56 protein-coding genes (1 of these 56 cut by a window edge) are annotated in these 56515 nt (G+C 58.3%); 31 read left to right on the top strand and 25 right to left on the bottom strand.

Annotated elements, in window-relative coordinates; all coding sequences use genetic code 11:
* A protein-coding gene (locus ACR0CE_RS12500) for a hypothetical protein (RefSeq protein WP_480832697.1) crosses the window boundary here: on the top strand, positions 1–721 show its 3' portion. 143 nt of this gene lie to the left of the window's left edge; 721 of the gene's 864 nt are visible here — the last part of the coding sequence; its start codon lies off the left edge, out of view; the stop codon is at positions 719–721.
* A gap of 6 nt (positions 722–727) precedes the next feature.
* Here the strand turns inward: ACR0CE_RS12500 and ACR0CE_RS12495 are convergent, their stop codons facing one another.
* The gene (locus ACR0CE_RS12495) at positions 728–1525 is read right to left on the bottom strand and encodes a phytanoyl-CoA dioxygenase family protein (RefSeq protein ID WP_480832695.1); all 798 of its coding nucleotides are present in this window, start codon (positions 1523–1525) and stop codon (positions 728–730) included.
* An 83-nt stretch (positions 1526–1608) separates the two neighbouring features.
* Here ACR0CE_RS12495 and ACR0CE_RS12490 point away from each other — a divergent pair, with 83 nt between their 5' ends.
* Positions 1609–2532, top strand: coding sequence for a LysR family transcriptional regulator (locus ACR0CE_RS12490; protein WP_480488272.1), 924 nt, complete (start codon positions 1609–1611; stop codon positions 2530–2532).
* Here ACR0CE_RS12490 and irrA read toward each other — a convergent pair.
* Entirely contained in the window at positions 2510–2926 is a 417-nt protein-coding gene (gene irrA, locus ACR0CE_RS12485; RefSeq protein WP_267366106.1) for an iron response transcriptional regulator IrrA, read from the bottom strand. The genes ACR0CE_RS12490 and irrA overlap by 23 nt on opposite strands.
* Before the next feature lie 188 nt (positions 2927–3114).
* Between irrA and fabA the strand changes: the two genes are divergently transcribed.
* Genes fabA through ACR0CE_RS12465 form a run of 4 tightly spaced genes read left to right on the top strand, consistent with a single transcriptional unit; the run spans position 3115 to position 5920 of the window.
* A complete protein-coding gene (fabA, locus tag ACR0CE_RS12480) occupies positions 3115–3624 on the top strand; it encodes a bifunctional 3-hydroxydecanoyl-ACP dehydratase/trans-2-decenoyl-ACP isomerase (RefSeq protein WP_267366099.1) in 510 nt (169 codons plus the stop codon).
* A gap of 31 nt (positions 3625–3655) precedes the next feature.
* Positions 3656–4885: a beta-ketoacyl-ACP synthase I gene (gene fabB / locus ACR0CE_RS12475; protein ID WP_267366100.1), complete on the top strand. Its 1230-nt coding sequence runs from the start codon at positions 3656–3658 to the stop codon at positions 4883–4885.
* Between the two features lie 5 nt (positions 4886–4890).
* Positions 4891–5682, top strand: a complete 792-nt coding sequence (locus tag ACR0CE_RS12470) for an enoyl-ACP reductase FabI (RefSeq protein ID WP_480488276.1) — start codon at positions 4891–4893, stop codon at positions 5680–5682.
* A 58-nt stretch (positions 5683–5740) separates the two neighbouring features.
* A complete protein-coding gene (locus tag ACR0CE_RS12465) occupies positions 5741–5920 on the top strand; it encodes a hypothetical protein (protein WP_267366102.1) in 180 nt (59 codons plus the stop codon).
* Positions 5921–5953: 33 nt separating this feature from the next.
* On the opposite strand, the gene ACR0CE_RS12460 is transcribed toward ACR0CE_RS12465, so the two are convergent.
* Positions 5954–6382, bottom strand: coding sequence for an FKBP-type peptidyl-prolyl cis-trans isomerase (locus ACR0CE_RS12460; protein ID WP_480507095.1), 429 nt, complete (start codon positions 6380–6382; stop codon positions 5954–5956).
* A 126-nt stretch (positions 6383–6508) separates the two neighbouring features.
* Here ACR0CE_RS12460 and ACR0CE_RS12455 point away from each other — a divergent pair, with 126 nt between their 5' ends.
* The 9 genes from ACR0CE_RS12455 to ACR0CE_RS12415 all read left to right on the top strand — a co-directional run bounded on the left by ACR0CE_RS12455 (position 6509) and on the right by ACR0CE_RS12415 (position 14692).
* The gene (locus ACR0CE_RS12455; protein ID WP_480832692.1) at positions 6509–7195 is read left to right on the top strand and encodes a haloacid dehalogenase type II; all 687 of its coding nucleotides are present in this window, start codon (positions 6509–6511) and stop codon (positions 7193–7195) included.
* Positions 7195–8025, top strand: a complete 831-nt coding sequence (locus ACR0CE_RS12450; protein WP_480559781.1) for an alpha/beta fold hydrolase — start codon at positions 7195–7197, stop codon at positions 8023–8025. Before ACR0CE_RS12455 ends, ACR0CE_RS12450 begins: the two co-directional genes overlap by 1 nt.
* Positions 8022–8996 carry a threonine ammonia-lyase gene (locus tag ACR0CE_RS12445; RefSeq protein ID WP_480832688.1) on the top strand — a complete coding sequence of 325 codons (975 nt, stop codon included), beginning with the start codon at positions 8022–8024 and terminating at the stop codon, positions 8994–8996. Before ACR0CE_RS12450 ends, ACR0CE_RS12445 begins: the two co-directional genes overlap by 4 nt.
* Before the next feature lie 60 nt (positions 8997–9056).
* A complete protein-coding gene (pcaD, locus tag ACR0CE_RS12440; RefSeq protein WP_480832687.1) occupies positions 9057–9845 on the top strand; it encodes a 3-oxoadipate enol-lactonase in 789 nt (262 codons plus the stop codon).
* 12 nt (positions 9846–9857) lie between these two features.
* Positions 9858–10574 carry an alpha/beta fold hydrolase gene (locus ACR0CE_RS12435; RefSeq protein ID WP_480484035.1) on the top strand — a complete coding sequence of 239 codons (717 nt, stop codon included), beginning with the start codon at positions 9858–9860 and terminating at the stop codon, positions 10572–10574.
* Between the two features lie 86 nt (positions 10575–10660).
* Positions 10661–11860 carry a TCR/Tet family MFS transporter gene (locus tag ACR0CE_RS12430; RefSeq protein ID WP_480484036.1) on the top strand — a complete coding sequence of 400 codons (1200 nt, stop codon included), beginning with the start codon at positions 10661–10663 and terminating at the stop codon, positions 11858–11860.
* A gap of 82 nt (positions 11861–11942) precedes the next feature.
* Positions 11943–13037: a Zn-dependent alcohol dehydrogenase gene (locus ACR0CE_RS12425; protein WP_480488288.1), complete on the top strand. Its 1095-nt coding sequence runs from the start codon at positions 11943–11945 to the stop codon at positions 13035–13037.
* Between the two features lie 23 nt (positions 13038–13060).
* Positions 13061–14293 carry a mandelate racemase/muconate lactonizing enzyme family protein gene (locus ACR0CE_RS12420; RefSeq protein ID WP_480832685.1) on the top strand — a complete coding sequence of 411 codons (1233 nt, stop codon included), beginning with the start codon at positions 13061–13063 and terminating at the stop codon, positions 14291–14293.
* Between the two features lie 111 nt (positions 14294–14404).
* Positions 14405–14692, top strand: a complete 288-nt coding sequence (locus tag ACR0CE_RS12415; RefSeq protein WP_480484075.1) for an ArsR/SmtB family transcription factor — start codon at positions 14405–14407, stop codon at positions 14690–14692.
* Positions 14693–14698: 6 nt separating this feature from the next.
* On the opposite strand, the gene ACR0CE_RS12410 is transcribed toward ACR0CE_RS12415, so the two are convergent.
* Positions 14699–17695 carry a cyclic nucleotide-binding domain-containing protein gene (locus ACR0CE_RS12410; RefSeq protein ID WP_480832783.1) on the bottom strand — a complete coding sequence of 999 codons (2997 nt, stop codon included), beginning with the start codon at positions 17693–17695 and terminating at the stop codon, positions 14699–14701.
* A gap of 244 nt (positions 17696–17939) precedes the next feature.
* Here ACR0CE_RS12410 and ACR0CE_RS12405 point away from each other — a divergent pair, with 244 nt between their 5' ends.
* On the top strand, positions 17940–18302 hold the full coding sequence (locus ACR0CE_RS12405; protein ID WP_480488349.1) for a DUF3307 domain-containing protein: 363 nt from the start codon (positions 17940–17942) through the stop codon (positions 18300–18302).
* A 121-nt stretch (positions 18303–18423) separates the two neighbouring features.
* Here the strand turns inward: ACR0CE_RS12405 and ACR0CE_RS12400 are convergent, their stop codons facing one another.
* The 6 genes from ACR0CE_RS12400 to ACR0CE_RS12375 all read right to left on the bottom strand — a co-directional run bounded on the left by ACR0CE_RS12400 (position 18424) and on the right by ACR0CE_RS12375 (position 25600).
* Positions 18424–19728: an NAD(P)/FAD-dependent oxidoreductase gene (locus tag ACR0CE_RS12400; RefSeq protein ID WP_480484040.1), complete on the bottom strand. Its 1305-nt coding sequence runs from the start codon at positions 19726–19728 to the stop codon at positions 18424–18426.
* On the bottom strand, positions 19725–20399 hold the full coding sequence (locus tag ACR0CE_RS12395) for a TetR/AcrR family transcriptional regulator (protein WP_480484041.1): 675 nt from the start codon (positions 20397–20399) through the stop codon (positions 19725–19727). The genes ACR0CE_RS12400 and ACR0CE_RS12395 overlap by 4 nt, the downstream gene beginning before the upstream one ends.
* Positions 20400–21938 carry a trimethylamine methyltransferase family protein gene (locus ACR0CE_RS12390; protein ID WP_480832683.1) on the bottom strand — a complete coding sequence of 513 codons (1539 nt, stop codon included), beginning with the start codon at positions 21936–21938 and terminating at the stop codon, positions 20400–20402.
* 2 nt (positions 21939–21940) lie between these two features.
* Positions 21941–24343 carry a GcvT family protein gene (locus ACR0CE_RS12385; protein ID WP_480832681.1) on the bottom strand — a complete coding sequence of 801 codons (2403 nt, stop codon included), beginning with the start codon at positions 24341–24343 and terminating at the stop codon, positions 21941–21943.
* 110 nt (positions 24344–24453) lie between these two features.
* Positions 24454–25083: a glutathione S-transferase family protein gene (locus ACR0CE_RS12380; protein ID WP_480774024.1), complete on the bottom strand. Its 630-nt coding sequence runs from the start codon at positions 25081–25083 to the stop codon at positions 24454–24456.
* A gap of 19 nt (positions 25084–25102) precedes the next feature.
* Positions 25103–25600: a class I SAM-dependent methyltransferase gene (locus tag ACR0CE_RS12375; protein WP_480585924.1), complete on the bottom strand. Its 498-nt coding sequence runs from the start codon at positions 25598–25600 to the stop codon at positions 25103–25105.
* 233 nt (positions 25601–25833) lie between these two features.
* Between ACR0CE_RS12375 and ACR0CE_RS12370 the strand changes: the two genes are divergently transcribed.
* Genes ACR0CE_RS12370 through ACR0CE_RS12350 form a run of 5 tightly spaced genes read left to right on the top strand, consistent with a single transcriptional unit; the run spans position 25834 to position 33058 of the window.
* A complete protein-coding gene (locus tag ACR0CE_RS12370; RefSeq protein WP_267363795.1) occupies positions 25834–27606 on the top strand; it encodes an ABC transporter ATP-binding protein in 1773 nt (590 codons plus the stop codon).
* A complete protein-coding gene (locus tag ACR0CE_RS12365; protein WP_480832679.1) occupies positions 27599–29512 on the top strand; it encodes an ABC transporter substrate-binding protein in 1914 nt (637 codons plus the stop codon). The genes ACR0CE_RS12370 and ACR0CE_RS12365 overlap by 8 nt, the downstream gene beginning before the upstream one ends.
* 14 nt (positions 29513–29526) lie before the next feature.
* Entirely contained in the window at positions 29527–30555 is a 1029-nt protein-coding gene (locus ACR0CE_RS12360) for an ABC transporter permease (protein ID WP_480484048.1), read from the top strand.
* Positions 30552–31706 carry an ABC transporter permease gene (locus tag ACR0CE_RS12355; RefSeq protein ID WP_480484049.1) on the top strand — a complete coding sequence of 385 codons (1155 nt, stop codon included), beginning with the start codon at positions 30552–30554 and terminating at the stop codon, positions 31704–31706. Before ACR0CE_RS12360 ends, ACR0CE_RS12355 begins: the two co-directional genes overlap by 4 nt.
* Positions 31703–33058 carry a CoA transferase gene (locus tag ACR0CE_RS12350; protein WP_480832677.1) on the top strand — a complete coding sequence of 452 codons (1356 nt, stop codon included), beginning with the start codon at positions 31703–31705 and terminating at the stop codon, positions 33056–33058. Before ACR0CE_RS12355 ends, ACR0CE_RS12350 begins: the two co-directional genes overlap by 4 nt.
* A gap of 88 nt (positions 33059–33146) precedes the next feature.
* On the opposite strand, the gene ACR0CE_RS12345 is transcribed toward ACR0CE_RS12350, so the two are convergent.
* A complete protein-coding gene (locus ACR0CE_RS12345) occupies positions 33147–35528 on the bottom strand; it encodes a mechanosensitive ion channel domain-containing protein (RefSeq protein WP_480832781.1) in 2382 nt (793 codons plus the stop codon).
* A gap of 391 nt (positions 35529–35919) precedes the next feature.
* Here ACR0CE_RS12345 and ACR0CE_RS12340 point away from each other — a divergent pair, with 391 nt between their 5' ends.
* Genes ACR0CE_RS12340 through ACR0CE_RS12310 form a run of 7 tightly spaced genes read left to right on the top strand, consistent with a single transcriptional unit; the run spans position 35920 to position 42413 of the window.
* Positions 35920–37134, top strand: coding sequence for a glycosyltransferase family protein (locus ACR0CE_RS12340; RefSeq protein WP_480484051.1), 1215 nt, complete (start codon positions 35920–35922; stop codon positions 37132–37134).
* Complete coding sequence (locus ACR0CE_RS12335) at positions 37131–38378, top strand: glycosyltransferase family 4 protein (protein ID WP_480832675.1); 1248 nt, start codon at positions 37131–37133, stop codon at positions 38376–38378. The genes ACR0CE_RS12340 and ACR0CE_RS12335 overlap by 4 nt, the downstream gene beginning before the upstream one ends.
* Complete coding sequence (locus ACR0CE_RS12330) at positions 38378–39454, top strand: glycosyltransferase family 4 protein (RefSeq protein WP_480832673.1); 1077 nt, start codon at positions 38378–38380, stop codon at positions 39452–39454. Before ACR0CE_RS12335 ends, ACR0CE_RS12330 begins: the two co-directional genes overlap by 1 nt.
* Positions 39451–40035, top strand: a complete 585-nt coding sequence (locus ACR0CE_RS12325; protein WP_480559813.1) for a histidine phosphatase family protein — start codon at positions 39451–39453, stop codon at positions 40033–40035. The genes ACR0CE_RS12330 and ACR0CE_RS12325 overlap by 4 nt, the downstream gene beginning before the upstream one ends.
* A complete protein-coding gene (locus ACR0CE_RS12320) occupies positions 40032–41174 on the top strand; it encodes a glycosyltransferase family protein (RefSeq protein WP_480832671.1) in 1143 nt (380 codons plus the stop codon). The genes ACR0CE_RS12325 and ACR0CE_RS12320 overlap by 4 nt, the downstream gene beginning before the upstream one ends.
* Entirely contained in the window at positions 41171–41926 is a 756-nt protein-coding gene (locus ACR0CE_RS12315) for a polysaccharide deacetylase family protein (protein WP_480832669.1), read from the top strand. Before ACR0CE_RS12320 ends, ACR0CE_RS12315 begins: the two co-directional genes overlap by 4 nt.
* 10 nt (positions 41927–41936) lie before the next feature.
* Entirely contained in the window at positions 41937–42413 is a 477-nt protein-coding gene (locus tag ACR0CE_RS12310) for a class I SAM-dependent methyltransferase (protein ID WP_480832667.1), read from the top strand.
* Here the strand turns inward: ACR0CE_RS12310 and ACR0CE_RS12305 are convergent, their stop codons facing one another.
* Positions 42414–43556, bottom strand: a complete 1143-nt coding sequence (locus ACR0CE_RS12305; protein ID WP_480832665.1) for an alpha-D-ribose 1-methylphosphonate 5-triphosphate diphosphatase — start codon at positions 43554–43556, stop codon at positions 42414–42416.
* Between the two features lie 52 nt (positions 43557–43608).
* Here ACR0CE_RS12305 and ACR0CE_RS12300 point away from each other — a divergent pair, with 52 nt between their 5' ends.
* Positions 43609–44292 carry a DUF1045 domain-containing protein gene (locus ACR0CE_RS12300; protein WP_480832663.1) on the top strand — a complete coding sequence of 228 codons (684 nt, stop codon included), beginning with the start codon at positions 43609–43611 and terminating at the stop codon, positions 44290–44292.
* Here the strand turns inward: ACR0CE_RS12300 and phnN are convergent.
* The 8 genes from phnN to phnG are packed head-to-tail and all read right to left on the bottom strand — an operon-like array spanning position 44274 to position 49870.
* Positions 44274–44822, bottom strand: coding sequence for a phosphonate metabolism protein/1,5-bisphosphokinase (PRPP-forming) PhnN (gene phnN, locus ACR0CE_RS12295; protein WP_480832661.1), 549 nt, complete (start codon positions 44820–44822; stop codon positions 44274–44276). The two genes, ACR0CE_RS12300 and phnN, sit on opposite strands and share 19 nt — an antisense overlap.
* On the bottom strand, positions 44819–45502 hold the full coding sequence (gene phnL, locus ACR0CE_RS12290; protein WP_480832659.1) for a phosphonate C-P lyase system protein PhnL: 684 nt from the start codon (positions 45500–45502) through the stop codon (positions 44819–44821). Before phnL ends, phnN begins: the two co-directional genes overlap by 4 nt.
* 22 nt (positions 45503–45524) lie before the next feature.
* A complete protein-coding gene (gene phnK, locus ACR0CE_RS12285; RefSeq protein WP_480832657.1) occupies positions 45525–46295 on the bottom strand; it encodes a phosphonate C-P lyase system protein PhnK in 771 nt (256 codons plus the stop codon).
* A complete protein-coding gene (locus tag ACR0CE_RS12280) occupies positions 46292–47152 on the bottom strand; it encodes an alpha-D-ribose 1-methylphosphonate 5-phosphate C-P-lyase PhnJ (RefSeq protein ID WP_480832655.1) in 861 nt (286 codons plus the stop codon). Before ACR0CE_RS12280 ends, phnK begins: the two co-directional genes overlap by 4 nt.
* Entirely contained in the window at positions 47149–47745 is a 597-nt protein-coding gene (locus ACR0CE_RS12275; protein ID WP_480484063.1) for an HAD family hydrolase, read from the bottom strand. Before ACR0CE_RS12275 ends, ACR0CE_RS12280 begins: the two co-directional genes overlap by 4 nt.
* Positions 47742–48833, bottom strand: a complete 1092-nt coding sequence (locus ACR0CE_RS12270) for a carbon-phosphorus lyase complex subunit (protein ID WP_480538658.1) — start codon at positions 48831–48833, stop codon at positions 47742–47744. The genes ACR0CE_RS12275 and ACR0CE_RS12270 overlap by 4 nt, the downstream gene beginning before the upstream one ends.
* Positions 48834–48836: 3 nt before the next feature.
* Positions 48837–49412 (bottom strand): phosphonate C-P lyase system protein PhnH, encoded by a 576-nt coding sequence (gene phnH / locus ACR0CE_RS12265; protein ID WP_480559831.1) that lies wholly within the window; start codon positions 49410–49412, stop codon positions 48837–48839.
* A complete protein-coding gene (gene phnG / locus ACR0CE_RS12260; RefSeq protein ID WP_480832653.1) occupies positions 49412–49870 on the bottom strand; it encodes a phosphonate C-P lyase system protein PhnG in 459 nt (152 codons plus the stop codon). Before phnG ends, phnH begins: the two co-directional genes overlap by 1 nt.
* Before the next feature lie 103 nt (positions 49871–49973).
* On the opposite strand from phnG, the gene phnF reads away from it, so the two are divergent.
* A complete protein-coding gene (gene phnF, locus ACR0CE_RS12255; protein ID WP_480484067.1) occupies positions 49974–50684 on the top strand; it encodes a phosphonate metabolism transcriptional regulator PhnF in 711 nt (236 codons plus the stop codon).
* A gap of 199 nt (positions 50685–50883) precedes the next feature.
* On the opposite strand, the gene phnE (ACR0CE_RS12250) is transcribed toward phnF, so the two are convergent.
* The 4 genes from phnE (ACR0CE_RS12250) to phnC all read right to left on the bottom strand — a co-directional run bounded on the left by phnE (ACR0CE_RS12250) (position 50884) and on the right by phnC (position 54987).
* Entirely contained in the window at positions 50884–52251 is a 1368-nt protein-coding gene (phnE, locus tag ACR0CE_RS12250; RefSeq protein WP_480832650.1) for a phosphonate ABC transporter, permease protein PhnE, read from the bottom strand.
* On the bottom strand, positions 52248–53129 hold the full coding sequence (phnE, locus tag ACR0CE_RS12245) for a phosphonate ABC transporter, permease protein PhnE (RefSeq protein WP_480832648.1): 882 nt from the start codon (positions 53127–53129) through the stop codon (positions 52248–52250). The genes phnE (ACR0CE_RS12250) and phnE (ACR0CE_RS12245) overlap by 4 nt, the downstream gene beginning before the upstream one ends.
* Positions 53130–53195: 66 nt before the next feature.
* Positions 53196–54098, bottom strand: coding sequence for a phosphonate ABC transporter substrate-binding protein (gene phnD / locus ACR0CE_RS12240; RefSeq protein ID WP_480832647.1), 903 nt, complete (start codon positions 54096–54098; stop codon positions 53196–53198).
* 67 nt (positions 54099–54165) lie between these two features.
* Positions 54166–54987, bottom strand: a complete 822-nt coding sequence (phnC, locus tag ACR0CE_RS12235) for a phosphonate ABC transporter ATP-binding protein (protein WP_267365713.1) — start codon at positions 54985–54987, stop codon at positions 54166–54168.
* A 162-nt stretch (positions 54988–55149) separates the two neighbouring features.
* Here phnC and rpe point away from each other — a divergent pair, with 162 nt between their 5' ends.
* A complete protein-coding gene (gene rpe / locus ACR0CE_RS12230; protein WP_209598264.1) occupies positions 55150–55839 on the top strand; it encodes a ribulose-phosphate 3-epimerase in 690 nt (229 codons plus the stop codon).
* Between the two features lie 248 nt (positions 55840–56087).
* On the opposite strand, the gene ACR0CE_RS12225 is transcribed toward rpe, so the two are convergent.
* The coding region (locus ACR0CE_RS12225; RefSeq protein ID WP_480492742.1) for an EF-Tu C-terminal domain-related protein at positions 56088–56515 on the bottom strand (428 nt) is incomplete at its 5' end.

The raw sequence follows: 56515 nt of genomic DNA, 5'->3' as shown, positions 1-56515 counted from the left end.
TATCGCCTTCATGCCTCAGGAGTTCCGACTGGAGCCCGCGTTGACCGACCGGGTGCATCGGGTCACCTTGAAGTGCGTTCCCCGAACGGTGGTTTTCGATACCCTGAACAGAATAATTCAGGCCGCACCCGGCATCTGGATGTATTACTGCTACAACGCCGAATACCTGTTCTTTCCGTTTTGCGAAACGCGCAGCATTGCTGAGATGCTGGCCTTTCACAGCGAAGAACGCCGCAACGCTATGCTGAGCTACGTCATCGACCTTTATGCCGAGGACCTGACCGCTTTTCCCAACGGTGTCGCCCCCGAACAGGCTTTGTTCGACAAAACGGGTTATTATGCCCAATCACGCCGCGACCCTGACGGCCAACCGCTGGACCGCCAGGTGGACCTGTCGGGTGGCTTACGCTGGCGGTTCGAGGATCACATTCCCTATGAACGCCGTCGCATCGACCGCATCGCTCTGTTTAAGGCGCAAAAGGGCCTGATCCTGAAATCGGACCACACGTTCAATGAGCCGGAATTCAATACCTATTCCTGCCCATGGCACCACAACATGACCGCGGCTATTTGTTCCTTCCGCGCCGCGAAGGCGCTCAAAACAAATGCCGGGTCGACTTTTGACATTCCGAATTTTAGCTGGCGCAACTCTGTGCCTTTTGAATGGCACTCGCGGCAGCTGCTGGATCTGGGCCTGATCGAATCAGGCCAGTGGTTCTGAATCGTCTCAGCGCTGAAACAGGACCGGAAACCAGTCTTCGCGAAGACGCTGCCCCTGCGTCATGCCATGGCCGGGAAAAGGTGGAGAGGTTCTGCCTGGACGCTCTACATACCGTGCGTCATCGCCGACCAACCGCAGAGAAAAGGCGCGGCGACGGCTATCCGAGTGGTTACCCCGCGCACCGTGAAGGGTGCGATAATTGAAGGCAACGGCGTCACCGGGGTCCATTTCGAATTCAACGACTTTCATGCCCTCGGCATCCGGGTCCGGCACGGGGATGTACTGCCCTTCATCCGGGAAAAAACCTTCCTCGGAAACCCAGCGAGTTGGCAGCACCTCTTTCTCCCACCGGTGAGAACCTGCGACACAGCGCAACGTCGCCTGCCTGACCGGATCCAGCGGAGACCAGAAGCTGATGGTTTGCTGACCTTCAACGAAGTAATATGGGCCATCCTGATGCCAGGGCGTGGCCATGGATGTCCCGGGCTCTTTTACCAATACGTGGTCGTGAAACACCTGCACGTTTTTAGACTGCATCAGGTCCGCTGCGACCTCGGCCGCAGGCGAGTTTTCGATCACCTCGCGGAACTGCGGGATGCGGGTCCAGTTGCAATAATCGTCAAAGAACAGACCCGTTTGACCCTCTTTCTTGTTTTCTGATGCATACGGGCCAGGCTCTGCCATATTCGCGGCCACACCCTTCCGCAGTTGATCCACATAGTCTGCAAACAGCCCTTTGATCAGAACGACGCCATCATCCTGATAAGTTGTGATCATTTCTTGAGTAACAAGCGGGTGAGGCATCCGGGTCTCCATTCGTTTTCCAATCTTTTGCGTTGAAGATGTGTTCTATTCAAATCATATCTTTCGAAGCTATAATTAACTTCATGTTATATATTTCACTGCGTCAGTACGAATATGTTTGCGCGGTCGGGCGCCACGGCAGCCTGTCCGCAGCCGCACAATACCTGAATGTTTCGCAACCAGCCCTGTCTACAGCCCTGACGCGTGTCGAAGCACATGTGGGTCACCCTCTGTTCATCCGCCGCCGAGGCTCGGCCATGGCGCTGACGCCTCAGGGGCGAAAATTCATCGATCAGGCCGAGACCCTGCTGAAAGGCGCAGCCCAAATCGAGTCATCAGAAACTCCGCCGTCGGGTACGACACGTCTAAGATTGGGGTGTTTTACGGACCTCGCCCCCTTCCTATTGGCACCCGCCCTGCACCATTTGCGCGACACTTTTCCAAACATCGCAATCACATACTTTGCTGCTTCCTTTGAAGGGCTGCTGAACAGATTAATTGATGGCCAGATCGATATTGCCATCACCTATGAGCTGACAATGGATGCGGGGTTCACACGAACAAAACTGTTCGACAGTCAACCAAAGGCCCTAATGCCACCGGATCATCTGTTGGCGACAGCGGGCATGGTCTCACTGGCTGACTTGGCTGCTCACCCGTTGATCCTGTCAACAGAAGGCTGGTCGGCCCAACACATCCTCAGTCTCTTCCGGCGCAACGGTCTGCACCCGACTGTCGCGCATAGGGCGGCGTCGATTGAGATCCAGCGCAGTCTTGCCGCCCATGGCGAAGGGATCGGGATCAGTTATACCAGCCCGCTCAGCCCGGTCAGTTATGACAATAAACGTCTTGTCAGTGTTCCGATCAGCAATCAGGACGCAACTGAATCGGTTGTACTTGCGCGCCACGGAACAGGGCCCTCTGACGCAACGATTGATCAGGTTGAACGTTTGTTGTTGGCGAGTTTGAGAGGCGGTATTGGCGCTACTTTTTGCGCAGGCGAATGACAACGTCGACCGAGGCAATCTCGACCCCTTCGGGTGCTTCGGGCAGGCGCTGGATCACCAATTGGTCCGACGGCGCGTCACTCAGGCGCGCCTCATCCTCCCAATAAAAATGAGGGTGATCATGCGTATTCGTGTCGAAGTAGCTTTTTGACCCGTCCACGGTGATTTCCTGCAGAACGCCAGCGTCGCAAAACGCGCGCAGGGTATTGTAAACCGTCGCCAGTGAAACAGCGTCGCCATTCGCCTTGGCCGATTCAAACAGGCTCTCGGCGGTGACGTGACGATGGCGGCCATCGCCCACCAAAAGCTCGGCCAACGCCACGCGCTGACGCGTCGGACGCAGGCCAGCGTTCACCAGCCAACCCGTTGCTATATCGCCGCTCTGCGGTGTCATTGATCCGATACCCATAGTTACTTCCATTATATATAGGAGCGCATGGTTGGCAATTTCAAATGAAATTCATTCGCAAAGAACGCCGCATACACAACATGATGTGGCCGCTGCTCTTGCAGGACCTTGCAAACGGGTGCTAGACGAGGCCAGATATAACGAACGGACCCACGGCAGGAGAGGCGGCAAGAATGGCCCAGTTCCCAAGCAGTTTTGACAAAGACGATCTGCTGAAATGCGCCCGCGGCGAATTATTTGGCCCCGGCAATGCACAATTGCCCGCCCCGCCAATGCTGATGATGGACCGGATTACCGACATCTCGGAAGACGGTGGCCTGCACGGCAAGGGCCATGTGCTGGCCGAGTTCGATATCACCCCTGAACTTTGGTTCTTTGACTGCCATTTTCCCGGCAATCCAATTATGCCGGGCTGCCTGGGCCTTGACGGTCTATGGCAGCTGACCGGTTTCAACCTTGGTTGGCGCGGATGGCAAGGGCGCGGCATGGCCGTCGGCGTGGGCGAAGTGAAACTGACCGGTATGGTTCGTCCAGACCGCAAGATGCTAACGTATAAAATCGATTTCAAAAAAGCGATTCAGACACGTCGCCTGACCATGGGTGTGGCAGATGGAATCGTCGAAGCTGATGGCGAGATGATCTATGATGTCAAAGATATGAAGGTCGTTTTGTCCGAGGCCTGAGCCTGACCGACCCGAAATAAGGAGTGCGCACATGCGTCGAGTAGTCGTCACCGGTCTGGGGGTAGTATCTTCGATCGGGAATAATGCCCAAGAGGTTCTGGCCTCGCTCAAAGCAGGCAAGTCCGGGATCGAAGCCAGCGAACAGATGGCAGAACACGGATTTCGCAGTCAGATCGCGGGTACGCTCAAGATTGACGTGGCTGAACACGTGGACAAACGCACGCTGCGCTTCATGGGTCCGGGCGCGGCTTACGCTCATATCGCCATGTCTCAGGCCATTGCAGATTCCGGCCTGACCGAGGATCAGGTGGCCAACCCGCGCACAGGTCTGGTGGCTGGGTCTGGCGGCCCGTCGACAAGCGCGATGCTGACCGCGCATCAGACGGTTCTGAGTACCGGCGCAACCAAGCGGATCGGGCCGTTCGCTGTGCCGAAATGCATGTGCTCGACAATCTCGGCAAACCTGGCGACCGCGTTCAAGATCAAGGGTATCAACTATTCGATCACCTCGGCCTGCTCGACTTCGCTGCATTGCATCGGCAACGCGGCCGAACAGATCATGCTGGGTAAACAGGACGTCATGTTTGCTGGCGGCGGCGAAGAACTGGACTGGACGCTTTCGTGCCTGTTCGATGCGATGGGTGCGATGTCGTCGAAATACAATGATACGCCCGACAAAGCCTCGCGCGCGTTTGACGAGAACCGTGACGGGTTTGTGATTTCCGGTGGCGGCGGCATCCTCGTTCTGGAAGAGCTGGAGCACGCGCTGGCTCGCGGCGCAAAGATTTATGCCGAAGTCACCGGCTATGCCGCTACCTCGGATGGCCACGACATGGTGGCCCCTTCGGGTGAAGGCGGTGAGCGCGCGATGCGGCTGGCGCTGGCCACATTGCCCGAAGGTCGCAAAGTCGGCTATATCAATGCACATGGAACCTCGACCCCTGTCGGTGACGTAGGCGAGGTAGAGGCTGTGCGCCGCATCTTCGGTGAAGGCAATGTGCCACCGATTTCTTCGACCAAATCGATGACTGGCCACGCGCAAGGCGCGGCAGGAGCGCTTGAGGCGATCTTCTGCCTGCTCATGCTGGACAATGATTTCATCACGCCGTCGATCAATGTCGACACACTCGCCCAAGGCATCTTGCCCGGTGAAATTGCAACTGAAGTGGTTGAAAACGCAGGACTGGACAGTGTCATGACCAACAGCTTCGGCTTTGGCGGCACCAACGGGTCCATGATTCTGTCTAAGTATAACGGGTGAAAGTGATGTCGGATCTTCTCAAAGGTAAGCGCGGCCTGATCATGGGCGTGGCCAATGACCGCTCAATCGCGTGGGGCATTGCCAAGGCCATGCACGAGGCAGGCGCAGAACTGGCCTTCACCTATCAGGGCGAGGCTTTCGGCAAACGGCTGGAACCTCTCGCTAAAAGCCTTGGCAGCGATTTCATGGTGGATGCCGATGTGACCGACGACGAGTCACTGGATCGCGCCTTTGGTGAACTGGCTCAGCGTTGGCCCACCATCGACTTTGTTGTTCATGCCATTGCTTATTCGGATAAGTCCGAGCTGACAGGCCGGTTTCTGAATACCACGCGGGCGAACTTCAAACACTCGATGGACGTGTCGGCCTATTCTTTCATCGAGGTGGCGCGCCGCGCCTATCCGATGATGAAGGACAATGGGGGTTCGCTGCTGACGCTGACCTATCAGGGATCAAACCGGGTTGTACCGAACTACAACGTCATGGGTGTTGCCAAGGCTGCGCTGGAATCGGCGACCCGTTATCTGGCCAATGACCTTGGCCCGGATGGTATCCGCGTGAACGCAATCTCACCTGGGCCGATGAAAACCCTTGCCGGTGCGGCCATTGGCGGAGCGCGCAGGACATACAAGTTCTGTGATCAGAATGCGCCGATGCGTTCGAATGCCACACTGGAAGCTGTTGGCGGGACCGCAGTTTACCTGACATCTGATGCGGGTGCCTGCACGTCTGGTGAAATCATCCGCGTTGACGGTGGTTTCCACGTTCTGGGCATGCCACAACCCGATTTCATGTGACCATATCTTTCCCTGCCGCCGCCAAGATTTCACCATCTTTGGGCGGCAGGACTTCGATATGAGCAAGCTAGATCAAATCATTGCAAACAACGCACGGTCAGTGCAAAGCCGGAAGAAATCCGGTTTCCTCAGCCAGCGGGCCAGAGTGCTGCTGCTCGCGCTGACTTCATTGCTGCTGGTGTTTGTCTTTTTCACCCAGCCACAGGTACGTGCAGCTGTTGAAGCTTTGATCGGCTGAAGTCCGTGCAGGAGTTCCAACCCGAACTAAGTCTCAATTGATCGAGACGACTTCAATCTCAAACACCAGATCCTGTCCGGCCAACGGATGATTCCCATCCAGGGTTACAGTCGCTTCGTTGGTGTCCACAACTGTCACAGGTACGGCCTGACCGTCCGGTGTCTGCATCTGCAGTTGAGTGCCCGGATCCAGCGGAATATCCTCGGGAATACCCTCGCGGGGGATTTCCTGACGCATCGCAGGGTTGATCGGGCCGTAAGCGTCGGTGCAGGCAATCTCGACCCGTTTCTTGTCACCTGCGGACAAACCGGGCATGGCACTGTCCAGACCGGGAATGATCTGGCCCGATCCTACCACGAACTCCAACGGATCGCGCCCATCCGAACTGTCAAAGACTTTGCCATCCAACAATGTCCCTGTGTAATGGATGCGAACCGTGTCACCTTGCTTGATTTCGGTCATAGTGGCCTCCGGCCGTTTTTAGGGGTTAAGCGGCCAACCCTAGAGATTGACACAAAGTTGTAAACCCTTGGCCCTTTCCCCCCCTTTCGCGTTGTGCCAACCTGCGCGCAATCAAAGGAGGGTCATATGGCAATCACGACCTGCGTGTTCGACGCCTACGGAACGCTGTTTGATGTTGCGGCCGCCGCCCGGCAGGCAGCAGGCGAGCCGGGGTTCGAAGCCCTGAAAGACAAATGGCCCGAGGTCGCGGGGCATTGGCGCCTGAAGCAATTGCAATACACATGGCTGCGTGCTGTGGCGGATGCCCATGCGGATTTTTGGGATGTCACGCAGGACGGGCTGGACTGGGCGCTGGAAGCTGCCGGCCTCCAGGGCAACCCAGAATTGCGCCAACGCCTGCTGGATCTTTATTGGGAGTTACAGGCCTATCCCGAAGTTCCTGTCATGCTGAAAGCCCTCAAGGATGGCGGGATGCAGACTGCCATCCTGTCCAACGGATCACCGCCCATGCTGGACGGTGCTGTTCAATCCGCCGGGATCGGCGATGTGCTGGATGACGTGCTGTCGGTCGAAAGCGTTGGGGTCTTCAAGCCCCATTCCCGTGTCTATGATCTGGTTCAGAACAGGTTTGACTGCGCCCGCAACGAGGTCTTGTTCGTCAGTTCAAACGGCTGGGATGCCGCAGGGGCCAGCGGTTATGGTTTTGTCACCGCCTGGGTCAATCGGATTGGGGAACCAATGGACCGGCTGCCGTGGACGCCAGCGCATGTACTGTCTGACTTGACCACCATTCCCAAACTGGCTGGTCTTTGATGCCGGACTTCACGACTTCGGACGGCAAGCGCATCTATTTCGAAGACCATGGATCGGGCACGCCGCTTTTGTGTCTGGCCGGATTGACCAGAAACAGCCGGGATTTCTCGTATTTTGCACCACATGCCACTGAGCCGCGCATGATTGCTATGGATTACAGGGGGCGCGGTCGCTCGGACTACGACCCCGATTTCATGAATTACAACGTCTTTCGTGAATCCCATGACGCGATTGAACTGCTGGATATTCTGGGCATCGAAAAAGCGGTCATTCTGGGCACCTCGCGGGGCGGGCTGATTGCCATGGCGTTGGCGGCAAGCCACCCCGAACGTTTGGCCGGTGTGATTCTGAACGATGTGGGGCCGGTCATCGAGACGTCAGGCATCGCCAAGATCATGGCCTACGTGGGCGCACAACCCGCCGCGAAAACCTATGACGAAGCTGCTGCTGCCCTGAAACATGTGATGGAACCGCAATTCCCCGGAGTTCCGCTGGAGATCTGGCGCAAACAGGCCGAAATTCAATACAAACAACAAGGGGACAGGCTGGCGCTGCGCTATGATCCGGCCCTGCGCAAGGCGCTTCTGGAACAGGCCGCGAGCGGTGCCATACCCAATTATTGGTTGTTTTTTGAAGCGCTGCGCAGCATTCCCTGCGGCGCGATCAGGGGCGCGAACTCGGACGTTCTGAGCGCCGAAACCCTGGCTGAGATGCATCGGCGGCATCCCGGTCTGATCTCGGCCGAAGTCCCGGATCGCGGGCATGTTCCGTTCCTGAATGAGCCTCAATCTCTGGATGTCATCAAAAAGGTATTGAAGAACGCTGCATGAGCACAATTGAAATGATCGAAGCTGCGGCCAAACGGCTTAAGGGACATGTCCGCGAGACACCAATTCTGTCGTCGCCATTTCTTGACGCGATCGCCGGGCGCCTGATTTGGGTCAAGCCGGAATGCCTGCAACATACGGGCAGTTTCAAGTTTCGGGGGGCTTGGTCTGCCATATCCGCGCTGGACGAAGACATACGCCAGCGCGGCGTGATTGCCTATTCCTCGGGCAACCACGCGCAGGGCGTTGCGATGGCGGCGGCGAAACATGGTATTGCTTCGGTCATTGTCATGCCGTCGGACGCGCCGCACCTGAAAATCGAAAACACCCGCGCGCTTGGGGGTGAAGTTGTTCTTTACGACCGCGCAAACGAAAGCCGCGAAGAGATCGGGGAAACCATCGCCGCCGAACGCGGGCTAACCCTGATCCGGCCATATGACGAGCCTCAGGTGATTGCCGGGCAAGGTACCACCGGCTTGGAAATCGCCAGACAGGCAGCGGAACTTGGGGTTTCTCAGGCGGATGTTCTGGTCTGTTGTGGTGGTGGCGGCCTCACCTCTGGCATTGCGCTGGCGCTTGAAAAACACGCCCCCGACCTAAGGGTACGCCCGTGCGAACCGGAAGGGTTCGATGACGTAAAACGATCACTGGCAACGGGACGGATTCAGAACAACAACGCGGCATCAGGCAATATTTGCGATGCCATCCTGACACCGCAACCCGGCGACATCACCTTTCCCATCCTCAACCGTCTTTGCGGGCCCGGTATTTCGGTCACCGAAGACGAGGCGCTGCGGGCCATGGCACTTGCTTTCCTGCGCCTTAAGATCGTGCTGGAACCCGGCGGCGCTGTTGCATTGGCCTCGGCCCTGTTCCGGGGCGACGAGATTGAGGGCGACGACGTGATCGTGGTCACCTCGGGCGGTAACGTCGATCCGGATATTTTTGCCAGGGCGTTGGAATTCCTGACCTGACAGGCACCCCAAACCTGTGCAAATTGCACCTGGAACGCCGGGGCTGCAAGGACCTGAGTCATGATGATCGCTGATCTGGGCGACGTGAAACTGAATTACCGTGTTGATGGTGCGGCGGATGGCGCGCCACTGGTTTTTGCCAACTCATTAGGAACAAACCTGCACCTGTGGGACGTCGTGTTACCGCACTTGCCCAAGGGGTTGCGCATCATCCGGTATGACAAACGCGGACATGGGCAATCCTCGGCTCCCCCGGCGCCTTATTCTATGGGCGCCCTGATCCGCGATGCCGAGGCGCTGCTGGATCACCTGAAGGTTCGCGACTGCGTTTTTGTCGGCCTGTCCATTGGCGGGATGATTGCACAGGGACTGGCCGTCAAACGTATGGATCAGATACGTGCGCTGGTTCTGTCGAACACAGCCGCCAAAATCGCCACACCCGCAGTCTGGCAGGATCGGATCGACGCAGTGCGTCGCGGTGGGATCGAAGCACTGGCGGACGCCACGATGGAACGCTGGTTTTCTCGTGATTTCCGCGCGGCGCAAGACCACCTGTCATGGCGCGACATGATGATCAGCCAACCGCTTGACGGGTATCTGGGCTGTTGCGCTGCCATCGCCGGGACCGACTTCTATACACCCACAAGCGGCCTGCGCCTGCCTACACTTGGCATCGCCGGAAGCACGGACGGCTCGACCCCGCCCGATCTGGTGCGCGAAACTGTTGACCTGATCCCCGGATCGCGGTTCGAACTGATCCGCAAAGCTGGCCATTTGCCCTGTGTCGAGAAACCCGCAGAATACGCAGCAATCCTAACCCGGTTTCTGACCGATATCGGGCATATCTGAAGGAGAACAGCAATGGCGTCTTTCCTGTTGGTCCACGGCTCTTGCCACGGTGCCTGGTGCTGGCGCGATCTGATCCCTGCGCTTGAGGCTTTGGGACACTCTGCCCGGGCCATCGACATGCCCAGCCATGGTGCGGATCCAACGCCGGTGTCCGAGGTGACACTGGACACTTGCCGCGATGCCGTTCTGAGCGCCTGCACGCCCGATACGATTGTCGTGGGTCACTCGTGGGGCGGCTATCCGATCAGCGCCGCCGCCGAGGCTCGACCGGACGCCATGCGCGCCCTGATCTTTCTGTGCGCCTACGTGCCTCACGATGGGCTTTCGCTGGCAGATATGCGCAGGCGCGGGCCACGGCAAACCATTGCTCACGCAGTCGAAAAATCCGCAGACGGTCTGTCTTACACCGTGTCGGTAGATGCCATTCCCAGGCTGTTCTATCACGATTGTCCGGACGATATTCTGCCTTACGCCTATGCGCGCCTGTGCCCACAGGCCATTCTCCCCCAGGAAACACCACTGCCGGTCGGCACGAATTTCAACGAAGTGCCCAAGGCCTATATCCGCACCACGGATGACCAAACAATCCCCACGGAGTATCAGGCGGACATGTGCGCGTTCATCCCGAAGGACCTGCGGCTAACCATCGACAGTTCGCATTCTCCGTTTTTCTCGCATCCACAGGAACTGGCCGGATTGCTAAGCGAATTGGCAAGCAAATTCGGGTGATACCGCAGATTGTACGTAAAACTCTGTCTTCCCACATTCGGTGACTGTGCCTAGGGTGCCACGAACAGATCACCTGCCCGAGTCCCATGCGCCTGCCATCACTCTTCATCCTCAGCATCGTCATGATCGACGCAATGGGCATTGGTCTGGTGATGCCAATCATGCCGCAACTGATTGTAGACGTGCAGGGCAGCTCACTTGCCAATGCGGCGATCTGGGGCGGAGTGCTGAGTACGGCTTTTGCGGCGATGCAGTTCGTCTTTGGTCCAATCCTGGGAAACCTGTCCGACGCCTATGGTCGCAGAACCGTACTACTGGTGTCGCTGTTCGTCATGGCGCTTGATTATATGGTTATGGCCGTGGCCGGCAGTATCTGGCTGTTGCTGGCCGGTCGTATTGTCGGCGGTATAACCGCAGCCACACATTCCACCGCTGCCGCGTTCATGGCGGATATCTCCGATCCCAAGGACAAGGCCGCGAACTTCGGCCTGTTGGGCGCGGCCTTTGGCGTGGGTTTTGTCCTCGGCCCGGTGATCGGCGGGTTGCTCAGCGAATATGGAACCCGTGCCCCGTTTTGGGTGGCGGCAGGGCTGGTGGCACTGATCTTTGCCGTAGGCTGTTTCGTGATGCCTGAAACCGTAACCGACAAGACCCGGCGCGCCTTCAACTTGCGCCGCGCCAACCCGGTGAATTCGCTGCGCGCCATTGCTGCACTGCCCGGTATCCGGCCTATGCTGTGGGTCTACTTTCTGTATTCGGTCTCAATATACGTCTACCCCGCTATCTGGTCCTTTTTCACCACCGAGCGGTTCGGCTGGTCCCCTCAGATGATCGGCCTGTCACTGGGCGTCTACGGGATCGGCATGGCCGTTGTGCAAGGCGGTCTGATCCGCCCCGCAATCCGATTGTGCGGCGAGCGGGGCGCCATCATCTACGGGATGGGTTTTGAAATCCTCAGCTTCGCAATTCTGGCCTTTCTGACCAACGGGTTCATTGCGCTTTTGTTCATCCCAATCACCGCAATCGGGGCAATCACCACACCGGCACTTCAGGCAATGATGTCCAAAGCGACACCGGATTCGCAGCAAGGAGAGTTGCAGGGTGTATTGTCCGCGCTCCACGCGCTTTCGATGGTCATTTCGCCCTTGGTCATGACCAGCGTATTTGCGCAATTCATTCGCCCCGACACACCGCTGTACCTGCCGGGTGCTCCGTTCCTGCTGGCATTGGCGCTGATGCTGGCCGGGTTTGTGTTATTTCGCCGGTCCCCGCCTGTCGTGGCTTAACAACGACACACACATGACGGTTTCTGCCTTGCGATCAATCCTTTCCCACGCCACCGTGGGCCCAACGGAAGTGAGGGAAAACATGCAAACAATCAAAGCCGCAGTCTGCCGGGCATTCGGCGAACCCTTGGTTATCGAAGAGGTTCAGCTGGCACCCCCCGGCACGGGCGAGGTCGAAGTGACGCTGGATGCAGTAGCCATCTGCCATTCGGACATATCCTATGCCGAAGGTGCCTGGGGCGGCTTTCTGCCCGCCGTTTACGGCCACGAAGCCGCAGGCGTGATCTCCGCAGTTGGAGAGGCCGCCGGTGACTTCAGGATTGGCGAGCCTGTGGTTGTAACGCTGATCCGCGCGTGCGGGTCCTGCCCCACCTGTGCCGGAGGGCACCCGACAAATTGCGAAACACCGTACGACACCGTCAAAGGCCCGCTAAAAACGGCTGACGGTAGTCCTCTGGAACAGGCCATGGCCTGCGGTGCGTTTGCCGAAAAAGTTGTGGTGAGCCATCGGCAAATCGTCAGGATCCCCGAAAACCTGCCCAAAGACCTGGCTAGCCTTCTGTCTTGCGGGGTAATCACCGGGGTTGGTGCTGCTGTAAACGCGGCCGGTCTGCGTCCGGGTCAGGATGTTGTGGTCATCGGCGCCGGCGGCGTTGGCCTGAACGCTATTCAGGGCGCGCGGATCGCAGGCGCAAGGCGGATCGTGGCTGTCGACATGACCGAAGAAAAGCTGGAAATCGCAAAGGAATTCGGCGCGACCCATGGCGTTCTGGCCAGCTTGCAAGAACCCTGGAACGCGGCGTTCGATGCCCTTGGCGGGCGCGGCGCCGATGCGGTTCTGATCACTGTCGGCGCAATCGCCGCCTATGATCAGGCCCCGCGCTATCTTGGCCGCGGCGGCAAGGCCATCATGATCGGAATGCCGCATTCGGGCAGCATGGCCAGCTATGAACCGGTTGTTCTGGCAGCCCTGGGTCAGGGTGTTGTCGGCTCGAAAATGGGTGATGTGGTTATTCAGCGGGACATCCCCTGGATGATCGACCTCTACGAGCAAGGTCGGATGAAACTGGACGAGTTGATCTCGGGCCGCTGGTCGCTGGACCAGATCAACGAGGCCATTGCCGATACCAAAACCGGATCTGCCAAGCGCAACGTGATCCTGTTCGACAGAACCTGATCCCCCGGCCCGGAGAAACTGAGATGAAACTGCAGGATCTCGACATCATCGTCACCGCCCCACCCGCTCCGGGTTGGGGGGGGCGATACTGGATATTGGTTAAGCTGACGACTGACACCGGCATCACCGGTTGGGGCGAATGCTATGCCTCGTCCGTCGGACCCGAGGCGATGCGCCACGTCATTCGGGATGTGTTCGAACGGCACATGCTGGGCGAGAACCCCGAGAACATCGAACTTATGTTCCGTCGCGTCTATTCCAGCGGTTTCACGCAGCGCCCCGACCTGACGGTGATGGGCGCATTCTCGGGGTTAGAGATCGCCTGCTGGGATATTCTGGGCAAGGATCGCGACCGCCCGGTTTATGCGCTGTTGGGCGGCAAGGTGAACGAACGAATTCGCTCCTACACTTACCTCTACCCTTTGCCGCATCACAATCTGACCAACTTCTGGACCTCTCCCGAACAAGCGGGTGAAACAGCTGCCGAAATGGTGCGGCGCGGCTATACCGCCGTGAAATTCGACCCGGCGGGCCCTTATACAATCCGTGGCGGCCACATGCCCGCGATGAGTGACATTTCCATGTCCGTCGCCTTTTGCAAGGCAATTCGCGAAGCGGTAGGGGACAAGGCTGACCTGCTGTTTGGCACACACGGGCAGTTCAACACGGCCGGGGCCATCCGGCTGGGGCAGGCACTGGAACCGTACCAGCCCCTATGGTTCGAAGAACCCACGCCACCCGATATGATCGAAGACATGGCCCGTGTCGCCCGCAACGTCCGTATCCCCATCGCCACCGGAGAGCGCATGACAACCAAGGCCGAGTTCGGAGCCGTTCTGCGCGCCGGGGCTGCGGAAATCCTGCAACCGGCGCTGGGGCGTGCCGGCGGAATCTGGGAGATGAAGAAAGTCGCCGCCATAGCAGAGATATTTAATGCTCAGATGGCGCCACATCTTTATGCAGGACCGGTCGAATGGGCCGCCAATGTCCACCTGGCCGCGTCGATCCCGAACCTGCTGTTGCTGGAAACCATCGAAACACCGTTCCATAATCAGCTTATCAAAGGCTCCATTCAGGTAGAGAACGGCTTCGTGATCGCTCCGACCGATCCGGGCCTTGGGATCGACATCGACGAAGAACTGGCGCGCGCGCATCCGTATGAAGGTCGCGGCTTGCATCTGCAAATGCAGGAAGAGCCCTGCGATTATGTTAACGGCAATGCTTTTCAGGGCGGTGCCCCTGCAACCGAGGGGTGACAACACAGACGTGTTTGAGGCATATTAACCCAAGATTAATGACACAACGGTCAAAACGTGACACTCCTAGAAACCGAACCTCAGGCACACACCTCGGACACACCATCAGAAATGAAAGAAAATGCAGCCCGCGCGGCGGCATTTCTCAAGACACTGGCGCATGAAGGGCGCCTGATGATCCTGTGCCACCTTGGGAATGGTGAGAAATCCGTAGGCCAGCTTGAAGATTTGCTGCAATTGCGGCAAGCCGCCGTCAGCCAGATGTTGGCCCGTCTGCGGGAGGAAGGATTTGTCACCACCCGAAGAGATGGCAAAACGATCTATTATTCGCTGCGCGATGGGAATGCAGCGCAGATGATCGGTCTGCTGTACGATCTGTTTTGCGAACCTGCCAACTGATCACTCCTAATTGGACACGTAACCGGCGATCACCTGCATCAGCTTGAACGCGGTTGCCGCATCGTTTTCCACAACGGCCAGGAACTCTTCTTCACCGATCCGAAGACAGGATAGGTTTGTTTCGGCCACCATGCTCAGCGCGCGTGGTTCTTTGCGGATCAGACCAAGCTCACCCACCAATGCGCCCGGCCCCACGGTGGTGATCAACTGGTCGGGGCCATCTTCCTGCGGCAGGTACAGGCCGGCCTCACCCTCCAGCACCACATAAGCGCCATCGGTCGGCTGATCATCTTTCAGGAACACCACCTGCCCGGGCTTGGCATCAAACCACTGCGCGCCAAAAGCCAGAAGGCGCAATTGCCTCCGGTCCAGTCCCGAAAACAAGGGAGTTTGCTCCAGCGCGCGAAGTTTCCGCGCCAGATCTGCTGAAGATGCGCTGTCTTTTCCCACGTCCACCGGTCCTCCGTCCGAGACGACACGACCTTGCCGGATTTCCACGAACATGTCGAATACGTCCGGGTTTTCGAACTGGTCATTGAGGTAGAACACCGTGGCATCCGGCAACAGCTCGCGCAGCTTCTTGTAGACCGACACCTGCGTTTTCATGTCGTAACTGGCCAATGCCTGCTCCAGGATCAGGATATCCGGCTTCTTGATTGTCGCGCGGGTAAACGCCAGCGGTTCGGCAAAAACCGCCGGAAGGCTCTGCCCACCCAAAGCAACCGGAATGTCATAAATCAGCTCGACCACCAAAGGACGCGCGCCGTTCTCCTCCAACACGTCCACAATGACCTTGCGGGCCTCATCCGATCGCGCGCCACCAATCTGGCTGACCTTGCCGAACAGCGCGTTTTCCATGACCGTCAATCCAGGCGCGAAATCTTCCGGGTCCAGCGGAACAAAAGCGTCCTTGAGACTTTCCAACAGCTTGTCCGAATGACTCTGCCTCAGTTCCAGAATGCGGTCCTTCAGCTCATCCGTGAACGCCGGGCCAATCTGTTCAGCCGAGACGACGAAAGGCACGGCCAACATACTGGCCAGCTGTTCGTCATCCAGCCCTGACGTTCCCTCTTTGCGGGTCTGTTCAACCAGCTCCACAGCTGCCTCATAGGTCTTTGCATCAAGACCCAGCTTGCGGAACAACGGATGGTCGGTTCCGTCGAACCCGAAGATCTGGCGCAGCATCTCGATCACGTCACGCGTCAGGGCGATCAGCGTCTCATCCAGCCCCAGCTCTCGCAACTGCATGAGGAAAACCTTCTGCCGGGCAAGCAACGCCTGCGTCACCGGCACGCGGGGCGTCGCAAAAAGCAGGTTCTCGGCAACAGGCAGCGCCGGGTTGTAAGTATTCCGGTCGAAAATCAGCGCCTGCTGCTCAAGACCCGCGTCATGAACCGCCTGCCGCACAAACGGGCGCAGCTCGACCAGTTTCTTTGCCAGTTCGCAGTGTTCGGTCGCAACAAAGCTCTGTTCAGCGCCACGCCGGAACAGGGCAGCCCCGGACCCCATTCCATCAATTAGTTGCAACCACCAATCGCGCAACGCCGTCGCGTCTTCAAACCCGGCCAGCGCCGGGTCAAGCCATTCCACCCTGAACGGATCCATGCTGTTTCCAGCCCGCAAGGTCTCGGCAAAATCTGGGTCATCTGTGGATTCAGCCAAGGGTTTGAACCGCATCGGCATCATCACGTTGTCACCCAACGTTCCCTGAAACATCACCGGGCGGGATGTGGCATACCCGATACGTGCGGCCACCACGCCCTGATGCAGGTCTGCCAGGTTCAGATCCCCAACCTGAACCGTGCCGGCAGCGGGCAAGATCTCGCGGGTCAGCAGCTCACCCATGGCGCGCCGGTCCTCTTCGCTGGGTGCGGCAATGCCAATCGTCTTGCCAGCGGGAAAAGTAAGATTCAGATCATCCAGCACCTGATTGCCGTCCATGTCACGAACCGAGACGTGCTTTAGCGCTATATCACCGCTCAGATGCGGGCGCTCTGCTGGTTCGCCCTCGAACAGCGCTTCGTCCTTCAATCCGGCTGGATCGAAGCGGTCAACGACGATATCCCAGCGCAACGACATGTCCTGGGTTTGGTTGTAATAGGTCAGCAGCTCTTTCCAGGGTGAGCTCAGGTCCTTATACGCCGCCAGCGCCGCAACCAATGCCCCCAGTGAGACCGAACCCTGCAACACCAGAAGGCCACCGATCAGGTAGAACATGAATGGTGTCAGCTGCGAGATGAAGTTGTTTATGAACTTCATAAAGAACTTCTTCTGGTAAATCTCAAAGCGGATCGCGAAAAGCCGCCCCAATTGATCGGAAACCATAGCCCGGCGATAGCGCCAGCCGCCATTGCTGCGGAGGGTTGACGCCCCTGCCGCGTTTTCGCCGATCTGGGCAGCCAACGCCCGAACTTCCTGAATACGTTTCTTGTTCAACAGGTTGATCTGACGCTGCAATTTAGGGATTAACCAGGCCTGCACCGGGATCAGGGCGACAGCGGCCAGCCCGAACCAAAAGCTTTGCAAGAACAGGAAAGAAAGGATGGTAATCATCTGACCGGCTTGCAGAACCGGCTGGCTGATCGCATCGCCCATCAGCCCACCCATCGGTTCGCTCTCAGCTGTGATCATCGAGACCATTTCGCCCTGGCTGACCCGTTCGAAATAGGGTTGCGGAAAAAGAAGCGCGCGGCTGACCAGCTGATACCGAAACCGTCGCAGCATGCGTTCGCTCAGCACACCCTTCATGGTGTTGATGCGCATTTTCATCAGCCCGTGCGCCAACACGGCAACAAGGAAAGCAAAGCACAAGATGATCAGGAAATTCGTCTGTGAAAGCGTATAGCCCCAGACATCCACTTCGGCCGTTGTCGAACCGATTGCGTCGTTGATGATACGCTTGGGCAACTCCAGCGTAAGATAGAGCAACGGAAACAACGTCGCCGTCACAGCCAACAGGATCAGCTGATCGCGTTTGGAGTATTTCCAAATAAAGCGGAAAATCGTGCGTTCTATGGAACCTGCCCCTACTGCTGGCCGATAACACGGCCCGGATGCCGCGCGCCCAAATTCAACGGTTTGAATTTACTGCCATACTGACACGTTATGCAAATTTTTTCCCACCTGAGAATTTTCTTTATCTTATGTGAACTAGTTCATTTACGCATGGCCGTGTTATTGCCTAAAGTCAGTTTAGAACGATATCGGGAGGGTTCTTTTGACTGCCAGTATTGGCGCAGTGTTACTTATGCTTTGCCTTTTTCAGGTCAAGCACATGTTCGCTGACTACTACCTCCAAACACCGAAAATGCTCTCTGGCCGAGGCGAGTATTTTCACTTGGGACGCGCGCAGCACGCAGCAGTACATGTTGCGGGCTCTGTCATCGTGTTTGCCGCGTTTGGCGCTCCGGTATTGTTCATCCTGATTGTCGGACTGCTTGAATGGGTCATTCATTTCAATATCGATTTCTTGAAAGCTAGCTATTCAGACAAGAAACAGCTTGAGCCGACGCAGGCCGCGTTCTGGCGTGCAGCTGGGTTAGACCAGTGCCTGCACAACCTGACTTATGTGGCGATGGTCTGGGCCTGGGTGACTTTCGCGGCAACGTAGCTCGTACCAGGATATGCCGTCCGATGCGCAGCCCAGAAGCTATGCGCCTATCCCTCGGCCGGTCATAGCGAGGCAAGCTGTTAACCTGCCCCACTCGACTTTGATCGATGCCAAAACCCGACTAGCCCAGAACCGAAAAACTGCTTTCCTCATTGATCGGGCGCTTGCGTGAGTAAAAGCCCACGTCGATGGTCCGTTTAATATAAGGCAGTTCGAATTGCAGCGGTTCCGCGTCGTGATCCGCTCCGCCTTCGCAATATGCGATCAGGGCTGCCATCATCTTACCCGCAATCGGTGCATTCTTATACTGGTTCCCGCTGGATCCGCAGGCCATGTAAAACCCCGGCAGGTTGGATTTGTCATAGATCGGAATCCAGTCGGTTGAGGCATCGTAAAGGTCAACCACACCACGCGTTTTCGATGGGATGCCAAGGGAAGGCACGCGCTGCGCATATCGCATGGCCTGTGTGGTCCATTGATCCGTGAATTCGCGGTTGTAGGTGACGTCATCCTCGCACCATTGATGCGGATCACACTCCGGATCCTCTGATCCCACAAGGATGTGATTGCCGTGTTCCGGGCGGCAATAGCAGGCAATGTCGCTGTCCGAGACGATGGTTCCGTCGTTTTCAAAGTCGAACCCTTCCGGGGCAGGGACATGTACGACCTCTTGCCGCAGGGGGCGGGTTTTGATGGTCATGTCATCCAGAACGCCTGCCATCCCATTGATGATAGCCGAGCCCGGCCCGGCCACGTTCACGACAACCCTTGCGCGTATTTCTTCGCCTGAGGCAAGTTTTACACCGGAAACACGTCCATCCTCGGTCAGGATCTCGGTTACTTCGGCACTGGTGCGAACCTCGGCTCCGTGCTGTTTGGCAGCATCCATCAGGTTTTGCGCCGACAAGGCCGGGTCGGTGACATACCCCGCCTGAGGCCAGTACACTCCACCCGACATCTTTCGCCCGTTGGGCTGGCCGAATTCCGGGTCATCCATGCGGCGTGCCGGGGCAAAGCTGTCCAGCGAATAAACCGGCAGGCGTTCAACCACTTTATCCCCCGACCATTCTTCGAACGGGCAATCCAGTTCTGATGAATTGCGCATGTGCTTTTCCAGCATCCCGTTCGCCTCGGTCTTCATAACCAGGCAGCCGGTTTCCCTGAACTGAGCCAGATTGGCCCCCTCCGCCAGTCCAAGATAGTCAGCCCAGTCGCGCCAGTAATGATAGCCTTCCCAGGCAAACGCCGTTCCATCGAAGGTGGAATAATGCATCCGGATGATCGCGCAGGACCCGGCGGTTGAACCGTGTCCAACCTGTGTGTTGCGATCCAGAGACAGGGTTTTCCAACCCGCCTTGGACATTTCGAACGCGATGGCCGCGCCGATCACACCGGTACCGATGATGATTGCGTCTGGTTGACTCATGTCGGGTCTCCTTTCCAGTAGCGCCGGGAATATGCGCTGAATTCTTCAACTTCTTCGGGTTTCGGTTCAACGCCCGTAAAGGCGTATAGGTAATGCGGCACCATCGAGATCCGCGTCTCGAAGGGTTCGTTCAATTGTGCCAGATCATATCCGATCTGCATGTAATACAGCACGCGCGCACGTGTTTCGGACTCAATCTCGGAATAGCCGTATCTCGCGAACATCGCGTGCAAAGCCTCAAGCCGCCGTGTGTCTGATTGGTCCAGCGCACGGCGTACTTTGCCCGATTTACGCGCCCAGTCGCGCACGGCAAAATCCAATGCGGTGTCAAACAAATCCGTGTTGACCACACAACGATGCACGTTGCAGACCGCGCCCGTTATCGTGTCGGCTGGTGCTTCGGCCTGTTTTACAAGCGCAACCGTATTGGTCGCCTGCCACCGTGCCAGCAGTGCATCCAAAAGTTCCTGTCTGGACTTGAAGTACCAGTAGAAGGATGAACGTGACACAGCCATCCGCTCGGCCAGGTTAAGAACCTTGATCTGGTCCACCCCGTCCGAAATCAGCACGTCCATCGCCACGTTAAGCCAGTCGTCGCGGGTGACTTTGATATTGCCGATCAGGGGCTCGGCTTCGGGATCGTCGCGGTGAAGGATAGGTTTGTTGTTCATTCAACTCTCCGGTGGCGCCCCGCCCTCTGCGGTGCGGCGTGCGATAAAGTCCTGCAAGGCACCAAAACGATCATTGTCTATGGCGGGGGCCTTGAAATCGTTCAGGATACCCTGCCAAACCCCCGTTGCACGTTGGTTGGCATCCGTCGATCCTCGCTCGGTCCATGTGCCGAAATTGGCGTAGTCATGGACATGCGGTTGATAGAACTCGGTGGTGTAGCGCTCCATCGTCTGGGGGCAGGCAAAGAAATGACCGCCGGGCGCGACCTCACTTAAAGCGTTATCAAAGCCGATCTCGGCAGGCCCCGCCTGCGCGCCTGCGCAAAGCTCGGCCACCATGTTCAGCACCTCGGCATCACAGACCAGCTTTTCGAAGGATACGGTCAATCCCCCTTCCAGCCAGCCCGCTGAATGAATGATCACAGTCGCGCCGGCCATCAGGCAACCCCAGAGGCCAAACTGGTTTTCATTCGCCGCTTGCACGTCGTTGCTGTTTGACGCCGACCCTGCCGCCGACCGCCAGGGCAGGCCAAGGTGACGCGCCAGTTGGCCTGCGGCAAGTGACGCCTGAAAATGCGAGGGCGTCCCGAATGCAGGTGCGCCGGATTTCATGTCCACATTGCTGGTGAACGTGCCATAACAGACCGGAGCGCCCGGTCTGGCCAACTGCGTCAAGGTCAGCGCGGCAAGCGCCTCGGCATGGGACAGGGTGATTGCCCCCGCCACGGTGATCGGCGCCATCGCCCCCATCAGAGTGAACGGAGTGATGATCGACATCTGACCGTGGCACGCAAAGTCGATCAGCCCTTGCGCCATGGGAATATCCAACGTGCGCGGGCTGTTTGTGTTGATGATCGTGTAACAATGCGCGTTGCCACGAAACTCATCATCCGACAGACCGCGCGCCGTGGACAGCATCTCAAAGCAATCCATGACCTGCGGCGTGCCGCGCGAGAAGAGGAACGGGAACTTGTCGGTTAGTTCCATCTGCGCTTGTGTCGTGAAGTAGTGGCGCAAATGCGTCGGTACATCCTGAGGTTCAACCTGAGGCGAGATCATCTGGAACACATCGAAATGATGGGTGAGCTTCAGAAACTCCAGATAATCCTGACCTGTCGCCGGGCGACGGCCACGTTCCAGATCGGTTGCGTTCGGCGCGCCTGCTCCCGGTTGAAAAACCAGTGAACCCAGTTCCAGAGTGAAATCCCGATGCCGCGAACCGGCGCGACAAGCGATAGATTTGGGGGCCGAGGCAACGGCAGCCTCAACCATCTCGCGCCCGATAAAGACCATTTCACTGCCTTCATCCACACGCGCGCCACCCTGCTTGAACAGCTTGCGCGCCTCGGGAAGCAGGGTCTTTACACCCAACTCCTCGAGCGTACGCAACGCTGTCTCGTGCATGTCCGCAATCTGGTCAGCCGGGAACACCTCCATCAAAGGGAAAGGGTTCCTGAGCTGGCGATAGTTCACGTCGCGGCTGGGCTGCGGGGCAGCCTCGCCCCCTCGCCTTCGGCGTCGTCGGTCCGGAGAGGCCACGATCAGCCCCGCATCGCTTTGCCCTGAGGGTCGTAGGGCGACGGTGCAATTACCCGCGCCGGACATTCCACCCCTACGACATGGACAGACAGTTCCGTACCCGGGTCCACCTTGTCACGGTCAATCAAGGCCATTGCCAACGACTTGCCGGTATAGTGCCCGTAACCGCCTGAGGTCACAAAACCCACGCGTTCACCATTGGCCGAGACCGGCTCATACCCGCTGGCATCGGCGTCCAACGCATCGATTTCCAGTGTCACCTGCACGTGCGCCGGGCCATTGCCATCCCGCTCGGCCAGAGCGGCCTTCTTGCCGATGAAATCCTTGTCCCAGTCGATCCAGCGATCCATGCCGGTCATGCCGGGTGTGTAAGCCTGCGTGAACTCTGCCGACCAGATGCCAAAGCTTTTCTCAAGCCGGGTTGACAGCATCGCATTGAAACCGCACTCGCGGATACCCTCTTCTGCACCGGCTTCCAGCAAAATGCGGCGCAGCTTGATGTGATCGCCATAGCGGCAGTTGATTTCATACCCTTTTTCGCCGGTCACCGACATACGAGCCACGCGGGCACGGACGAGACCGATGTCGAAATCACCGCAGCCCATGAATTTCAGACCCGAGATATCCTGTTCGGCCAATTTTTCGACCACCGCCTGCGATTTTGGTCCGACCACGGCGAACCCGCAATACTCCTCTCCCAGGTCGCGGACGGTGACCCCATCCATCATATGATCGTTGAACCATCGCATATGCCAGGCGCGCAGGTAATAGCTGCCCATGATCCACCAGGTGCCATCGCCCCAGTTCAACACGGTCAGATCGCCTTTGAGCCGCCCATCCTCACCCAGCATCGGCGCCAGTTTGGCACGACCCGGGGCGGGCAGTTTCGATGCCATAACGTTATCCAGCCAAGCCTCGGCATTTGGGCCCGAAACCTCAAAGCGGGAAAAACCCGTGATATCCATCAGGCCCACGCCCTCACGGATGGTCCTGCATTCAGCGGCCACGATGTCGTGCGCGTTCGAACGTTTGAGCGTTGGCGTTTCCTCGAACCCTTTGGGCGCGAAATACAGCGGCACCTCCAGATCCCAGCTGACACCCCATTTGCATCCGGCCTCGGTCATCGCGTCATGCGCCGGAGCCATCTTCAGCGGGCGACCCGCAGGCAATTGCTCGTTCGGGTAGGTCATCACAAAGCGGCGCGAATAGAACTGGCCAGTGGTTTCACGAATATACCGCTTGTTCTGTGCGAAATCACCATAGCGCGCCACATCCATCGGCCATGCATCCGCTTCGGGCTCACCATGGATCATCCATTCGGCCAGTGTTTTCCCAACGCCACCACCTTGCAGGAACCCGGCCATCACCGCGCAGGCGGTCCAATAGCCGCGCTTGCCCGGAACCGGACCAACCAGCGGGTTACCATCCGGTGAGAACGTGAACGCACCATTGACCCATGTCTTGATGCCCACGTTCTGAATCGACGGATACCGCTCAAAGCCCAGCGTCAGTTCGTTCTCGATCCGGTCAAGCTGTTCCTGAAACAGTTCCTCGCCATAGTTCCACGGCGCTCCGTCCATCGCCCAGTGTTCGTGATCGACCTCGTAGATCCCCACCAGAACACCCTTCTGGTCCTGCCGCATATAGGTGAATCCTTCGAGGTCCACAGTCATCGGCATCTCGAAATCCGCCTGCGCAACTTCTGGCACAGTGTCTGTGATCAGATAGTGGTGCTTCAACGGTGAGACTGGCAACTCTACCCCGGCCATACGCCCAACCTGCTTGGCCCAGAGCCCGGCCGCGTTGACCACATGTTCACAGGTGATCGTGCCCTTATCGGTCACAACCTGCCAACCATCATCTGTCTGGATCAGCTCTTCGACCTTGGTTTCCTCGTAATATTCGGCACCACGTTTTCTGGCCGCAGTCGCATAAGCCTGAACAGTGCCTGTCGTATCGATATACCCTTCGCGATCCGCCCACATCGCGCCCAAAACACCGTCGGTTGACATGATTGGGCAGCGTCTTTGTGCCTCTTGCGGGGTCAGCAGCTCGCAATCATCAATGCCGATTGACTGGAAGATGCGGTAATTGGCCTGCAACCACTCCCAGCGTTCAGGCGTACCGGCCAGCGTCAGACCACCGGTCATGTGCAAACCGATATTCTGGCCCGATTCTTTTTCGATCTCACTCAGTAGGTCAATTGTGTAGGCCTGCAACGAGGCCATGTTCGGATCCGCGTTCAGGGCATGGATGCCGCCCGCTGCATGCCAGGACGATCCCGATGCCAGCCGCCGCCTCTCCAGCATGACCACATCGGACCAGCCGAATTTGGCCAGATGATACAGAACCGAAGCACCAACGACGCCCCCACCAATGACCACTACGCGATATTGGGATTTCATCCCGACCTCCCTGAACAGAATCTGAGAAGACGCTAGTGGCACTGTTCAGTTCTGTCTAGACATTTATGTACAGTACGGAATGCGAGAACTCTGCCGAATGCTTTGCAAACCTAAAGCTGGGCGCTTGGGCGGGCTTTCACGCTTTCAAACCAAACCTGCGTGTTCGTATTGCCGTCCGGTATCCGCATCTTAATGACGCGCGCGAAATCGACAAAAACAAAAGTGGATATATCCGCCAGAGTGAATACATCGCCCGCAACATACGCGCTTTGCATCAACCGCGCCTCCAGCAGTTCAAAAAATGACGCAACCCGCTCGCGCCCACGCTGCGCCAGTTCGGGGATCTGCGCATGATTAACCGTGCCGGGAATAGCACGGTCTTTGAACGCCGGATGGCTGTTGCGTAAAGCTTCAGCGATGGGCGCACCGCCCTGCTGCTCGGCAATTGCGTTCCACATCAGGACCAACCCTTTTTCATCAGCGGTCCGGCCCATCAAGGGCGGCTCGGGGAAACGCGCTTCAAGATACGCGGCGATGCCAAGATTTTCAGTCAGGACTGCGCCGTCATCCGTTACCAGAACCGGGATTGTGGCCCGGGGGTTCACTGCACGAAACTCAGTGCTCAACTGCGCGCCCTCAGCAATCGAGATTTCGTGCGTTTCGATGTTCAACCCTTTTTCCGCGATGAACATGCGGGCACGGCGCGGGTTTGGGGCCGTAGAGCAATCGTAGAATATCATGCAGGCCCCTTCTCTCTGGTCAACGCCGATAGATGAAACAGCGCCCTTCGACGGCACCCTCGGGCAACGGCATTTCCTCCAGCGCCTCGAAATACATCCGGTCACTTGAAACCATTAATCCACCCGGTGCCAGCAAGGGCTCGATCAACGGGGAAACAAGCCGCGCAAAGATGTCGTTCTTTTCGCGATTATGCCCCCCAAGGTCTGCATGAATCAGGCTTGCTGTCGGTCCAAACCTGTCGACCGCCGCTGGCAGCGTCTCGCGCACATCCCCCAAGATCACCCGATCCTCGGGCGGGGTTGAATCAGGGTGCGAAGCCACCGCGCGTTCGAACACAAAGACAGGGCGTCCATCGATATGCTGCACAAGATGATGATAGGTGCGCCCATTGCCCAGACCCAGTTCAAACACCGGGCCAGCCATGCCTGCCGTTTGCGCAATCGCGTGATCCAGGCAGGCGCGCTGCGACACCATACGATCGATAAACAAGTCCAGACGGCTTTGATTCTCGGACACTGGCAAATATCTCCTTGATACCAATCGAAAGCATAGGTGCCCCCGACGCCGCCTTAGATGACAAATTCTCAAGACTTTGTGTAGCGACGAAGCCCAAAGTTTCACATTTTCGCGACATTTCAGCCCAAGAACGGGTTTGACTAGACAGGCGGAACCGCGCGACACTGACGAAAAAATCACGGGGAGTTGAAACGACCGATGTCACCAAGCGGCCAAACGGTTGGAAAACCTGCATGAGAGCGTTGTTGTCTGTCAGAGACCTCAGCATCGGCTTTGGTGCGGGAAGTTCAGTGGTCACGGATGTGAATTTCGATGTCAAACCAGGAGAAACCTTGGCGCTGGTCGGTGAATCGGGATCGGGTAAAACCATCACGTGCCGGGCCGTCTTGCGGATTCTGCCGCGAACGGCCCAGATACGCAGCGGCACGATAACTCTGAATGATTCCAAGGGCACATGTAACCTGACAGCTGTCTCCGAGCGGGAAATGCGCGGCATTCGTGGCAATCGCGTTTCGATGATCTTTCAGGAACCCATGCGATCGCTGTCACCTCTGCACAAGATTGGGAATCAGGTCAGTGAAGTCCTGTGGCTGCATCGCGGGCTATCTGAGTCTGAGGCGCGCAAAAAGGTCCTGACGCAGTTCGAGCGCGTGGGCTTTCCAGATCCGCAGCGCGCCTATGACTCCTACCCGTTCGAACTGTCGGGCGGAATGCGCCAACGCGCCATGATTGCGATGGCAATGGTATCCAAACCCGAACTGCTGATCGCGGATGAGCCAACCACCGCGCTGGATGTGACCACGCAAGCGCAGGTTCTGGGACTGATCAAGGAATTGCAGCGCGAGACCGGCATGGCGCTTATTCTGGTGACCCATGATCTGGGCGTGGTCGCCAACATGGCCGAACAGGTTGTGGTCATGCACAAGGGCCGCATCATGGAGGCTGGCCCGGCCGCACCAATCCTGACCTCCCCCGCACATCCATATACCAAACAACTGTTTGATGCGGCGCCGGAAATTCCAGACCAGGATGCTGTGGGTATACCGATGCCGGACGACGATCTGATCCTTCAGATGAAGGGTGTCTCCAAAACCTACACGATGCGGTCCAGCAAAGGGTGGCAGGCCGACAAGGAAATCTATGCGTGCAAAGGGGTCGATCTGAATTTGGCACGCGGCAAGACGCTGGCCATTGTCGGTGAAAGCGGATCAGGTAAAACAACAGCCGCGCGGATCGCATTGGGTGCGGAACTGCCCGATCCCGGTGGAGAAGTCCTGTTTCGCACCGTGCCGAATGCCGATCCTATCACAGTGCACAACATGACCCGCGCCCAGCGCACGGCGTTTCAGCGCAATGCGCAGATGGTGTTTCAGGATCCCTACAGCTCGCTCAGCCCGCGGATGCGCATTCAGGACGCGATGACCGAGCCGTTGGAAATTCACCGTATCGGAACAACGGCCGAGCAGCGCGACAAGGCCGCCGAGATGTTGCAGCGCGTCGGCCTGACAGCCGACATGCTGAAACGCTATCCACACGCCTTTTCGGGGGGCCAGCGGCAACGTCTGTCGATAGCCCGCGCCATGATGCTCGATCCACAGCTCATCGTGTGTGACGAACCCACCTCGGCGCTGGACGTATCTGTACAAGAGCAGATTCTGACCCTGCTGGAAAATCTACAGGACAGCCTGAACCTGTCCTATCTGTTCATCTCGCACGATCTGGCTGTGGTCGCGCGGATCGCCGACGAAGTTGCCGTGATGCGTCGCGGCCTGATCGTCGAGCAAGCACCCCCCGAAACTCTTTTCTACAATCCGCGCCACCCCTACACCAAAGCGCTGATTGCCGCTCAACCCGAACCCGACATCAATCGCCCGATCGACCTGCAAGTGGTTTCCTTGGGCGCCGGCGCGCCGGACAGTTGGGATGAAGCCTTTCGTTTCTCGGACACCGTGATACCCTCATTGGTGGAATTGGAACCGGGCCATAAGGTACGTTGCCATGTTTAAGACCACTCGCCCCCTGATCCTGGCCGCTTCGCTGGCGCTCATCGGGATGCTGCCCGCCACGGCAGAGACAATTCCGACGCCGCAGGAAAGCGCGTTCTGGAACGCGGAAGTAGAAGCGGGCAATCTGCCACCCGTTCAGGAGCGCCTGCCAGCGGACCCGCTGATTGTAGATCTGGCAGCAAAGGGTCGCGAGTTCGGCAAACAGGGCGGCACCCTGCGCACCATGATCACGCGGTCCAAAGATATCCGCCAGATGGTTGTCTATGGCTATGCCCGGCTGGTCGGTTTTGACCAGAACTATGAGATTATCCCCGATTTGCTGGCGTCGTTTGAAAACGAAGACGGCCGCAAGTTCACCCTGAAACTGCGCGAAGGGCACAAATGGTCAGACGGTTCTCCGTTTACGTCGGAAGATTTCCGCTATTGGTGGGAAGACGTTGCCAACAACAAATTGCTCAGCCCGTCAGGCCCGCCGGATTTTCTGATAGTCGAAGGCAAATCACCCACCGTTACCTTCCCGGATGAAACCACGGTAATTTTCGAATGGGAGGACCCTAACCCGGGTTTTCTACAATCGCTGGCTCAGGCACGACCACCCTTTATCTATCGCCCAGCAGCTTTCCTGAAACGATATCACGAGAAATATGCCGACCCCGAGGAACTTACCTTTCTGGTCGACGATGCCCGCGTCAAAAGCTGGGCCGCGCTGCACAACAAGCTCGACAACCTGTACAAGTTTGACAATCACGAATTGCCCACGTTGCAGCCGTGGCTGAACGCAAGTTCCGGCAAGAAAATCCGCCACAATTTCGTACGTAACCCCTATTACCACCGTATCGACAGCCAAGGGGTTCAACTGCCCTATATCGACGTGGTCGAGCTGGAGATCGTTGCCCCCGGTCTGGTCGCTGCCAAAACCAATGCAGGGGAAAGCGACCTGCAAGGCCGGGGTCTGGATTTCCGCGACGCTTCGATCCTGAAAAAAGGCGAAGCGCAAGGCGGCTACAAGACATTGCTGTGGAAAACCGGCGTTGCGTCGCAAATCGCGATCTATCCGAACCTCAATTTCGAGGATGACGTCTGGCGCGATGTGCTGCGTGACGTCCGTGTACGGCGCGCCCTGTCCCTTGCCATCGACCGCGAGACAATCAACCAGGCTTTGTATTTCAAGCTTGCGCATCCCGGCGCAATGTCGGTTCTGCCTGCCTCGCCCTTTTATGATGAGAAGAATGCCACCGCATGGGCCGGTTACGATGTCGGCCAGGCCAATGCGTTGTTGGATGAGGTCGGCCTGACCAAGCGCGACAAGAACGGTATTCGCCTGCTACCGGACGGGCGCCCTATGGAGCTGGTGATCGAAACCGCTGGCGAGCGGCAAGAGGTTGAAAACGCCCTTCAGATCGTTACTGACACCTGGCGCGAGATCGGGGTCAAGCTGGTCATGCGCCCATTGGATCGCGATATCCTGCGCAACCGGGTGTTTGCAGGTAACTCGATGGCATCGGTCTGGTATGGATGGGATGACGGTATCCCGCAGGCGCACACGTCCCCGGCGTACCTGGCACCGACCGATCAGGTCTTCCTGGCCTGGCCAAAATGGGGCCAGTTTTATCAGACAGGTGGTGAAGCCGGGGAAGCCCCCGACATGCCCGAGGCAGAACGCCTGATGCAACTGGCCCATGACTGGGAGGTCGCAACTACCGATGACGAACGCAAGGAAGTCTGGACTGAGATGCTGAGAATCCACGCCGACCAGCTTTTTGCCATCGGTATCCTGAACGGAGCACCCCAACCGATTGTCGTGTCGAACCGTCTGCGCAATGTGCCGGAACAGGCCATGTGGGCATGGGAGCCCGGTGCGCATTTCGGCGTTCACCGCCCGGACGAGTTCTTTTTCGCCGACTAAGCAGGAGCAGCTAAATGGTCATGCTGCGCTATGCGGTGTATCGCTTTTTCACGATGCTGCTGACATTGTTGGTAGTCTCGGTCTTGATTTTCATAATCATCAACCTGCCGCCCGGTGATTACCTGAGCAACCAGATTGCCGAACTTCAGGCTTCGGGCCAGTCAGCAGGTGTCGCCAAGGCCGAGTTTCTGCGCGCCGAGTACGCTCTGGATCGCCCCATGTGGGAACAGTACCTGATCTGGGTGGGTTTCTGGCCGGGACCGCACGGATTTTCCGGTCTGATCCAAGGCAATTACGGCTGGTCATTTGAATTTGACCGGCCTGTATCTGAAATTGTGGGCGACACGCTTTGGCTGACGGTCGTCGTCAATCTGGCCGCCATCCTGTTTGTATATGCCGTTGCCCTTCCATTAGGTGTTATTGCAGCGGCGCGATCACGGACATGGATTGATTATACCTCGGCCTTTGTGGGTTATCTGGGGTTGGCGACCCCAAACTTCCTGCTGGCCCTGATCCTGTTCTACTACGGGCATCGGTATTTCAACCTGCCTATCGGCGGCCTGATGGACCCGCAATTCGAAGGTCAGCCGCTGAGTTGGGACAAGATGAAATCCATTCTCATCCACCTGATCGTTCCGACTTTTGTTATCGGAACCTCGGGCGCATCGGCTATGATGCAGCGCCTGCGGGCAAATATGCTCGATGAACTGGGTAAGCCTTATGTGGAAACAGCCATTGCCAAGGGTATGGCCCCATCGCGGATGCTGGCGAAATATCCGTTGCGCGTGGCATTCAACCCGTTCGTTGCGGATATCGGTAACCTTCTGCCATCTATGGTGTCGGGATCGGTTCTGGTGTCAGTCGTTCTGGGCTTGCAAACCATCGGGCCGACTTTGCTGACAGCATTGAAAACGCAGGACCAATTCCTGTCCGCGTTTATCCTGATGTTTGTCGCGCTGCTGACGCTTATCGGCACGATGATCTCGGATATTCTGCTGGTGATGCTGGATCCCCGCATACGATATGAGGGGCGCGAAGCATGACCGATACTCCTGACAACCGCTACGTCGATGACGCGCCGTTTGATCCGCAGGCGTCGATACAGCAACTGGAACGCGCCGATCTGGATGCCCCCAACTGGGTGTTGGTCTGGCGCAAGTTCCGCACGCATAAGCTGGGTCTGATCTCGGGCATTTTCCTGCTAATGTGCTACCTGATGCTGCCATTTGCAGGCTTCATCGCGCCGTATGGCCCGAATGACCGGAACGGAGAGCATCTGTATGCGCCACCGCAATCTGTGAACTGGTTTTACGAAGGCGCCTTTATTGGCCCCCATGTTTTTCCAATCGTCGCCGAGGCGGATCTGGAAACCTTCCAGTGGAAGTTCGTCCCTGACACTGACGACCCGCGCCCGATCCGGTTCTTCTGTGAAGGGTCCGAATATCGACTTGCGGGTCTTATCAAGACAGACAGGCATCTTTTCTGCGCGCCGGATGGTGCCACCTTGTTCCTCTGGGGGTCCGACAGGCTGGGTCGCGATATCTTCAGCCGCATCCTCTATGGGGCGCAGCTGTCGCTGACCGTGGGGCTGATCGGTATTTCGGTGTCATTCTTTCTGGGTATCCTGTTCGGTTCGATGGCGGGTTATTTCGGGGGGCGCATTGACTGGGTCATCAACCGGGTCATCGAAATCCTGCGTTCACTGCCGGAACTGCCGCTGTGGCTGGCACTGTCTGCCGCCGTGCCATCGAACTGGAGCCCGGTTGCCGTATTCTTCATCATTTCGATCATCCTCGGCATCCTCGACTGGCCAGGACTGGCGCGTTCAGTTCGTGCAAAGTTCCTGTCACTACGCGAGGAAGAATACGTTCGTGCGGCAGAAATGATGGGCGCAAGCTCGGGCCGGGTGATCCGTAAGCACTTGTTGCCGAATTTCATGTCTCACTTGATTGCATCAGCCACCCTGTCGATCCCGGCAATGATCCTTGGGGAAACGGCGCTTAGCTTTCTTGGCCTGGGCCTTCGTGCACCAGCGGTCAGCTGGGGGGTGATGCTGAATGACGCGCAGAACCTCGCATCGATCGAGATCTACCCCTGGACGGCAATCCCGATGCTGCCGATTATCGTGATCGTACTGGCCTTTAACTTTCTAGGTGACGGATTGCGCGACAGCCTGGACCCTTATCAGCAATGAGCCTTCTTGCCACCCTTCCCGCCGCCGACCGATATCGCAGGGTCGGCACTGGCGCTCTGCCAAGTGCTTTTGCCGTTTCCGAACTGGCGACGGCCAGCTTTGCAGCCGTTGGGCAGGAAATGGCCCGGCTTTTGCAGGCGCTGAACCTGACCCAGAAAGCACCCGAGATCGCCGTCGACCATCGGCTGGCATCGTTGTGGTTCGGCTATTCCTTCAAGCCCGACGGCTGGGAGATGCCAAACCTGTGGGATTCGGTCGCGGGGGATTACAGGGCGTCAGATGGCTGGATCAGGCTGCACACCAACCTGCCGCGCCATCGCGCGGCAGCGATGAAGGTTCTTGGCACCCCGCCAGAGCGTGAAGCTGTGACAAAAGCCGTCAGAACCCGGACCATATCCGATTTGGAAACCGATATTGTGGCCGAAGGCGGTGTGGCCGCTGCCATGCGCAGCCGGACCGAGTGGCTTGAACATCCGCAGGGCCGCGCTGTATCGCGCGACCCGTTGATTGGCTGGCAAGGCCCCCGGTACGTCAAGCTGCGCGAGAGGCCGCAGGCAACCTCTGCAAGACCTCTTGCCGGGTTGCGGGTTCTTGACCTGACACGCGTTCTGGCAGGTCCGGTATCGACACGCACATTGGCCGGTTTCGGGGCCGAGATTTTGCGGATCGATCCGCCCGGTTGGGACGAACCCGGCGTGATCCCTGACATTTCACTAGGCAAACACTGCGCTTATCTCGATCTGAAATCGACCAACGACATGGAACAGCTGCAAGAACTTCTGCCCCAAGCGGATGTATTCGTGCACGGGTACCGGCCCGGCGCTTTGGACGCACTTGGCCTGACCCGCGCCAAGCGCGATGAACTGGCACCGAACAGGGTCGAGGTGACGCTGAATGCCTATGGCTGGCAAGGCCCCTGGTCGACCCGGCGCGGGTTTGACAGCCTTGTCCAGATGAGCGCGGGAATCGCGCATGCGGGCATGGAGTGGGCTGACGCCGACAAACCGACGCCATTGCCGGTACAAGCTTTGGACCACGCAACCGGCTACCTGATGGCCGCCGCCGTTCTTTCTGCTCTGGCCGAAGCCGCGTCGGGCAATTCCATCATGCATGCGCATCTGTCCCTTGCCCGCACCGCCGAGCTATTGGCGGTTCTCGGCAAAGACAACGTCGAGGCAGAGACCATTACTCCGACGCCCACGGATTACTCCCCTGCGACAGAAGCTTCGGGCTGGGGACCGGGGCACCGCCTGAGACCAGCCCTCAGTCTCGGTGACGCTGTGCTGCAATGGGATTTGCCCGCTTCGAAACTGGGCACATCCGAACCGGTCTGGCCCTTCACTTCCAACTGACCCAACCGCCGCGCGAAACGCGCGGTCGGACCTCACGCTGTCGGTGGCACCTCATCCGAGGCGCAATTCAGAGCGGCGGAAGGCCTTGCTAACGGTCGTCGCCGCCCGGTCCGATATCGTCCAGATAATCCTCGTCAATCGCAGTCTGAACAGCCCCCGCTACGGCTTCACGCTGTTTTGGTGTCAGGTCTTCCGCCTCTTTCCCATCTGCTAATCTTACAGTGACTTCGCGATGTGCAAACTTGATCCCTTCGCGCGCGAACAACTCGCGTATGTCCTGATAGACCTTTTTGCGAACCAGCCACTGATCGCCCGGTTTCGTCATGAACTTGACCCGGATGATCATCGCCGAATCTTGCATCTCGATCACGCCCTGCGACTTCAGCGGCTGGATGAAATTGTCTCCGATTACAGGATCGGTCAACAACTCCTGTCCCAGTTTCTTGATCAGTTTGCGGACCTTCTCGACATCGGTGTCATAGGTCACGCGCAGCGGCAGCTTCATGATTACCCAATCGCGCGAGTAGTTGGTCAGCACTTTGATCTCGCCAAAGGGAATGGTGTTCAGCGCACCCAGATGGTGGCGCAGTTGCATGGACCTGACCGAGATTTTCTCGACCGTGCCTTTCACATCCCCAATGTCGATGTATTCTCCTTTCCGGAACGCATCATCCAACAAGAAGAATGCGCCGGAAAAAATGTCGCGCACCAGCGTTTGCGACCCGAATCCCACGGCCAGACCAACCACACCGGCACCCGCAAACAGCGGGCTGACATTGATACCCAGTTCCATCAGGACTATCAGAACGATTGTAACCACTACAACGGCCAGAATTGCGCCCCGGAAAAGCGGCAACAACGTTGCCAGACGGCTTTGCCCGCCTTCGCCACCTTCGTCGCCCAGTTCAACCTCGGTGCCATCGTCGGATTCTTCAGCGATTTTGCTGTCGATCCAAATCCGAAAGAAGTGAAACAGGATGTACCCGATGAACAGGACAACCATCACATCCAGCGCACGTTCAACCGGCAGATCCTCGCTCCAGTCTGCGTTCGGATACCATATCACGACAAGCGCATAAGCCCCGAGCACGAAAGCCAGAATTCCGGCTACCCGGCGGGCCAGGTCTTCATAAGTCAGAAGATGCTGCTTCGGTTGTTCGGGCTCGGGTATATCCGTCGTCCCGACGCCTTCTTCCGCTGCGGCGGCTTCCCCGTTTATTTCGCTAATCATGCGCGAGCGGTCAAAATACCGCTCCAGCAGATAGTTCATTGCACCATAGGCCACGACCACGGACATGAAGATCAGATAGCTGCTTGCAATCAGCGGCAGCGGCGTCGGATGCTCCAGCGCCAGATCAACAGCCAGACGGAACCAGCTGAACACGACATAGATGATCAACGCCGGTGCCCAGCCGAAAGACACAAACCGCAACAGCCATGACACCTGTTCGGATGCCCGCCCACCCCGGATCGCGTTCGAGATTGCACGGGCGTTGAACAGGATCATCAGTATGTTGCCCAGCGCGCCCAGCATTGTCAGACCGCCATACACCATGGCGTAGACGTTGTAGTTCAGTCCAAAATCCGCGACCCAGGTAGAAAACAGAACGACCGAAATGTCATAGGTCGCCAGCACGGACGCCCAAATATACAGCCTGCGCGCATTCTTGTCCGAAAAGGGCGGTAATCGATATTGGCTCAGATAAGGTGACAGGACCATGCGCCAGAGGTCCGACACCGTGCGCGACAGGAAAAAGGCCGTAAAGATTGCCGTGATCGTGAACTGGACCGAGATATCCTCGGCCTCGCCAAAGATCAGATACCCGACGATCAAAGCCATGATCATGGCAAAGACCGTGGCTCCAATCCCCATCAGGAACCGGAACAGCAGGAACGGCATCTTTTCCCGATACCCCTGTGGTTCGTCCTTGATCCGCGCCACCACCCAGCGGCGCGCGAACCGCTTCCCGTATATCTCGATCGACAGCCACCGCCCAAGTAACAGGAACAGGATGTTCCAACCCAACACCTCGACATAGGTCTGAATTCGGCCATCCGGGCTGGTCTGGCGCAGGATGTATTGTACTTCAAAAATAGAATAGGGCAGCGCCTCGAGCCTCGATTGCATCGACTCACGGAACTTCGAGAACCGCTCTTGCGCCTTCATCAGTTGCGAACCGTCACCCATTGGGTTGCTCGAATCGCTGTCTGCGCCCTCCGAACCTGCATCCTTTCCGCCTGCCGTTGTCACAACCTGACCGGCACTGTCGATGACAATGACACTTGCGCCCGCATCGCTGGCCGCGCGGATTGCAGCGGCCAGATCACTTTCCTTGTCGGCCTCGGACGAACTGCCCGACCCTGAAGGATATCCGGGAATCAAGGATGACTGCGCCAATGCACCAGTGGAAATGCTCAGGAAAATGGCCCAAAACGCCAAAAAAAATGCGGCCAGAAAGTTATTTCGCATTGGGTCGTGCATCCAGTTTTTGCCGATATTGGTCAGATTACAGAAGCGTTTCAAGCAGTTCAAATACTCGCATCGAACCGTCTCAATATCGTGTTTGGACGTGTTCTTGGCGCACTCTGATGAGCGCAGGTGTTTTCAATCTTTCAATAATTGAATATGACCAAGCAAAGGTTTCTGGTCGGCCTCGATTGTCTTCATCGTTCTCATTAGGCGATCTTGTCTGGCGGTGGTGCGATATGTCGCGAAACAGTCAATACGCTGTTGCCAAATCGCAATGCTTGAAACATTTGCAAGTGCGCAAATCCGCCTTTGGCAAGCGTGGGATTGAAATATACAGTAACGCTTGCGAACGCGCGGATTTCGCTCTGGGATCAAGAAGACGGGCAACACTATGAGCCTTGGCACAACCAATTCTAAACCGGACCGCGCGCCGCGTATCCTGTTTTACAGCCACGACACGTTCGGTCTGGGGCATTTGCGCCGGTCCCGCGCCTTGGCTGCGGCAATCACGCAGGCGGATCCAAGCGCCTCGGCGCTGATCCTGACGGGTTCGCCCGTGGCAGGCCGTTTTACCTTTCCCCGCCGCGTTGACCATGTGCGCCTGCCCGGTGTGACCAAGCGCGCGGACGGATCGTATGCCGCGCGCACAATCGGAATGGGGATCGACGAAGTAACCGAATTGCGCGCGGGATTGATCCAGACTGCGGTTCAGCAATTCGACCCCGATGTGTTGGTCGTCGACAAGGAACCGACAGGGTTCCGGGGTGAGCTGTTGCCGACACTGAAATACCTCGAACGCCATTGCGGAACGAAACTGGTTTTGGGCCTGCGTGATGTGCTGGACGAACCCGAAGTGCTGGCCGCCGAATGGGCGCGCAAAGAAGCCATCGAGGCGACCGAGCGGTTCTATCATGAGATCTGGGTTTACGGATCGCAATCGATCTACGACCCGACGCAAGGCTTGCCGCTAAGCGCGTCAGCGCGATCCCGCATTCACTGGACGGGATATCTGCGCCGCGACCTCGGCCCGGTCGGTGAACCGCCTCAGCAACCTTATATCCTGATCACACCCGGTGGCGGTGGCGATGGCAAGGCACTGGTCAACCTGGTCTTGTCCGCCTACGAGAAAGATCCAGACCTGTCGCCGCGTGCTGTGCTGGTCTATGGCCCGTTCCTGTCGGGTGAATTGCGCAACGATTTCGAAGCACGGGTTGCCGCATTGAATGGTCGTGTAACTGCGGTTGGGTTTGAATCGCAGATCGAAACGCTGTTTGCCGGGGCCGAAGGCGTGGTCTGCATGGGCGGCTACAACACGTTTTGCGAGGTCCTGTCCTTTGACAAACGGGCCGTCATCGTTCCACGCACCACACCCCGTCTGGAACAGTGGATACGGGCCTCACGCGCAGAAGAGCTGGGGCTGGTCAAGATGCTGGACGAACAACGCGACAGCCTGACACCTGACGCAATGATCCGTGCCATCCGCAACCTGCCGCACCAATCAGTGCCGTCGCAGGCCATCCAAAGCGGATTGCTGGATGGTTTGGACTATGTCACCGACCGCATTGACAGCCTGCTGACACGGGAACAGAAACGAGCCACTGGATGAACTCGGCCTCTCCCAATCTGGCGGTTGTGGTCAAAGGCTGGCCGCGACTGTCCGAAACATTTATCGCGCAGGAACTTGTTGCCTTGCAGGAAGCCGGGCACCGATTTGACATCTGGTCCCTGCGCCATCCAACCGACACCAAACGTCACCCTTTGCACGACCGCTTCTCGGGGCAGGTTCGCTATCTGCCAGAATACCTGCATGAAGAGCCACAGCGGGTGTGGGCGGCCCGCGCTGCCGCCCAAGCCCTGCCCGGCTATGCCGAAGCCTACAAGATCTGGCGGCACGACCTGCGCCGCGACCCGACGCCGAACCGCATCCGCCGGTTCGGGCAAGCATGTGTTCTGGCCGCCGAGTTACCCGCCCAGACGCAGGGGCTCTATGCCCATTTCATGCACACCCCCTCGTCGGTCGCCCGATATGCGGCCATCATGCGCGGTCTGCCATGGAGCTTTTCTGCCCATGCCAAGGATATCTGGACCTCACCGGATTGGGAAAAGCGTGAAAAGCTGCAGGCCGCAACGTATGGGGCCGCTTTCGGGGCCACCTGCACGGCAATCGGCGCGGAACACCTGCGCAGCCTAGCTGATGACCCCAACCGCGTGGAGCTTATCTATCACGGTCTGGACCTGTCGCGCTTCCCCGAACCGCCAAAACGCAGGATACGCGCCGCTGGCGATCCGTTTCACATGATTTCCGTTGGACGACTGGTTGAAAAGAAGGGCTTTGACCGTCTTATTGCGGCCTTCACACTGCTGCCGGAAAACCTGAACTGGCATTGGACCCACATTGGCGGCGGGGGTCTTGGGGACACGCTACGGGCGCAGGCGCGCGCTGCTGGTATCGCGAACCGCATCACCTGGAGGGGGGCCTGCGATCAGCCGGAGGTGATCGAAGCCATGCGCAGGGCCGACCTGTTTGTCCTGCCCAGCCGTATTGCTGCGGACGGGGATCGTGACGGATTGCCGAACGTGTTGATGGAAGCCGCGTCCCAGCTATTGCCGATCCTGTCGACACCGGTTTCGGCCATCCCGGAATTCATCCAATCCGGAACGCATGGCGTATTGTCTGATGACGACCCGGCTGCATTGGCTTCGGCCATTTCAGCTCTGGCCGCTGATCCGGAAACGGCAGCAACTATGGCGCGTGCAGCCTATGACCGTCTGATTGCAGATTTTCGAATGGACCCTGGTATTGCACGGCTGTCGGCACGGCTGAAAACCCTGAGCATGGAAGACGCGTAATGGCGCGGGTTGCGTTTTATGCGCCAATGAAATCCCCCGGCAGCCAGAAACCCTCAGGCGACCGCGAAATGGCGCGAAACCTGATGCTCGCCTTGGCGGCGCAAGGGGATAAGGTCGAACTGGCCTCGGACCTGCGCATCTATGACAAGAACGCGGACCGGGACCTACAGCAAACCCTTGTTCGCGCGGCTGAGAATGAAGCACAGCGGCTGAACGCCGAGTTGCCCTTTGATACAGATCTTTGGGTGACTTATCACAATTACTACAAAGCACCCGACCTGCTGGGCCCCAAGATCTGCCGGGCGCGCGGCATTCCGTATGTGCAATTGGAAAGTACGCGCGCATCAAGCAGGCTGAACGGGCCGTGGGCCGATTTCGCCCAAGCGGCGCATCAGGCGTGTGATGCAGCGGATATCATTTTCTACCACACAGCCAATGACCTGATTACGTTGGAACGGGACCGTTTTGGCAAGCAGGCACTGGTTGAATTGCCGCCATTTCTGCCTGAAGCCGTGTTGCCTGTGGCAACGACCGGGGACGGCCCCATGCTGACTGTCGGAATGATGCGGCATGGGGACAAGCTGGCGTCCTACCGGATTTTGGCCGAAGCCCTTTCGCACCTGACATGTGACTGGAACCTGAACATCGCGGGGGACGGTCCGGCGCGGCCGGATGTTGAAGCGTTGATGGTGCCGTTCGGAAGCCGCGTGCACTTTCTGGGCCAGCTCGACCGGGCGGCCTTGCAGAAAATCTACCAACACGCATCCCTGCTTGTCTGGCCGGGCGTGAACGAAGCCTATGGGATGGTCTATCTCGAGGCGCAGGCGACAGGCCTGCCCGTGATCGCACAGGACCGCCCCGGCGTTCGGGATGTGCTGGCACCTGCGGTTTACCCATCGGTTGATGCTGGGGCCAAAGGGCTTGCTGATCACATGCAAAACCTGTTGGAGGATACTGCGCAGCGCCGTGCGCTTGGGGCGAATGCGCGCAGCTATGTGGCACGGCGCCATCTTATGCCTCAGGCGACCGAGCGATTGTGGGCGCATCTACGGCCCTTGTTGAAGGATGTATCATGACCCGTCTTGCACTGCTTCGCCACGGGCATACCCACTGGAACCGCGCAGGGCGCATTCAGGGGCGCAGTGATATTCCACTGGATGACGACGCGCGGTCTGAACTGGCCGGGTATCGCTTGCCTGACCCATGGGCCGCCGCTGATATCTGGTCCAGCCCGTTGCTGCGCGCCAGTGAAACGGCGCGGATCGTGTCTGGGCGCGCAACGAAAACCTCGGACGCGCTGATTGAAATGAATTGGGGCGACTGGGAGGGGCTTCGAGGTGTCGACCTGATCGCCGATGAAACCAGCGGGTATCGCCATATCGAAGACTGGAGCTGGGAATTTCGCCCGCCTCACGGTGAAAGCCCTGCCGAGGTTTGGACCAGGCTGCGCCCCTGGGTGTCCGGACTGCGACAGGATACAGTCGCGGTCTGCCATATTGGCATCATGCGGGTCATTCTCGCCCAGGCGTGGGGTTGGGATTTTGATGGTCCCGCCCCCTTCAAGATCAAGCGCAATCGGCTGTATATCGTTGATATGGACACAATGACCGCAGACCCGGACCCCGTTCGCCTGATCAAACATGGGCCGATGCCATGAAGGTGATGATCGTTGTCACGCACCTTTTGGGAACAGGGCATCTAAGCCGGGCCCTGACGTTGGGCCGGGCGTTCCGGGATGACGGCCACCAAGTCATGGTCGTCTCGGGCGGGATGCCTGCGCCTCAACTGGACAGCAGCGGGCTAACCCTGTTCGGTTTGCCGCCACTCAGATCAGATGGAACCAATTTCACCCGGCTTCTGACTGAAAGCGGCGTCGAGGCTGACGCGGATTATCAGCGCGCGCGTGTGACAGCCATGGTGCAGGCGGTAAACAGCTTTCAGCCGCAAATCCTGGTAACCGAGCTTTACCCCTTTGGTCGCCGGTCGCTGGCAGCGGAGTTCGACGCGGCCCTGAATGCGGCACGGGTCCTGCCTCGGCCTCCGATCATCCTGGGATCGATCCGGGATATTCTGGCCCCGCCTTCCAAACCTGCCAAGGCCCAGCGGACAGAAGATATCGTCACCCGCTTTTTTGACGGCATTCTTGTTCACTCGACCGAAAGTGTCACACCGCTTTCGGTCAGTTGGCCGGTGTCTGACCGATTGGCGGAACGGTTGCATTATACCGGCTTTGTTGCGCCGGAACTGCCTCAACCGCATCCTGATGCCGTTGGGCAGGGCGAAATCCTTGTCAGTGCCGGCGGCGGTTCTGTGGGGCAACCGATCTTTCGCGCGGCCATCGAGGCCGCCCGCCAGATGCCCAACAGGTGCTGGCGCCTGCTGGTCGGCGGGACGGATGCCAAGGCGAGAATAGCCGAGCTGTCCCAAATGGCTGATGGAACCTCGGCAATTCTGGAACCCGTGCGCCCGGATTTTCGCCAGATGCTGCCCCATGCGGCTGCATCGGTCAGCATGTGCGGCTACAACACCGCCATGGATATTCTGCAAAGCGGAACACCCGCTGTTTTTGTCCCGTTCGATGATGGCAAGGAGGTTGAACAGGGGCTGCGAGGGCAAAGCCTTTCGAGTTTGCCAGCCATCGAGGTGCTTCTCAGCCGAACCCTGAGCGGGCAAGCGATGGCGCAGGCCGTAGAACGCGTCATTTCAGATGGACCCCGCGCACAGCAGGATTTCGGATTTGATGGCGCGGCCCAAACGGTGGAGATCGCCAAGCACCTGCTGGAGCGGCGTAAATGAACCCGGACTGGCACCCACTTGAGATCGAACTGACCCATTGGCATGCAGCGAGCCTGACGTTGCCGCTGTGGTGGCGAGACGATGACGCGATCGACCTGACACCACAGTTGGACCGGCTGTCCGATCTGGCCGCGCAGTTGGGCCTGCCGGTACATCTGGCCGTCATTCCCCACGCGGCAACCCCTGCGCTGGCCGACTATGTTACGCGCGGCGAAACTCTCATCCCTGTGGTCCACGGGTGGTCCCACAAGAACCATGCGCCCGCCAGTGAGAAGAAAGCCGAGTTTCGCCTCAACCGTCCGTTGGACGAGGTTGTTGCCGATGCCGCGGCAGGACTGTCACGCCTTGACGCCTTGTTCGGCAAAACCGTGCGGCCGATGTTTGTCCCTCCGTGGAACCGCATTGCACCAGAAGTCATCGAACATCTTCCGTCACTGGGATACCGCATTCTTTCCACGGCAACGCCCCGCAGAACGAAAATGGCGGCTGCGGGGCTTGAGCAGGTCAACACACATCTTGACCCGATTGGCTGGCGGGGTTCACGCGGTCTGATCTCTCCGGACCACCTGATCGCTCAGACAGTTAACCTCCTGCGGGACAGGCGCGAAGGCCGCGCAGACAACGCCGAGCCTTTTGGAGTATTGACCCATCACCTGGTCCATGATCAGGACATCTGGGCCTTTACCGAGGCGTTGCTGAAACATCTGCTGGCCGGTCCTGCCACACCCTGGGTCGCACCGAAGAACGAATGAGGACATCGTCATGAGCCGACTGGATTCCATGCTGCGCCGATTGACGGCTCAGCGCGACGGGCTGAACTGGGCAGCCGAACAGATCAGTGACCAAACTGGCGACGTGCTGGATATGGGGCTAGGCAATGGTCGCACCTATGACCACCTGCGAGAGATCCTGCCGAACCGCCGGATCTGGGTGATGGATCGTGTGCTGCAATGCCATCCTGACAGCACGCCACCGGCCGAAGATTTCCTGCAAGGCGAAGCTGAACCCATGCTGCGGAGGCTGATGGTCGAGGGGCACAGGATCGCATTGGCTCATTATGATTTCGGACGTGGCATCAAACACGAAGATGTGGCCGAGGCCGCACGCCTCAGCCCGTTGATCGCGCAGGTCATGCGGCCCGGAGGGTTGTTGATATCCGGCCAGCCCCTTGTCGGCTTCAACCAGATCAAAGGGCCCGAGACGATCGCACCGGACCGTTACCTGTTCTATACGGCCTGATTACGCCACACGGCGACCTCGCGCCCAAACCGAGTTGAGGGCTGGCACACCTGCGCGCATCCGGAAACGGATAACATCGGCGCGGGCATTGGCGCGCAACTCGCCACGATCCTCAAGCCCGGCGGCCTGCGCCGGGGCCAATGTGACGGTCTTCATTCCACGCGCCATATCGCCCCACATTTCACCCAGCATGACCGCAGACAATAACAAGGCCGACGGCACGTAATCCGAGGACATCACGTCCAGGTGCCCAAGCTCGGCCAATTCGCTGGCCGCAACATTACCGGAATGAGAGCCACCGCGAACAACGTTTGGCGCGCCCATCATGACCTTGATACCGTGATCATGACACGCTCGCGCAGCTTCCACCGTTGTGGGGAACTCAGCCAGCCGAATGCCGTGACCTGCCGAGATCTTCACCTGATCTTCGGTCGTATCGTCATGACTGGCAAGCACGGCCCCAAATCGGCGCGCGGCCTTGACGGTTTCGACCTCGTGCACATCACCGTTGCGGTCCCGTAGGCTTTTCAGCTGAGCTACATGCTGAAAGAACGTATCATCGTCCATGGCATATTTGCCCTTCAGAAAGGATTCCAGCTTGCCCATGTCGCGAAACTGACGCTGACCGGGGGTGTGATCCATGATGGACACAAGGCCAACCCTGTCCTCGGGTCCAAACTCGTCCAGTTCTTCGATCAGTGTCTCGGAACACACCTCTGCCCGCAAATGCAGGAAATGGCTGATCTTGAGCGCATCCTGCTCGCGCAGATCCCACAACTCCCGCGACAGGCCGCGGGCATATTTTCCGTACCGTCCTGCACCGGAGGGGATTGAACCAACCCGCATCGCATCGAACACACTTGTGATCCCCACGCTGGCCAGTTCCGCGTCATGGGCCAGAATGGCGGCGGCATGGGGCCAATGCACATTGGGGCGCGGCTGAATATGGCGTTCAAGATTATCCGTGTGCAACTCGACAAGACCGGGGCTGACATAGTCGCCTTCGCAATCTATCGCACCTGCAGGAACTGCACGCCCGGTATCAATTTCGATGATGGTGTCACCCACAATCCGAACACAGCCGGTGACGGTTTCATTCGGCAACACAAGCGTGGCATTGGCAAGGATCAAGTCTTCTGTCATCTGAACTTCACGCAATCTGAGGTATTGGAAGGCCACTTAATAGGAGGCCAATGTGACATTCACGCGATACGCGATCTATTTTGCGCCACCCGCCGAGGTGGCCTGGACGGAAATTGCGACCAGTTGGTTGGGCTGGGACATGGCAAAAGGAATGCAGGTCGCGCATCCGATCATGGGTGGCATCGACATTGCGACCATCACTGAGGTGCCGCGCAAATACGGGCTGCACGCGACCCTGAAACCGCCGTTCCGGTTGCGCGTTGGCCTGACCTTTGACGCATTGCACCAGGCGTGCATTGCGCTGGCTGCGCGCCAGCAGCCCGTCACTCTCGACGGCCTGGAAATTGCTCGCCTTGGCCGGTTTCTGGCGCTGCGCCCGCTGGGTGAAACGCAGGCGCTGAATGCGCTGGCCGCGGCCTGTGTTCGCGACCTCGACCGGTTTCGCGCACCTGCCACTCAGGCCGAACTGACGCGCCGCCGCACCGCCGGGCTGACCCCCGAACAGGACGACAATCTGATCCAATGGGGCTATCCCTACGTGCTGGACGCGTTTCGATTCCACATCACGCTGAGCGGAAAACTGGACAAACCAACCCTCAGGGCAACCCAAGAAGCACTGCAAACCCATCTGAACCCTTTGCTGCCACAGCCCTTCCAGATCACTGATCTTGCCCTGGTGGGCGAAGCCGAAGATGGGAGGTTTCACCTGATCCATCGCTACGCGCTTTCCGGTTGAAGACGGCGCAGGATTTCGGCGACCGTGTCTTCCAGCGTGCCGGAATTGTCGACTTCGATGACCCGGTTCAGACCATCCGGCAACTTCGCGTTGGCGCGACACAACCGCCGCACCTGCTCGTCTGTGCTTTCCCGTCCCCGCGCGGACAGGCGCCTCGCCAAAATCCCGGCATCCGCTGTCAGAGAGATCACAATCAGATCTTCAAACACCTTCTGCGCCTGCAAAAGAATCCCACGGGAAAGATTGACCAGAACCGCAATCGCCCCCTGACGCTGTCGCAAAATCTCGTCCGGGATACCGTAGAACAGTCCGTGCGCAGGCCAGCTGAGGGCAAAAGCGCCTGCCTGTTCCATCTGCTGGAATTCTGCAACCGAAATCCGGTCAAAATCCTCGCCTTCTTCGCCTGCGGGGCGGGTGATCACCCTTCGCACCCGCCGGACGCCAGGCACCTGTGCCTCCAACGCTTCCATGACGCTGTCTTTGCCAACGCCCGAGGGGCCAACAATCGCTATGACAGGGGCAAGTGTCATGCCGCCAGTCCCGGCGTGAAGTCAGCGACATTGACTTCGCGGTCACAGACGCGCTCACGGGCATCGAGGTCGTGGAATATCCCGACAATCGCCGCGCCACGTCCTTTTGCCTCTTCAATCAGCGACAACACGGTTTCGCGGTTCTGCACATCCAGACTTGCCGTCGGTTCGTCCAGCAACATCGCCGGGTAGTCATGCGCAAAGCCACGCGCAATGTTCACCCGCTGCTGTTCGCCGCCCGAAAAGGTTGTGGGGCTCAGGGTCCACAAGCGCTCAGGAATGTTCAGCCGCTTCAGTAACTCGGCGGATTTCTCCAGCGCCTCAATTCTGTCGCAACCCACGGCCAGCAAAGGCTCTGCCACAACGTCCAGCGTCGGCACACGCGGCACGACCCGCAGGAATTGACTGACATAGCCCAGCGTTTCCCGGCGGAGGGTCAAGATCTGGCGCGGCTCGGCTTTTGCCACGTCCAGACCTCCAACCAGCACCTGACCAGAGGCCGCCAGGTAGTTGCCATAAATCACGCGCATCAGCGTGGACTTGCCCGCGCCAGACGCCCCGGTCAAAGCAACGCACTCACCCGGTTCAACCCTCAACGACGCGCCTTCCATCACCGGGATAACGGCACCGCCCTGATTGTGCAGGGTAAAGCTTTTGCTCACATTGATCAGTTCAATCATTGCTTCACCTTTTCCCAAATACTCAAACCTGCAGAACGCTGGACACAAGCAGCTGCGTATAGGCGTGTTGAGGATCATCCAGCACCTGATCGGTCAGCCCGGCCTCAACCACATGACCATCCTTCATCACCATCAAGCGGTCGGCCAACAGACGCACCACAGCAAGATCATGGGTCACGATGATCGCGCTCAGCCCCATTTCACGCACCAAGCCGCGCAAGAGGTCCAGTAATCGCGCCTGAACCGAGACATCCAGCCCCCCGGTCGGTTCGTCCATGAACACCAGTCGCGGGCCAGTCACCAGATTACGGGCGATCTGCAAACGTTGCTGCATCCCGCCCGAAAACGCGGTGGGCCGGTCATCAACGCGCGCCGCCTCGATCTCGACCCGGCCCAGCCAGTCAATGGCCTTGTCTCGGATGTCACCATAGTGGCGCTCGCCCACGGCCATCAGCCGTTCACCAATATTGCCTCCGGCACTAACTGACATCCGCAGCCCGTCACGTGCATGCTGATGCACAAAGGCCCAGTCGGTACGGCTCAACATCCGGCGTTCGGGCTCCGACATGGTCACCGTATCCACCGGCCCGTTCGCGCGCGTGTCAAAGATCACCTGCCCCGCATCGGGCACCAGATGACCCGCCAAACAATTCAGCAGGGTCGACTTGCCCGAGCCACTTTCGCCGACAATTCCCATCACCTCTCCGGGGTAGAGATCAAAAGTCACATCCGTGCATCCGATCCGCGCTCCATAGAGCTTTTCGATGCCCTTGACCTGCAACAGGGGGGTCATGCTGCGTCCTCTCCGGCCAAGCGGCCCACATGGCCCGCTTCGCGGCGCGACCGGCAATAATCAGTGTCCGAACAGACAAACATTCGGTTGCCCGCATCATCCATAATGACTTCATCCAGATAGCTGTCCTCGGCCCCGCACAGGTCACAGGGATGATCGGCCTTGGTGGCCTCGAACGGGTAATCCTCGAAATCGAGGCTCACGACCCTGGTATGTGGCGGCACTGCGTAAATGCGCTGCTCGCGCCCCGCTCCGAACAGCTGGATTGCATCCATTTCAAGCTTCGGGTTGTCGAATTTCGGGATCGGGGACGGGTCCATCACATAGCGGCCAGACACTTTCACCGGATAGGCGTAAGCGGTCGAAATCGCTCCGTGCTGGCTGATATCCTCATATAGCTTCACATGCATCAGCCCATATTCTTCAAGGCTGTGCATCTTGCGTGTCTCGGTCTCACGCGGTTCGAGGAAGCGCAGAGGTTCCGGAATCGGCACCTGATAAACGATAATCTGATCTTCGCGCAGCTTCGCCTCGGGGATGCGATGGCGGGTCTGGATCACCGTCGCCTTCTCGGTTTCCTCGGTCGTCTCCACACCTGCGGTCTTTTCAAAGAACTTGCGGATCGACACTGCGTTGGTCGTGTCATCCGCACCCTGATCGATGACCTTGAGCGTATCCTCAGGCGTCAGCGTCGCGGCCGAGACCTGCACCCCTCCGGTGCCCCAGCCATAAGGCATCGGCATTTCACGGCTGGCAAAGGGCACCTGATACCCTGGAATAGCCAGGCCCTTCAGGATGGCCCTGCGGATCATCCGTTTGGTTTGTTCGTCCAAATATGCAAAGTTGTACGCGCTCATAGCAGTCCCCGCGCAGTTAAGGCTACTTCAAAGGCCTGAGGGCTGGTAAAATGTATGGCGTCCATGCCAACGGCGCGGGCTCCATCCACGTTTCTTGGGCTATCATCGACAAAGATACAGTTCTGAGGGGAAAGATCGGCCCGGTCGCACATCCGACGGAAAATCTCGGGCTGCGGTTTCAAAAGCTTTTCCTGACCTGACACTACGGTCACGCCAAAGACCTCGCCCAGCTCAGGATGCACACCAACACCAACAGGCCATGTTTCCGCTGACCAGTTGGTGATCGCATGAACCGGGGTGCCCTGTTCTTTCAAACGATGGAGCAATCGCCAAGTTCCCTCGATCTTGTGTGGGACGGTCATGGCATAGCGCTCAACATAAGAACTCAGACGTCGCTGGTCGTCAGCATCTTCCAGTTCAGCAGCCAGATCAGCGAAATCCTCACCGCCATCGGCCCGCAGATTACGTTCGGGGAAATCGATACGAGTGAGAAACTCTGCCACCGCCTCGCGGCTACCCATCTCATCCAGCCATGCCAAATGCGGATCCCACTGGATCAAAACGTTGCCGATATCAAAAACGACAGCCTTCATTCCGCAGCCTCCTTTGACGTGATCCGCGCGTCAGCCTCGCGGCGCAGTTTGCGGACCAGTTCAAGCTCGGACTGGAAATCCACGTAATGCGGCAGCTTGATGTGTTCGAGAAAACCGGTCGCCTGAATGTTGTCCGCGTGGCTCAGAACAAATTCTTCATCCTGCGCAGGCGCGCCCAGATTGTCTTCGCCCAGTTCCTTCCACCGCAGCGCGCGATCAACCAAGGCCATCGCGATGGCTTTTCGTTCGGATTGACCAAAGACCAGACCATAACCGCGCGTGAACTGAGGCGGCTCGGTTTTTGAACCCTTGAACTGGTTCACCGTCTCACACTCGGTCAGTTCGACCTCGCCGATATCTATGGCAAAACCCAACTCGGGGATGTCCATTTCAACAGCAACCTTGCCGATCCGCAATTCACCCACAAACGCGTGGTTGCGCGCGTAACCGCGCTGGGTGGAATAAGCCATGCCCAGCACGAAACCCTCATCCCCGCGTGTCAGCGATTGCAGGCGCAACGGGCGATTGGCGGGGAATTCCATCGGTTCGCGCGTCAGGTCGCCGGGGTTGTCATCACTTGTCGGCTCGTCCTGAATGAGGCCCTCGTCTTTCAGGAATTCAGTGATATGCGGCGTCGGTTCCTGCCGCGCTGAACCTTCCGGAACTTTCGGGACATCACCATCCGCGGCCAGTTTGAAATCCAGCAAACGATGGGTATAGTCGAACGTCGGCCCCAGAACCTGCCCACCGGGTGCATCTTTGAACGTGGCCGAAATCCGACGGTCGCAGGCCATCTCACCTGTTTCGACCGGATTGGAATGGCCAAAACGCGGCAGCGTGGTGCGATAGGCGCGGATCAGAAAGATCGCCTCAATCAGATCGCCCCGCGCCTGCTTTATCGCCAGCGCAGCCAGGTCGGGGTCATAAAGCGAGCCTTCCGCCATGACCCGGTTCACTGCAAGGCTTAGCTGTTCGCGGATCTGTGCAAGGCTCAGTTCTGCCACATCGGTCGCGCCCCGGCGTTCTTCGGCCAGCCAGGCGTGGGCGTTCTCGATGGCTTTTTCACCCCCTTTGACAGCAACATACATCGCTTACGCCTCCGACGTGATCTGCGTGCTGCGTGGCAGGGCCGCAACCCTGTTGCCGCAGGTAAAAAAGAAATCGCACCCCAGAGGATAGAGCATCGCATTCCCCTGAAGCGCCGGGATACCCGGCAGAGACAGGCGCGCGGTCTTTTTGATGCCGGGGCCGCTCAGAATGGCACCGCTCTGCTCTAGCCGGTCGCATTCCACAATCAGGGTCGCAGAACGATCCGGGTATTCCGGCGTTCCGATGCGATAGGCGTTAAGCGGTCCCAATGCCTCCCACGTGCCAACGGCAAAATCAGCCTTTGCTGCGGATACGAGCGGGGCGCCCGTGTGGAATGTCAGCCAATTGCGGATTGCGGCGGTATCGGTGCCTCCGGCCAGGTGAACCCTGGTCTCGGGGTCGCACAGCGTCAGCAGCAGTGTACCGGCCGCCACGGACAGGGGCGCTGGAGGTTCGCCGCCCGATAGCACACGTATGTCGCCCGGGCATGCCATGACGGTCATCGCAGCGCGGAACGCATGTGCAGCATCGACAGGTGCGTTTTCAAAGCCCCCGGAAAACTGTGTTTGCGCGGCCATCAATCTTCCCCCCGAACCAGCGTGAAAAACTCAACCTTGGTGGCCGCTGCCTTGGCCGCGCGTGTGCTTTTGACCGCCTGCATTTGCTGCTGAAGCGGGTCGAGCAGCCGCGCCTGCACCTCATCTGCTGCCCCGGTCTGCATCATCGCATCAATCAATGCTGCGGCTTCGGCCTTGGGTTTCGATCTACCCTGAACATAACCGTGACCAACCGTTCCATCCTGCAACACCACAGAACAGCGCGTGACCGTCATTTCGCCCAGATTGAACGGTGCTCCGGTGCCGCCGGTGCGACCACGCAACATCACGCTCCCGACCTCGGGGCGGCGCAGCCAGTCAAAGCTCGGGCGGGTCTCAATCCCGTCCCACAAGGTCATCAGGGTGTCGTCAGGTGCACGGGCCAGCAAACCCATCCAATCCCTGCGCGCCCCGGTCGCGATTTCTGTCTGATCTGTCATCAAAGCCTCTTGGCCGGGTTGTCTATTTGAACTATACAACTAGACAAATATTAACCTGCGTGTGCGCAACACGCAATCTCCAACTGTGTGAAGATTTGGTGACATGAGCAAAACGCCGATCTGGAAAAGCATTGCCCTGCGCCTGACCTCGGACATTGCCGAAGGGCGGTATCAAACCAGCGACCGCCTGCCGACCGAAGCGCAGCTGGCCGCCAAATACGGTGTCAACCGCCACACAGTGCGGCGCGCGTTGGCTGACATGTCGGAACAAGGTCTGGTTCATGCCCGGCGCGGTGCGGGCGTTTTTGTGGCGGCGCGGCCAACCGACTATCCGATTGGCAAAAGGGTTCGATATCACAAGAACGTCTCGGCCAGCGGCAAGATACCGGGAAAGAAAATCCTGGCCCTGACCACACGGGCGGCAGATGAAGCCGAGGCCGAAGCACTGGGTCTGAGCAAAGGGAACCCGGTGCATGTCTATGACGGGTTATCGCTGGCGGATGGGCAGCCCATAGCCGTTTTTCAAAGTGTCTTCCCGGCAGAACGCTTTCCAAACCTGTTACAGGCGCTGACCGAGACCCAGTCAGTAACAAAAGCCCTGCAACGTTGCGGCATCGCGGATTACACCCGCATCTCGACCCGATTGACCGCGCGCGGCGCGACAGCAACGCAAGCCCTTCATCTGCAACTGACCGAAGGTGCTCCGGTGCTGTTTTCGGTCGGTGTCAACGCGGACCCGGACGGCGCACCCGTCGAATATGGCCGAACCGTCTTTGCTGGTGAGCGTGTCACGCTGACGCTGAACGAAGAGTAAACCACTATCCCTGCCGCTCGATCTCGACCTCCTGCCGGAGGTCTCATCCCGTTGGGCGTGGCGCGAAATCCGGATAAACTGCCTTTGGGCCGACGTTATCCGGCAATCGGATGAACGGTCATGCAAAAGCTCTGTGACACTTTTTCAAACGGTTGCGCCGCACTGAACCGCGCTGTTTTCTTGTCCTTCCAATCCCGGTTCAGGGCAACAGGAACGGTTTGGGATCGGGTGTGCGCGGCCTGCGCTTTTTACCCGACTCGCCCTGGATCAGACGGCGGCGCAGCCAGCCCGAAAACCAATCCATCAGCATCACCATCAGAATGATCAGGATGATGTAGTAGGCGACCTCTTCCCAGTCTTTCTGCGTGATGATTGCTTGCGTCAGCAGCAAGCCAATACCGCCCCCCGTGATTGCACCGATCACCGTCGCACTGCGGGTGTTGGATTCGAGAAAGTACAAAAGCTGGCTCAGCAAAACAGGCGTGACCTGAGGGATAACGCCGAACCGATACCGTTGCGGGGCGTTCGCACCCGTGGACTGCACACCTTCGATCTGCTTCTGATCCACGTTTTCCAACGCTTCCGAGAATATCTTGCCGAATGTCCCGGTGTCCGTCACCAGAATGGCAAGCCCACCGGTCAACGGGCCGGGGCCAAAGGCGCGGGCCAGAACCACAGTCCAGATCAACGCGTCTACGCCGCGCACAAAGTCGAATGTACGCCGTGTCGCAAAGCGGATGGATCTCATCCGGTTGAAATTGCGCGTCGCAAGAAAGGCCAGTGGCAGGGCCACAATCGCCGCGCCAAACGTGCCCAGAAATGCCATCAGGATCGTCTCGAAGATGGCCCAGGCCACATCCTGATGGCGCCACATCTTGTTGGTCCAAAAATCATTAAAGATCGCACCCGCCTCGCCCGACGCCGCGAGCCCGGCCAGTTCCGGGAAGGACTTGCCGAAATAAGGGCTGTCCAGCGTGAACCAGAACAATTCCCAACCTGTGAAATAGCGAAACACCTCGGACCGGTTGCGGGTGACAGTCAAACGACCTGCGTCCGTGGTCACAGACAGCCGGTTTTTAGAGACGTTGATCCACTCCGGAACCTCGCCCTCCGGCAACTCCGCCTGTACACCGGCCGAACGCGTGGGTGTTGCGCGAATGGTGCCATAGCCGGGAATGTCATATTCCACCGTCTGCGCACCGAAACGCACGACATGGCCCTTTTCAAGGTCGATCACAGTTGTCTCGCCCAGTGCCACCCACTCCGGGGCCTGCCCTTCAGGATATGCCCCTTTGCGCTCACCCTCGATGGCGGCAGAGACTTCACCGGTGCGATTATCCCGGGCGATATGCGTTTTGTAGCTATAGCTGTCAGCCACCAGCGTCTTGCCATTTGCCCAGTTTGCGCGCCCCACAAGGCCCGACACGTCAAAAGCAAAGAAGACATAGACCAGATAAACGAAAACCAGAGCAGGCAACCCGAAATTCATCAACCTTTTGCGGTTGAACAAGCGATCTGCTTCGGCTTTGAGGTCATCAACAGTCAAATTGGTTGCGAAGGTGCTCATGCCAAAGCTCCTTTTTCCGAGCCGTGGGTCAGACGGTCGCGCAGGTAGCCTGACAGCTGGTCGACGACCACGATTGTAACGAACAGAAGAATGAAGATGGCCGCGGCTTCGTCATAACGCCCCTGCCCCCAGGACATGGCATTGCGCAGCTCGTAACCCAAACCGCCCGCCCCAACAAATCCAAGAATGGCCGAGGCACGGATATTGATCTCGAACCGCAGCAGCGCGTAGCTGACATAGTTCGGCCCGACCTGCGGGATCACCCCCAGATACATCCGCTGTGACCAGTTGGCACCGACGGAATGCAGCCCTTCCACCGGTTTCAGCGAGGCATTCTCGTTCACTTCAGAAAACAGTTTGCCCAATGCGCCAGCTGTGTGAATCGCAATAGCGATCATCGCGGGAACCGGGCCACCGCCCAGAATGAAGATCAGAACCAACGCAATCACGATCTCGGGAATGGCGCGGCAGATGTCTGATATTCGGCGAAACAGCGGGATAAATGACGGCCACAGCGCCATGCCGCGTGTCGACATCAGGGCGAAAATCGTCCCGACAATTGTGCCGACAAGCGTCGCTGCCGCAGCGATGTTGATTGTCTCGACCAGAGCCGGGAAGAACGAGACCAGATTGGTTGGCATTTCGGCAATCTTTTCCCCCGCCTCGGACAGAACCTCTGTGGGGTAATCAAGAATACGGTGCCAACCATCGACAAAGCTGCCGGCATTCCGGTTGTCGGCTGTGCGAAACCCTGCTGCCATCAACGACAGGAACAGGATCAGGAGGATGCCGCCATAGACCCGCTTGCTTCGTGTCATCGCTGTATAGTCGTTGCGTATCTGATCGACGGATAAGGACCCTGCGGTAAGGTCTGTCATGGAATGCTCCTGAAGGGAAAACGGGGTCCGGTACATCACCAGACCCCGATCATTGGATATGCAGTTTTAGTTGGACTTCAGCTTGCGCGCTTCGATGATGACCTCGTAGGCCTCATGCTTGATAGGATCAAAGCTCTTGGCTTCACCCGCAGCCACACCATAGAAACATTCGCGGTCTTTTTCATCCAGCGTGTTCCACAATTCGGTAACCTGAGCTTTGACATCCTCGGGCAGAGCCTTGCGCAGTACAACCGGACCTTCCGGGATCGGTGCCGATTTCCAGATCTCGACCAGATCGTTCATGTCGACCAGACCAGCATCCACAGCGCGGCGCAGCGCGCCCGACTGATAGCCGTCTTCCCACTCGCCGAGACCATCAGCCCAGGTCACACCGCCATCAACGTCACCGTTGTTCACCGCAACGATGGTCTGCTCGTGACCGCCCGTGAATTTCACCTCAGCAAAATAGTCACCCGATTCCATGGTTGCTCCGGTGGCCTGGGGAATCTCGATCGACGGGATCAGATAACCCGAGGTCGAATTCGGGTCGCCAAAACCAAAAACCTTTCCCTTCATGTCCTCAAGCGAGGTGATGCCGCTGTCCTTGCGTGCAAATCCAACCGAGTAATAGCCGTAGCCGCCATCGGTGTTCACCTTGACCAGTACCGGCTCAACCGCTTCGGGGTCGCTCAGATAGGTTTTGGCATAGCCCGACGCACCCAGCCAGGCGACATCAATCGTGCCGCCCAGCAGCCCCTGTATCACTCCGTTATAGTCGGCAGGGGCAAACAATTTGGTCGGAACGCCCAAAAGTTCTTCGGTGTATTCGCGCAGACACTCGTTTTTGCTCATCCGGTCCTGAGCGTTCTCGCCACCTAGAATGCCGATGCGGAATTCGCTGATTTCTTCGGCCATGACCGGTGCGGCCAGTGTTGTGGTTGTGACCAAGGCAGCAATCAGTTTTTTCATCTGTCTCTCTCCAGTTTGATAACCCCGGCCTCTCATCGGGCCGGGCGATGAAAGGGGTTGGGACGGCTCAGATGGTTGCTTCTGCTTCCATCAGCGCCTTTCGCGTGGCGTCGAGCGTTTCGATTTCCGTTGATGTCGCTTCTTCCGAAAAGCTGGCATCGGCACCATAGATTTCGCGGGCAACGCCCGTGGTCAGTTGCTCGGGCAGCCCATCGAACACGATGCGCCCGTCGCGCATCCCAACCACGCGGTCGCAATAGCGACGTGCTGTGTCCAGTGTGTGCAGGTTGGCGATGACAGTGCGGCCATCTTCTTCGTGGATGCGGCGCAGCGCCTGCATCACCACCTGTGCATTCATCGGGTCCAGCGAGGCAATTGGTTCATCCGCCAGAATAATCCTCGGGTCCTGCATCAGAGCCCGCGCAATCGCCACGCGCTGTTGCTGGCCGCCCGACAAGGCCTCGGCCCGTTTCGGAGCGTGTTCCGCAATCCCCAACCGGTCCAGGATGTCGATGGCACGGTGAATTTCATCCATCGGGAACAGGTTGAACATAGCGGCCAGCGTCGAATGACGGTTGAGCGTGCCATGCAGCACGTTCGAAACCACATCCATGCGCGGCACCAGGTTGAACTGTTGGAAAATCATCGCACAATCGGCCTGCCAGGCGCGTTTGTCACGGCCTTTCAGTTGGGTGATGTCCCGGCCTTCAAACAGGATTTCGCCTTCGCTGGCATCCGTCAGGCGGTTAATCATCCGCAGCAGGGTGGACTTGCCCGCGCCCGACCGTCCGATGATCCCGATCATGCATGGCTTGTCCACATCCAGCGTCGCGGCATTCACGGCAACATTGTCACCAAAGCGTTTGGTCAGTTTCTTGATACGCAGCACGTGCCACCCCCAATTCATGTTGGCGGACTGCTACAGATGCCGTTCAACGGATATGTGTCAGCGTAGTGAAAGTTTTGTAACGGCACGACACGTGCGGGGGTATCCATCGACCCGCCTCACGGGTATACGCATCCGCGACTCTTCAGCTGATACGAGGCCAATATGAGCTTTGACCGCACCATCAAGATCGCGCCGTCCATTCTGTCCGCCGACTTTGCCAATTTCGGGCAAGAAATTCAGGCCATCGAAGCGCAGGGCGCGGATTGGGTCCATGTTGACGTAATGGATGGCCATTTCGTCCCGAACCTGACCTTTGGCCCGCCAGCCGTCAAAGCGTTCCGCCCGCATGTAAAGACGGTCATGGACGTGCACCTGATGATCACGCCGGTCGATCCATACATCCAGGCCTACGCTGATGCAGGCGCCGACATTCTGACCGCGCATGTCGAGGCAGGGGCCCACACCCACCGCACGCTGCAGGCGATCCGCGCCGCGGGCATGAAGGCAGGCGTGGCCCTGAACCCGGGCACCCCGGCTGAGGCGGTCGAACATCTGCTGGACCTCACCGATCTGGTCTGCGTCATGACCGTGAACCCCGGCTTTGGCGGCCAGAAGTTCATCGACATGACTGGCAAGATCCGCAAATTGCGCCAGATGATTGGTGACCGCCCCGTGCATATCGAGATCGACGGCGGTGTTGATCCCCAGACAGCGCCCCTTGTTGCCGCAGCGGGGGCTGATGTGCTGGTGGCCGGGTCTGCCGTGTTCAAAGGCGGATCAGTTGATCGGCCCGAGGTTTACGGCGAGAATATTCGGGCCGTACGGGCCGCAGCTGAAGGCGGGTTGGGCTGATCTGCCAACTCGCGACTGCATAGTTGGCTTTATCCGCAAAACTGAATTTCGTTGAACTCTTCGTGCGGGATGCGCCCCGCCTTGACATTCTTGTTGCGGCTTTCATTTGGATCACAGACGTGCCGGCTGAAGCCCGGCCTACGGGTAGGTCGACAGTCTTCGATACAAGTACAAAGAAAAAGGCCGCCCCGGTTTGGAGCGGCCTTCGTTTGTTCACCGATGTGCCGGGCTGAAGCCCGGCCTACGAATTATTCTACGATTTTCGACACGACGCCGGCGCCGACGGTGCGGCCGCCTTCGCGGATGGCGAAACGCAGGCCGTTTTCCATCGCGATCGGGGCGATCAGCTCAACGCCAAACGACACGTTGTCGCCGGGCATGACCATCTCGGTGCCTTCGGCCAAGGTCACGGTGCCGGTCACGTCAGTGGTCCGGAAGTAGAACTGCGGACGGTAGTTCGCGAAGAACGGGGTGTGACGGCCGCCTTCTTCCTTGGTCAGGATGTAAGCTTCGGCTTCGAACTTGGTGTGCGGTGTCACCGAACCCGGCTTACACAGAACCTGGCCACGCTCAACGCCGTCACGATCCACACCACGCAGCAGGGCGCCGATGTTGTCGCCCGCTTCACCGCGGTCCAGCAGCTTGCGGAACATTTCAACGCCGGTGCAGGTGGTTT

Source organism: Ruegeria sp. L11, assembly GCF_056531755.1.
This window is presented reverse-complemented; position numbering and strand designations above follow the sequence as displayed.

What these genes read in the sequence shown, in the direction of transcription:
- ACR0CE_RS12400 (WP_480484040.1), bottom strand. Translation starts at nt 19,728, where the DNA reads ATGAGTCAACCAGACGCAATCATCATCGGTACCGGTGTGATCGGCGCG.
- ACR0CE_RS12370 (WP_267363795.1), top strand. Translation starts at nt 25,834, where the DNA reads ATGAGAGCGTTGTTGTCTGTCAGAGACCTCAGCATCGGCTTTGGTGCG.
- fabA (WP_267366099.1), top strand. Translation starts at nt 3,115, where the DNA reads ATGGCCCAGTTCCCAAGCAGTTTTGACAAAGACGATCTGCTGAAATGC.
- ACR0CE_RS12305 (WP_480832665.1), bottom strand. Translation starts at nt 43,556, where the DNA reads ATGACAGAAGACTTGATCCTTGCCAATGCCACGCTTGTGTTGCCGAAT.
- ACR0CE_RS12315 (WP_480832669.1), top strand. Translation starts at nt 41,171, where the DNA reads ATGAACCCGGACTGGCACCCACTTGAGATCGAACTGACCCATTGGCAT.
- ACR0CE_RS12365 (WP_480832679.1), top strand. Translation starts at nt 27,599, where the DNA reads ATGTTTAAGACCACTCGCCCCCTGATCCTGGCCGCTTCGCTGGCGCTC.
- ACR0CE_RS12460 (WP_480507095.1), bottom strand. Translation starts at nt 6,382, where the DNA reads ATGACCGAAATCAAGCAAGGTGACACGGTTCGCATCCATTACACAGGG.
- ACR0CE_RS12455 (WP_480832692.1), top strand. Translation starts at nt 6,509, where the DNA reads ATGGCAATCACGACCTGCGTGTTCGACGCCTACGGAACGCTGTTTGAT.
- ACR0CE_RS12350 (WP_480832677.1), top strand. Translation starts at nt 31,703, where the DNA reads ATGAGCCTTCTTGCCACCCTTCCCGCCGCCGACCGATATCGCAGGGTC.
- phnE (WP_480832650.1), bottom strand. Translation starts at nt 52,251, where the DNA reads ATGAGCACCTTCGCAACCAATTTGACTGTTGATGACCTCAAAGCCGAA.
- phnE (WP_480832648.1), bottom strand. Translation starts at nt 53,129, where the DNA reads ATGACAGACCTTACCGCAGGGTCCTTATCCGTCGATCAGATACGCAAC.
- ACR0CE_RS12445 (WP_480832688.1), top strand. Translation starts at nt 8,022, where the DNA reads ATGAGCACAATTGAAATGATCGAAGCTGCGGCCAAACGGCTTAAGGGA.
- ACR0CE_RS12355 (WP_480484049.1), top strand. Translation starts at nt 30,552, where the DNA reads ATGACCGATACTCCTGACAACCGCTACGTCGATGACGCGCCGTTTGAT.
- phnF (WP_480484067.1), top strand. Translation starts at nt 49,974, where the DNA reads ATGAGCAAAACGCCGATCTGGAAAAGCATTGCCCTGCGCCTGACCTCG.
- phnN (WP_480832661.1), bottom strand. Translation starts at nt 44,822, where the DNA reads ATGACACTTGCCCCTGTCATAGCGATTGTTGGCCCCTCGGGCGTTGGC.
- ACR0CE_RS12470 (WP_480488276.1), top strand. Translation starts at nt 4,891, where the DNA reads ATGTCGGATCTTCTCAAAGGTAAGCGCGGCCTGATCATGGGCGTGGCC.
- ACR0CE_RS12385 (WP_480832681.1), bottom strand. Translation starts at nt 24,343, where the DNA reads ATGAAATCCCAATATCGCGTAGTGGTCATTGGTGGGGGCGTCGTTGGT.
- ACR0CE_RS12450 (WP_480559781.1), top strand. Translation starts at nt 7,195, where the DNA reads ATGCCGGACTTCACGACTTCGGACGGCAAGCGCATCTATTTCGAAGAC.
- ACR0CE_RS12435 (WP_480484035.1), top strand. Translation starts at nt 9,858, where the DNA reads ATGGCGTCTTTCCTGTTGGTCCACGGCTCTTGCCACGGTGCCTGGTGC.
- ACR0CE_RS12345 (WP_480832781.1), bottom strand. Translation starts at nt 35,528, where the DNA reads ATGCGAAATAACTTTCTGGCCGCATTTTTTTTGGCGTTTTGGGCCATT.
- ACR0CE_RS12405 (WP_480488349.1), top strand. Translation starts at nt 17,940, where the DNA reads ATGCTTTGCCTTTTTCAGGTCAAGCACATGTTCGCTGACTACTACCTC.
- ACR0CE_RS12320 (WP_480832671.1), top strand. Translation starts at nt 40,032, where the DNA reads ATGAAGGTGATGATCGTTGTCACGCACCTTTTGGGAACAGGGCATCTA.
- ACR0CE_RS12465 (WP_267366102.1), top strand. Translation starts at nt 5,741, where the DNA reads ATGAGCAAGCTAGATCAAATCATTGCAAACAACGCACGGTCAGTGCAA.
- ACR0CE_RS12280 (WP_480832655.1), bottom strand. Translation starts at nt 47,152, where the DNA reads ATGAGCGCGTACAACTTTGCATATTTGGACGAACAAACCAAACGGATG.
- phnG (WP_480832653.1), bottom strand. Translation starts at nt 49,870, where the DNA reads ATGACAGATCAGACAGAAATCGCGACCGGGGCGCGCAGGGATTGGATG.
- phnK (WP_480832657.1), bottom strand. Translation starts at nt 46,295, where the DNA reads ATGACCCCCCTGTTGCAGGTCAAGGGCATCGAAAAGCTCTATGGAGCG.
- fabB (WP_267366100.1), top strand. Translation starts at nt 3,656, where the DNA reads ATGCGTCGAGTAGTCGTCACCGGTCTGGGGGTAGTATCTTCGATCGGG.
- ACR0CE_RS12420 (WP_480832685.1), top strand. Translation starts at nt 13,061, where the DNA reads ATGAAACTGCAGGATCTCGACATCATCGTCACCGCCCCACCCGCTCCG.
- pcaD (WP_480832687.1), top strand. Translation starts at nt 9,057, where the DNA reads ATGATGATCGCTGATCTGGGCGACGTGAAACTGAATTACCGTGTTGAT.
- ACR0CE_RS12490 (WP_480488272.1), top strand. Translation starts at nt 1,609, where the DNA reads ATGTTATATATTTCACTGCGTCAGTACGAATATGTTTGCGCGGTCGGG.
- ACR0CE_RS12325 (WP_480559813.1), top strand. Translation starts at nt 39,451, where the DNA reads ATGACCCGTCTTGCACTGCTTCGCCACGGGCATACCCACTGGAACCGC.
- ACR0CE_RS12395 (WP_480484041.1), bottom strand. Translation starts at nt 20,399, where the DNA reads ATGAACAACAAACCTATCCTTCACCGCGACGATCCCGAAGCCGAGCCC.
- phnD (WP_480832647.1), bottom strand. Translation starts at nt 54,098, where the DNA reads ATGAAAAAACTGATTGCTGCCTTGGTCACAACCACAACACTGGCCGCA.
- ACR0CE_RS12425 (WP_480488288.1), top strand. Translation starts at nt 11,943, where the DNA reads ATGCAAACAATCAAAGCCGCAGTCTGCCGGGCATTCGGCGAACCCTTG.
- phnH (WP_480559831.1), bottom strand. Translation starts at nt 49,412, where the DNA reads ATGGCCGCGCAAACACAGTTTTCCGGGGGCTTTGAAAACGCACCTGTC.
- ACR0CE_RS12380 (WP_480774024.1), bottom strand. Translation starts at nt 25,083, where the DNA reads ATGATATTCTACGATTGCTCTACGGCCCCAAACCCGCGCCGTGCCCGC.
- ACR0CE_RS12335 (WP_480832675.1), top strand. Translation starts at nt 37,131, where the DNA reads ATGAACTCGGCCTCTCCCAATCTGGCGGTTGTGGTCAAAGGCTGGCCG.
- ACR0CE_RS12270 (WP_480538658.1), bottom strand. Translation starts at nt 48,833, where the DNA reads ATGTATGTTGCTGTCAAAGGGGGTGAAAAAGCCATCGAGAACGCCCAC.
- ACR0CE_RS12415 (WP_480484075.1), top strand. Translation starts at nt 14,405, where the DNA reads ATGAAAGAAAATGCAGCCCGCGCGGCGGCATTTCTCAAGACACTGGCG.
- ACR0CE_RS12340 (WP_480484051.1), top strand. Translation starts at nt 35,920, where the DNA reads ATGAGCCTTGGCACAACCAATTCTAAACCGGACCGCGCGCCGCGTATC.
- ACR0CE_RS12310 (WP_480832667.1), top strand. Translation starts at nt 41,937, where the DNA reads ATGAGCCGACTGGATTCCATGCTGCGCCGATTGACGGCTCAGCGCGAC.
- ACR0CE_RS12430 (WP_480484036.1), top strand. Translation starts at nt 10,661, where the DNA reads ATGCGCCTGCCATCACTCTTCATCCTCAGCATCGTCATGATCGACGCA.
- ACR0CE_RS12360 (WP_480484048.1), top strand. Translation starts at nt 29,527, where the DNA reads ATGGTCATGCTGCGCTATGCGGTGTATCGCTTTTTCACGATGCTGCTG.
- irrA (WP_267366106.1), bottom strand. Translation starts at nt 2,926, where the DNA reads ATGACACCGCAGAGCGGCGATATAGCAACGGGTTGGCTGGTGAACGCT.
- rpe (WP_209598264.1), top strand. Translation starts at nt 55,150, where the DNA reads ATGAGCTTTGACCGCACCATCAAGATCGCGCCGTCCATTCTGTCCGCC.
- ACR0CE_RS12330 (WP_480832673.1), top strand. Translation starts at nt 38,378, where the DNA reads ATGGCGCGGGTTGCGTTTTATGCGCCAATGAAATCCCCCGGCAGCCAG.
- phnL (WP_480832659.1), bottom strand. Translation starts at nt 45,502, where the DNA reads ATGATTGAACTGATCAATGTGAGCAAAAGCTTTACCCTGCACAATCAG.
- ACR0CE_RS12495 (WP_480832695.1), bottom strand. Translation starts at nt 1,525, where the DNA reads ATGCCTCACCCGCTTGTTACTCAAGAAATGATCACAACTTATCAGGAT.
- ACR0CE_RS12275 (WP_480484063.1), bottom strand. Translation starts at nt 47,745, where the DNA reads ATGAAGGCTGTCGTTTTTGATATCGGCAACGTTTTGATCCAGTGGGAT.